Here is a 50,335-nt window from a genome sequence, read left to right on the forward strand (position 1 = left end):
CGCACGACGGCGCAGCTCAAGCGGGTACTGGGAAGGACGTGCCATGACTCGATCCTCTCAAACAATCGAGTCCCCACCGAACCCGGAACGGTTCAGATCGCGACGGATTCCCACCAGTGGCATTCGTGTTCACCAAGCAGGTCGGACCCAAGGCCCTTCAAGCACGCATACAAGAAGTCGCCCGCCTCTCGCGTGAGCACTGGCAGGGCAGGCGCTGTTACGGACCCCTCATCGAGAGCACCGGCAGGATTGACGATTACCGGGACTACGAAGGCGCGGTGCCCGTGCTGGCCACCACACTCGACCAGCTGCGACAGCACGGCCCCCGCGGGAAGATCTGGTGGCGCTTCGGCCACGGCTCAGCGCAAGTGCTCACTGACGCGTTGGACAACCCGGACGACCGCCGTGCCTACGACCGTCGAGTGGAACAACACCTCGCCGCCCAGCGGGCCGCTTGGGCGGATGAAGAGCGTAGGGAGGAGGACGAGCATCAGCGGTGGCGCGCCTCACTGCGGCCCTGCTCGACTTGCGGCAGCAAGTTCGACCCGGAGGATGGCCCGGACCCGGCCCGTGGCGACGAGTGCCCGCGCTGTCGCATGCAACGCGAGCGCGCCGCGGCCGAGCAAGCCGAAGCGGAGGCCGAACGGGAACGCGAGCGGCGCGAGCGGCGTTTGGACGGATGGTTCGGCTGGTTCCACGCTCTGCGTGACCGGGATGGCTAGGCTGCGTCAACGTGAGCGAGTACCAATATTACGAGTTCCTCGCCCTTGACCGACCGTTGGACTCCGACGAGATGAGCCAGGTGCGGACGTTGTCCACTCGCGCGGACATCACCTCCACCCGTTTCGTCAACGAGTACCAGTGGGGCGACTTCCGCGGTGACACGACGAAGCTGGTCGAGCAGTTCTACGACGCCCACCTGTACTACGCGAACTGGGGCAGCCGCCGCCTCGTCCTGCGCCTGCCCGCCGGATCGCTCACGGCAAAGACGGCCTCCATGTACGCCCTGGACGAGTCGCTGAGTACCTGGACTCGTTCCGAGCACACACTGCTCGACTTCTCGGTGTCCTCGGAAGACGGCACTGAATGGGAGTTCGATACGTCTTACGAGCTCTCGGCGTTCGTGGGGCTGCGCGCCGAACTTGCGGCAGGGGACATGCGGCCGCTGTACGTGGCATGGCTTGCCGGGCTCACCGTGTGGGAGCTTGCCGAGGACGACGAGGATGAGTACGCCCGCACCATTGAGCCGCCCGTCCCCGCGGGACTGGCCTCGCTCACCGGTTCGCAGCGGGCCTTGGCGGATTTCCTGGGTGTCGACGCCGACCTGCTGGCGGCCGCCGCCGAGAGGAGCGGGCCCGCCACCGCGAAGGCCGTGGACCGTTCGGTCCTGGCGGCCTTCGTCGCCAGCCTTCCCGCCGCCGACAAGGACGCGCTGCTGGTCGAAGCCGCGCTGGGCACCGCGCCTTCCCCCGGCCCCCGGCTCCTGGCCCGTTACCGTGCCACCGCAGTCCCTGCCCCTCGCGGCGGAACCGTCCGGCGCTCCGCTGCCGAGCTCCTCGACGCGGCGCGCCGCCGCCGTACCGAGCGCCGTCAGCACGAGCGCACTGCCCGCGTCGCGGCCGAGGACAGCCGGGCGCGGGCCGCTGCGAAGGCACGCGAGGCGCATCTTGAACGACTCGCTCAGAACATCGAACAGGCGTGGCGCGACGTCGACGGCCTGATCGCCCAGAAGAAGGCCGGCGCCTATGACACCGCCGTCGCCCTTCTGGCGGATCTGCGCGACCTCGAGGGCCGCACCGGCGGTACCGCGGACTTCGACCGGCGGGCTGGGGAACTGCGGGCCGCACATCGGGGCAAGCCGGCCCTCATGCAGCGCTTCGACGGCGTGGGCATCCCCCGTTCCTGACCGGCCCCCAACATCTGCGCACGGCCGATCGCCCTGTAGGACGCCCGCCGTCACTCCACGCCGGTGGGCGGGGAGTGACGGCGGGCGTCGGGGGTGCTACGACAGGCGGAGGTAGTCGATGTTGAAGCCGCCCGTCTCGCAGAAGAGCCTGACCACCTGGTCGCCCGCGGCCAGGGTGACCGGGACGTGGACGGACTGGTAGGTGGACCAGCCGCCCGTGTTCGGGACGGTGGCTGTGGCCAGGGACGTGCCGGCGGCGTCGCGGAAGGTCAGCGCGTCCGGGACGGTGGCGCCGCTGCCGGTGGCCACGCGCAGCTCCAGGTCGTACGTACCGGGCTGCGGGACGTCGACCGCGTAGTCCAGCCAGTTGCCCGGCGCTGTCCAGCCTACGTTCGCGCCGCCGCTCGCTGCCGGGTTGGCCTCGATGAAGTTGGCGCCGCACGCCGTCCAGCCGTGCTGGGCCCCGTACGACTCCGCCTCGACCCGTATCCAGACCGGCGCACTGTGCGGGCGCACCGTCACGTGCAGGGTGCGCGTGGGTCGTGCCGTCGGTGACGACCACCGTCAGTCCTGGTCCACGACGCCAACGACCACCGTCAGTCCTGGTCCACGACGCTAACGACTTCGACGCTCCTGGTGGCGTGGCCCGGAGGGGCCGGGCGAGCGGGACGAAGGCTAGAGCGGGGCCCGGGCCCCGCCGGGCCTCGCGTCCCCGGCGAATGCCGGGGACGACCGGCGCACGGGCTCGGCTCTGTCTTGAGAGGTCAGTGCCTCAGGAGCGGATACGGCTCACCGTGGGTCGGCCGTCCCCAACGCTTACGTCCCCATGAGGAGCGTCGGCCCGAGGCGTCGCGCCGCGCTGTGCGTGGCGGGAGCGCCTTGATCGAGTAGGCAGACTTCCAATGAAACAGGTCTCGCCTGCAGGAACGGGCTACGTCTGCTGCTCTTCGATCCCGCTGGGAGAGCGGACGTGCCAGAGCCCTCGCACTGGTGCTCGGCTCGTGCGAAGGCTCCGAGGGCAAAACAGTCCCCGGTAGATCTGCGCGTGTCCTGAAGCTTCAGTCGTCACTGTCGCCTCGGTATCGCGCCGGCTTGCCGGGGGCCTAAACCACATCCTGTCCAAGTCACTCCGCCGACTGGACGTCCTCATCGACTTTGCAACTCTTTCGGTGTTATGGCCTATAAACCACGATGCACCACTTATGTGGGGTGTCAATAGGTTTTCGGTAAATCCTGCGGGAAGCTCAACGCGATCACCTTCGACTGCGACACCCGGCTCGCCCTGCGGCGCCGCTGCAAGCTCCGGCCCTCACAGCGGGCCCTGGTCGTGCTGGTGTACCTGCGCAAGCACGAACCCTCGCGCAGATCGCTGCCGGCTTCCGGATCGGCGCCGGCACTGCCCACGCCTATGTCCGATCCGTCACCAGTCTCCTTGCCCGCCGTGCTCCCGGCCTGGCCCATGCCCTGCGCGCAGCCGATGCGGAGTATGTGCCGGTGGACGGCACCCTCGCCGAGTGCGACCGGGCCGGTGACGGCCGCGCTGACTACTTTGGCACGCACCTCCGCCACGCCGTGAATCTCCAGGTCATCACCGACCCGTAAGGGGAGATCGTGTGGATCTCTCGCGCTCTGCCCGGACGCACCCACGATCTGATCGCGGCCCGCACCCATCGCATCGTGGCCACCTGCGCCCGCCTCGGCATCCCCGCCTCGACAGATCTGGCCTACCTGGGCGCCGGCGATGCCTTCCCCCCTCCGGCCTCGCGATGTCTCTCAACAACCAGTCGGTCGACTTGGCCCCGCCGACGCGGCCTCGGGGGCAGGTTCGCCATGGACCTTGATCGGTCCAGACGCGGTGAATCGGGCACCCGCCGGTCACCCATCGTGGATGTCCGGCCGGACATCCACGATGATGTCCGCGTCCGCAAGATCTCCCTCCTCGTCGCGCCAGAGGAGGACGCGCACGTGCCTCGCCCTGGAAAGGCCGCGAACCTTCCACTCGGTCACTAGGTCGGCAACGACGAGGGCGATGGCGTATCGGGGGCCCTCGCTCGAATCGTCGGCGGTGATTGTGCCCCGCCACCGCTCGGAATCCCTGCCATAAGGGCGCCATCCCTCCGAGCCGTGCGGCTCGAAGACCCGGTACACCCAATCCGTATCGGTGCCCATAGCACCGATCCTGTCACTGCAAGGAGTCCCCCGCGCCGTATCGGATCGACGCCCGCCGAGCACGGGTCGACCGCATTCAACAACTGCCCCGACGTCCTGGAGCTGGTCGACGGCGAATGCCTCGTCATCGGGGAGCGGCTCGGCGCTGGACGTGACCCCCGGGCGACGGACAGTAGGACTCGCCCACCACGGGACCTCGCCACCTACTTCCCAGCCGCATTCCGGGCAGCGCACCCATGCGTACACGTCGTCTCACGCGTGGTCCAGCGCCCGCCAGTGCTCCTCCTTCGAACTGGGCGAACCGCAGCGAACACAGCCGACGGCCACCGTGGCGACCTCGGGGTACTTCGCCCCAGAGGCCCGGTGCTGTACGCCGCGGCGTCTCGGCTCCATCCCTCGGAGTGGGTGCTGTACGGCACGAGGGGCGCCAGGAGGTCGAACCGCGGGTCCTTATGGACGGCCGCTTCGATCCCGACCCCGGGGTCGTTGCCCCGAAGCCGCGGGCTTCGCGGCCTGCGCCGGTGTGCAGGGCATCCGGCGGACGTCAAGCCCACTCGACCACGATCAATAAACAAGGGCACGCATTCCATCACCCCAATGGGGGTATCGAATGGCGGGTCCCTTCCGGCTCGCCCAGTCTGGGCTCGTGCGTTCGATTCGTCCGAATGCGCGAGCCACTCAAGGGAGGTCGAACCATGACCCGCACCAAGCTCCTCGCCCTGGCCGCCGCCCCCGCGCTGGCTCTCAGCCTGGCGTCCCCTGCGCTGGCTGTGGAAGTGACCGCCTCGTCCCCCGACACCGTGAACAGTCCGGTGGGGTCGATCGAGGCCAGCCAAAGCAAGACCGTCACTGTCACCTGCCCTACGGGCACCAATGCCATCAGCGGTGGCTGGAAGGTGTCCTCCGCCAGCATCGACGTGACGGACAACCGTGCGATGAGCGCCACGCAGTGGCAGATCTCATTCCAGAACGAGGCGAAGACCTCAGGCACTGTGCAGGCGTTCGTCCGCTGCATGGCCTGATGGCGAGTACCAGCCAGGGCAGGTCGGCCCGTTCACCGCACCGCCGGACGCGGTGAACGGGAAGGCCGAGCAGCCCCCAGCGCCGTAACCGGCTGACCGCGAAGGACGACGAGGACGCTGCGGACGGGTACGGACGGCTGTACTGCTCTGGACGGCACAAGGCCCAGGTCGGGAATCCATCCCCGACCTGGGCCTTTCCTCGACTGCCAGATGTAGCCACGCTCCCACCGGCGCTGCGCGGTCCGGCGGTGGCCTGCCGTCACTTCCCGCCTGTTGCGGGGGATTTATGGCAGGCCGACGGGGGTGCTACGACAGGCGCAGGTAGTCGATGTTGAAGCCGCCGGTCTCGCAGAAGAGCCTGACCGTCTGGTCGCCCGCCGCGAGGCTGACCGGTACGTGCACGGACTGGTAGGTGGACCATCCGCCCGTGTTCGGGACGGAAGCTGTGGCCAGGGTCGTGCCGGCGGCGTCGTGGAAGGTCAGGGCGTCCGGGACGGGGGCGCCCGTGCCGGTGGCCACGCGCAGCTCCAGGTCGTACGTGCCGGCCTTCGGCACGTCGACCGCGTAGTCCAGCCAGTTGCCCGCCGCCGTCCAGCCCACGTTCGCGCCGCCGCTCGCCGCGGGGTTGGCCTCGATGAAGTTGGCGCCGCCCGCCGTCCAGCCGTGCTGGGCCGCGTACGACTCCGCCTCCACCCGCACCCCGACCGGTGCACTGTGCGGGCGTACGGTCACGTGCAGGGTGACCTTCGCGTGCGCCGTGCCGTCGGTGACGACCACGGTCACGTCGTGCTCCCCGGCCACGGTCGGGCTGACCGTCACCACTCCCGTCGCCGGGTCGACCGTGACGCCGTCCGGGAGGTCCGTCGCGTAGAACGCGAGCCGGTCGCCGTCGCGGTCGGTGGCCTTGAGGGGGACCTGCACCGTGCCGTACTGGTCCGCCACCACCTCCGGCACGGGGGCCACCACCGGCGCCCTGTTGTGCGTGGTGCGGGGGAGGTGCTGCTTCCACTGGTACGTGGCGTACGACTTCGCCGGGACCTTCACCGCGAACGACCTGCCCGCCAGCACCACCCGCACCGTGGCGTCCGTGCTGTTGGCGTTGCCCAGGACCGCCGTGAACCGGTCGGAGCCGTGCCGGTACACGACGTTGCTCACGCCGTCCGCCGTGGTGCTCGACTCCAGCCGGACGTCGCCGGGCGTCAGGTACTTGGCGAACTGCCCCATGGCGTACAGCTCGTCGCGGACGGTGAAGTCCCTGGTCGCCGTGTTCACCTTGACCAGGCGGTCGGGCCACTTGGTGGTCGCGCCGATCTCGTCCCAGTCGACGTTGTTGTCCCGCGCCGGCGTCCAGTGCAGCGTTCCGCCGTCCTGGTCGGTGGCCTGCGCCCACAGGACGTACGAGCTCGCGTCGAGGCGGAAGTAGTTCAGGATGGTCGCCGCGGACAGGTCGCTGGTCTCCGTCATGTGGACCGGCTTGCCCGTCTGCTCGAACGCGTCGCGCATCACCTTCGGGTCGCCCCAGTAGGGGTGGAAGGCCACGGCGTCCGTCGCGTTGAGGACCTGCTTGCCGGTCACGGAGCCGTCGGGGGCGTCATCGAAGATGCGGTGGTAGTTCTTCGTCGCCGTGCTGTTCGGATCGCGCCAGTCCCAGAAGTTGAAGTCGTGGACGTACAGCCCGGTGTTGAGGTCGGCCTTGTGCAGGGCCTTCTTGATCGCGAGGGCGAGCTTCTGCTGCTGGGCGACATCGATGTCCATCGCCGGGTAGACCACGTCCATGCCGGGCTCGTTCAGCAGGGTCAACGCGTCGACGCGGATGCCGTGCCGTGCGTACGCCTGGACGAACTTGACGTAGTAGCGGGCGAAGACGTCGATGCAGTCGTCCCGGAGCTTGCCGACCTGGTAGTAGTCCGTCGTGCTGCCCGGCTTGAGCGCGACCTCGCCCGTGAAGCGGTTGTTCGTCTTCATCCACGCTGGGGCGCTCCACGCGGACGCGAAGAACGTCGCCCTCGGGTTGTAGCGCTGGATCAGCTTGATCGTGTCGACGATGTGCAGGTCGATGTCCCGTTGGATCGAGAAGTGCTTCAGCCCGAAGTCCTCGGTGACGCCGGCGGGCAGGTCGTCCTCCGACCAGAACGGCAGGTGCTCGATGAGGTCGGGGCTGCCGATCGTGAGGCGGAAGCGGTTCAGGCCCGCCCCCGTCCTCGGGTCGACGAGCAGCCGGACGGCCTCCTCGCGCTTGGCGGGGGTGAGCTTCCACAGATTCGACACGCTCGTCTCGTCCAGGGAGAACCCGATGCCCGAGTACTTCTGACGCGGGCTGCTCGGGTCGACGACGACGGTCGCGTCGGCGGGGGCCTCCGGGCTCACGGCCGGCGCCGCCTGCCACGCGTGGTCGGCCCCCGTGGAGTAGGTGCCCGCCAGTGAGGAGCTGTGGTGGTGCGGTACGGCGGCCGGGGCCGCGGACTCCGTGCCGGCGAGAACGACCAAGGTGAGAGCTGCGGCTGCCCCGATGAGGGAACGTCTCACGATGTCCTTCCTTTCTGGTGGGATGCGCGGGTCGTACATGGTCCCCATCCCTCGGACGGATCCGCCCCCTCTCCCTCCTCGGGACGCGAGCAGATCGAAACAGCCTTGTCCGCGTTCTGTCAAGACATGAAAAAAGGCGTGAAGAAAGCCCCGCCGCGCCTCCTGGGCGGGATGTCGAGGTCCGCAGGCCGGCCCGGCCCGGCCGCGGCATGCGTCCTCCATACCTCCAACTCGCCCTGTGGCAAGCTCCGTTGCGGCCGTTAGGATCACCGCACTGCGACCCGAGAGCGAAGGAGGACCGCCATGACCGAACGTCCTGTGCGCATCGTGGAAGTGCCCTTGGGCGACGGCAGCGACGACGTGATCCGGGTCCAAGTGCGCGACCTGGACGACGGTCCTGTACGGGTCGGTCGCGGCGGCCGCGCCGTGGCGCGCGCCGAACGGTCCCTCGGGCAGATGCTGGACACCGTGCGGCCCGTGGCGGAGGGCTTCGTGAGCCGCGTCCGCGGGATGGCGCACGCCCCTGACGAGGTGACCCTCGAATTCGGCGTCTCCCTGTCCGCCGAGGCGGATGTCGTGATCGCCAGCACCGCCACGACGGCCAACTTCTCGGTCACGCTGACCTGGAACCGGGGTGACCGACCAGACGCCAACGGGCATACTCCGTAACGGAGTTGACCCAAAGGGGGTCGCGGGGGACCGGAGGTTGCGGTGACGGCCGAGGTGACGGCGACGGGCACCGCGTCCCGCAGCCCCGAGGAGGCACTCGCGGCCGCCGTGGTCCGCGTCAAACGCCCCGACGGGGAACCCGTGGGCGGCGGTTTCCTCGTCGCACCCGACCTCGTGCTGACCTGCGCGCACGTGGTCAGCGACGCTCTCGGCCGGCCCCGCGAGGACGACGTGACACCCGGCACCCAACTCCATGTCGACCTGCCCTTCGCATCGGGCGCCGGCACCGCCGAGCTCGAGCACTGGGTGCCCGTACGCCCCGACCAGACCGGCGACATCGCGGTCCTGCGGCTGCGCGCGCCGATACCCGGCGCCCACCCGGTGCACATGGCCGACACCGAGCGCGTCTGGGGGCACGACGTCCGCGTGCCCGGGTTCCCCTGGCGCTCCCCGGGCGGCGTCTGGCACTACGGGCGGCTGCGCGGCGCCACCGCCGAAGGCTGGCTCCAGCTCTCGCAGGCCGATCCGCACGGCGTGCCCGTCGAGGAGGGCTTCAGCGGCAGCCCTGTCTGGGACGAGCAACTGCGCGCCGTCGCGGGGATGGTCGTCGTGGTCCAGCCCGGAGGGGTGCGGCAGAGCTTCCTGATACCCACCCGCACCCTCGTCGGCGAACTGCCCGACCTGGCGCCCGTGGTGCGCCCCGCCACCCCCTACCGCGGCCTGTCGACCTTCCAGGAGGCCGACTCGGACGTCCACTTCGGCCGCCGGAGCGACATCGCCAAGGTCACCGCGCTCCTCACCGGGCCCGACCCGTGTGTCACCCTCGTCGGCCCCTCCGGCTGCGGCAAGTCCTCCCTGGCACGCGCGGGCGTGGTCCCGCGGATGCGGGAGCGGGGCCACGCCGTCGTCGTGGTCCGCGCCGGTGAGGACTCCTCCCTGCGAGCGGCGCTCGCCTCCGAACTCGTGACCGTCGTCCATCCCGCCCTGATCGGCGCCGCCAGAGCGCGGGAGGTCCGGGCGGTGGAGAACCTCCTCGCGGACCGCGGACTCATGGACGTCCTGCGCACCACCAGCGGGAACGCGGAGCAACGGCTGCTCGTCGTGCTCGACCAGGGCGAGGAACTCCTCGCGGAACCGGACGAAGCGGTCGGGGAGGCTGTGGGGCTGCTGTTCCCCGAGCGACGGTCCGACGGCCTGCGGGTGCTGATCACGCTCAGGTCCGACTTCATGGACGCAGCCCTCAGCCATCCCCGCCTCGGCCCGGCACTCGGCCGCGGCAGCGTGTATCCGCTCGCCCCCATGTCCCGCGACCAGCTGGCGCAGGTGATCCTCGGCCCCCTCGAGCTGACACCGTCCGTCACCTACGACGACGGGCTCGTGGAGCGGATGCTGGACGACGCGGGCGACGGCCCCGGCGCCCTGCCGCTGCTGGGCTTCGTCATGGCGCAGCTGTGGGACGGGCAGGCCGGCGGCCGGCTCAGATTCGACACCTACCGCGAAGTGGGAGGCGTACGGGGCGCGTTGGGCCAGTACGCCGAGACCGCCTGGCGCAGCTGCGTCCGCGAGGACGACGAGGCCGAGGCCACGCGGCTGCTCACCGACCTCGTCCGGTTCCTGCCCGGCGGCGACGCCCCGATACGCAACGCCCTGAGGCAGGAGGACGCGGGCGAGGAGCGCTGGCGGATCGCGACCGCGCTCGCCCAGCGGCGCCTCCTCGTCCTGCGCGGCGGAGGCGGTGAGGCGGTCACCGCCGAACTCGCCCACGAGGCGCTGATCGGCGCCTGGAAGAGGCTCGAGGAACGGGTGCGCGAAGAACGCAGGTTCCTGGCCTGGCGGGCGGAGCTGCGGCACGACGTGGAGCGCGGACAACTGCTGGAGGACGAGCCGCTGGCGGAGGCGGAGCAGTGGGTGGCGCAGCGCGGTCCCGCACTGACCGACGCGGAACGCCGGTTCATCGAGCGCTCCGTTGATCGACGTTCGGCACGGGAGCAACTCGCGCGGCGGCGACAACGACAGAAGCGCTGGTTCATCGGCGGGCTCGCTCTTCTGACGGTGCTCGCGCTGGTCGCCTCCGGGCTCTTCCTTCGGCGCAACGCACAGCTCGACGGACAGCTCCGGCGGTCGGCGTCCGAGCAACTGGCCGTGAAGGCCGAGCAGCTCGACGACGTGTCGGTGGCGACGTCTGCCCTGTTCTCGGCGGCGGCGTACCGGACGGCTCAGGATCCGGCGGCGCGCACCGCGCTGATCAGGCAGTATCTACGGCTCCGCCACGTGGAGCGCGTGGTGTGGGACGACCACGCCCCGGTCCGCGACGTCGCGATGAGCGAGGACGGCCGGCGGATCAACGTGGGCATGACCTCCGGTGACGCCGTCGGCCTGACGCTCGGCACGGACGAGGTACGCGATCGGGGCCTGCCGACGGGATCGAAGATCGTCGCGCTCTCGCCCGACGGGCGGATCTCCGCGCGGGCGTCCGTCAGCGGGAAGGTGTCCCTGGGAATCGGACCGGACGCAGGCGACGAGTGGCGCACGGTCGTCCTGCGGGACGGCGACGCCGTACGGGCCAACGCCCGCGCCGCCACCGATCTCCGCTTCGACGCCACAGGGGGCACGGTGCTCGCCGCCCAGCCCGGCGAAGGCGTCCTCGTCTGGGAGTCCGAGAGCGGCCGGCGTGTGGGCAAGACACTGCGCCCGCCGAAGGGCTGGCAGACCGACCAGGCGTGGTTCGGCCCGGAGGGGACCGTGATCGGCCGGATCACCCAGGAAGGCGCGGCCGAAGGAGCCCAGGGCCGCCTGGTCCGCTGGAACCTCGGCACCGGCCGCCTGGACGCGGAGACCTGGGGAACGGACCTGACCGGCACCGTCACGGTCAGCGGCGACGGCCGGACGCTCGTGCGGTGCACCCCCGACGGGATCCTGCAGTCCTGGGACCTCACCGGTACGCCGAAGGTCCGCCACCAGTACAGCACGCGACAACTGGGCCTCGTCTGCCCGCTGTACACGCCGCGCCTGGACCGGACCGGCCGCTTCCTCCTCAACCCGGTGCAGCGTTACAGCGCCACTCTCGGCAGGTTCCGCTTCCTCGTCCTCGACCTGGCGCAAGGGCGCCCCGCGACCCTCGACCTGCCCGCGCCCGCGCAAGAGGACGATTCCTTCACCGGCAGCTCCCAGCCGCTCGCCGTGGCGCTCACCGGACCGCCCGGCAAGCTCAGGGCCGCGGTCGGTATCGGGGCGACGGTGATGGTGGCGCGAGTTCCGGTGCCGTCCGCGTTCGACAGCGCGATGCTCACCGCCCGGATCAGGACCGTGGACGCCGACCACGACCGCGTCGTCAGCGTCGACGCCGACGGAAACGGGCTGCGCCTTTGGGACCTGCGGACGCACCGCGCGCTGGCGGCGGTGCGGCCGTCCCGTCCGCTGGCCGCCCTGTACGGCACGTTCAGCCCCGACGGCACACGGGTCCTCACGCCGGCGGCCGACGGCCGCACGGTCCTGGTCTGGGAGGTCCGCGTGAACACCCTGGAGGAACAGGACCCGATCGATCTGCCGCGACCGCCCGGCATCGACCCCACGAGCCCGGACCCGCGCTCCGGGCGCACACCGGCTTGGATCACCCTGACCTTCGACGACCCGGACCATGTGGTGATCTCGGCCCTTTCGTACGTCGTGCGCTGGGACCTGGCGCGCGGCCGGGCGGTGGGCACGCCCTACCGGCCCAGGGCCCAGGAGCCGGTCGAGGTGTCCATCGCGGCCGCCGGCACCTGGGCGGTGGCCCGCCCGGGACACGGGCAGGCGGCGGTGCGCACACCCTCCGGGGACATCGACATCGTGATCTGGGACTTCGAGGAGGGCCGCGAGATCGAGTCGATCGACATCGAGGAGGCGGCCGTCGTCAAGCAGGTGGCCTTCGACCCGACCGGACGGCTCCTGGCGGTGCTGACCTACGACGGCGCCGTACGGGTGTGGGACATGGACCGGAAAGGCAAGCAGAAGTGGCGCGAGCCGCTGACGTACCGGGGTGTCCAATGGCTCGGTGCCTTCTCCTCGGAGTCCACCCTGAGCACCCAGAGCACGCTGAACGAGTACACGACCTGGGACCTGGGCAGCGGCACCGAGCGCTACCACTTCACACCCGGGTACGGCGCGACCGCCGACCTCACCGAGGACGGCGCGTCCATGGGCCTGGTCGACGGCTCCGACGGCTTCGTCCTCGCACTCGATCCCGAGCGCTGGTTGGAGAAGCTGTGCGCGGTGGCGGGACGCGGCCTCACGGCGGGGGAGAAGGCCCTGACCCCGGCGGGCAGCCGGACGGACCCCGTCTGCGACTGAGCGGGTAGGCGCGAGGGTGCCGTCGGAGGACCGGCGACCTCCTTGTTACGCCACCCCCGTCCGCAGGTCGGCACGTCGACGGCCACCCGACGTTGCGCGACGGCGCCCCGCTCGCGGACCCGGGCAATGAGACCGCCGCCACCAGGACCGCGGCGGCCATAGGTGCGCGGGAACTCGCCCATGAGGCCCGAGCACCGCCCGGAAACAGTCGTTGACTCAATGGCCGTCGCGAATCGGCACCCCTGGCGCGAAGTGCGCGACAGCCTCCGTGAGGCGCCGCTTGTCGAGCCGCCAGCCGCTGACCGCACGCGAGGTCAGAAGCACCTCGACCGGTACGGGCACCAGCGCTCCGCCCAGAGCCCGGGCGGTGGAACCCTGATCGGGTCCGGGCAGCGACGGCGCGCCGTCACGGCGGCGGACGCCGACCCAGGGGATCGAGGCGTTCGGCACGCGCTGCCGCCACAGGACCACCTGCGTGATGTCCTCCCACGGGATGTGGACGGTGGTGGACCGGTAGCGGAGGGGGGATCCGCCGAGAAGTACGCCCGTTCCGTCGACGCGGAACGCCACTTTGCGCGTCAGAGCGCCCGCGGCCATTACGAGACCTCCTCCCGCGAACAGGACCGTGCCGGCGATGCGCAGGACCAGGGGAGTGCCGGTCCCGGGCATCAGCAGCACCGCGCTGAACAGCACCGCCACGGCCAGGACCCCCGAGGTTCGGCGGTCGAATCCGTGGCGTGCTTCGTAGACGGCGTCCTCACTGTCGCTCATGACCGGATCATGGCAAGCGATTGGTCCTTCGGCCAGGGTTCCGACCCCGTCCCGAGGACCGGACTGCCGCCGTCCTTCGAGCGGCAACGGCGGCAGGGCCCGCGCTTACCGACGCTCCGCAGGGGCGGGCTGGTCCCGAGCTGATCAATCCCGGTCAACGTGTGCACTCCCGAACGTCCGTCGGCCACAATGACCTGCGATGACCCATTCGCCGCCGCCCCAGCCACACCCAACCCCCGCCTACGGCCCTTTCGCGCACCTCAGCACCCCCACCGCAGCCCTCTACCGGGAGATCATGCGGGTGTTCCTGCAGGCCAAGGAGCGGTACGCGGTCCACCTCCGCCCCGAGGACGTGCACGCGGCGCTGCCCGTCGGCGTGCGGCCCGCCGAGGCGGACGCCGTGGCGAAGGCGCTGGACAGCCTGAGCCAGCAGGCGTGGGGCAATCTGCGCGCCGACCCGGACACCGCCCGCGTCACCGCAGTCGAGGACTTCTACCGCAAGCGCTACGTGTACCAGCTCACCCAGGCCGGCGAAGCCGCGGAGGAGGCCCTGGCCGCGTACGATGACGCGCTCGGGCGGCGCGGCTCACTGCAGGCCGTGGCCCTGCACGACATCGTCACCCAGCTGCGGGCCCTGCTCGTGCTCGCCGCCGAGGAGACCCCCGACCCCGCCAAGACCCACCTCGCACTCGACGGGCTCGCCAGCCGCTTCGCCGCCCTCGCCGACAACGCCCGCGCCTTCATGGGCTCCCTGCAGCGCACCATCGACCTCCACGACGTCTCCCAAGAGGCGTTCCTCGCCTACAAGGACCAGCTCATCCAGTACCTGGAGCGGTTCATCCAGGACCTGATCACGCTCGGCGGCCGCATCGCCCAGCTCATCCTCGAACTCGAGGACCGCATCGACGCCCTCCTGGTCACAGCCGCCGCCCGCGAGGCAGCCGACGCCTCCCCGGAGGCCGCCGAGAGCGCCCAGCACGAGGCGTACGAGCGCTGGCGGGCGCGGTGGAGCGGACTCGGCGCGTGGTTCATCAGCCGCGACGGACGCGACTCGCAGGCCCGGCTGCTGCGCGGGCGGGCACTCGGGGCGATTCCCCAACTGCTGGCCGTCGTCCGCGCACTGAACGAACGGCGCGCCGGACGCTCCGACCGCTCCGCGGACTTCCGCACCCTCGCCCGCTGGTTCGCGCAGGCCCCCGACGACGACGCCCGGCACCGGCTGTGGCGCTCCGCCTTCGGCCTCTATCCCGCCCGACATCTCACCGTCGACGCCGAAACCCTCGCCGCCCGCACCGCCCGCCCGCTGCCCGCCGCCACCCCCTGGGCCGAGGCCGAGCCCCTGCGGATCAGCCCCCAACTGCGCCGCACCGGCAGCTACGAGCGGCGCGGCAAACCCCGCAAGGTCGAGGACCGTTCCCAGGCCCGGCACCGCCTCGCGGAGATCGCCGCCAAGCAGACCGCCGAGACCGCCGCGGCCCGCGCCCGGCTCACCACCGACGGCACCACCCGGCTCTCCGCGCTCGGCGAACTCGACCCGCTCGCCTTCGGCCTCTTCCTCCAACTGCTCGGCGACGCCCTCGCCACCTGGCGGCCCGGCATGACCCGCACCACCGCGACCAGCAACGACGGTTCGATGGAGATCCGCCTCAGCGCCCTCGGCGACGGCACGACCGCCGAGATCCGCACCCCCGGCGGGGCCTTCCGCGGCCCCGACCACCTGATCCACATCGTCGACCTCACCCAGGAGGCGCCGTGAGCACCCCTCTCGCCGAGGTCCTGGACGGGCAGCGCGCCGCCGAACTCCGCAAGGCCGCCCGCGCCCTGCTCGCCCACCCGCTGCTCCTCGCCCACGGACCGCACGCCGACGCCTTCCGGCTGGTCCGGCAGCACGCGTCCGAACTGCGGGACTGGTTCGAGCGCAACACGGGCTGGGCCCTCGTCGTCGACGCGGAAGCCGCCCGGCTGCGCAAAGCCCCCGGTGCCCTCACCGACCCCACCCACCCCGCACGCGAGGCCAGCCGTGCCGGCGCCCCCTTCACCCGCCGCCGCTACGTCCTGCTGTGCCTGGCGCTCGCGGCACTGGAGCGCGGCGAGAAGCAGATCGCGCTCGGCCGCCTCGCCGAACAGGTCGTCCTGGACGCCGCCGACCCCCAGCTGATGGCCGCGGGGATCGAGTTCACGCTCGACCGGCGCGACGAACGCCTCGACCTCGCCGCCGTCGTCCGGCTGCTGCTCGCCCTCGGCGTGTTGCGCCGGGTCGCGGGCGACGAGGACGCGTACGTCAGCGGAGCGGGCGACGCGCTCTACGACGTCGAGCGGCGCGTGCTGGCCGGGCTGCTCGCCGCCCGGCACGGCCCGTCCCTGATCCAGGAGCACGGCTTCGAGCAGCGGCTCGCCGCGCTGACCGCCGAGACCGCGCTCGACAGCGACGAACTGCGCTTCCGCGCCCTGCGCCGCTCCCTCACCCGCCGCCTGCTGGACGACCCCGTCCTCTACTACGACACCCTCACCGACGCCGAACTCGCCTACCTCACCCGCCAGCGCGGCTTCCTCACCGCCCGGATCACCGAACTCACCGGTCTCGTCCCCGAAGTCCGGGCCGAAGGCATCGCCATGATCGACCCCGACGACGACCTCACCGACGTCCGCATGCCCGAGCAGGGCACACACGGCCACGTCACCCTCCTCCTCGCCGAACACCTCGCCGCCCGACAGGGGCCGGTCACCACCGAGGAGCTGAAGCGAAAGGTCCGCGAACTCGCCGACGAGCACGGCGGGTTCTGGGCCAGGACCGCCCGTGAGCCGGGCGCAGAAGGCGAACTCGTCGAGCAGGCCGTCACCAAACTCACCGCACTCTCCCTCGCCGTCCGCACCCCGGACGGGGTCGCGCCCCGCCCCGCCCTCGCGCGCTACGCCGTCGGCGAGACCGTCGTGCTCGAACCCGGAAAGACCGCCCGGCCAAGGACCGCCCAGCCCAGGACCACCCAGCCCAGGACCACCCAGCCAAGGACCACGCAGCGATGACCGCCGCTCTCCCCGCCCCCCGCCATCCGTCGCCGGCCGCCGTCGGCGCCGGGCCCGGTCTGCCCCGCCCCGGCCGGTCCCGCTGGCAGCCGCTGCGCACCGGACTGGTGGACCTCTTCCTCTACGACACCGAGGAGTTCCACTTCAAGGACGGCCGCCTGCTGCTGCGCGGCAACAACGGCACCGGCAAGTCCAAGGTCCTCGCCCTCACCCTGCCCTTCCTCCTCGACGGCGACCTGTCCGCGCGCCGCGTCGAACCCGACGCCGACCCCGGCAAGCGCATGGAGTGGAACCTGCTGCTCGGCGGCGAGCACCCGCACCCCGAGCGCCTGGGCTACACCTGGATCGAGTTCGGACGGCGCGACGAGACCACCGGCGAGGAGCACTTCCGCACCCTCGCCTGCGGCCTCAAGGCCGTCTCCGGACGCGGCATCGTCCGCCACTGGTTCGTCGTCACCGACCAGCGCGCCGGACAGGGGCTCGCCTTCCTCGACGCCACCGGAACCCCCCTGTCCCGCGACCGGATCGCAGAGGCCGTCACCGGCCACGGCATGGTCTACGACCAGGCGGGCGCCTACCGCAGGGCCGTGGACGAGGCCCTGTTCGGCCTCGGCGAACAACGCTACGCCGCCCTGGTCGACCTCCTCATCCAACTCCGCCAGCCCCAGCTGTCCAAGCGCCCCAACGAAGCCGCCCTGTCCAAGGCGCTGACCGAGGCCCTGCCGCCCATGGACCAGGCCGTCATCGCCGACGTCGCGGAGGCGTTCCGCTCCCTGGACGAGGAGAAAGAGGAGCTGCGCTCCGCCGCCGAGGCCGAGAAGGCCGCCTCCGCCTTCCTCGACCACTACCGCCGCTACGCCCGCATCGCCTCCCGCCGCCGGGCCCGCCTGCCGCGCACCGAGCACGCGCGGTACGAATCCCTGCAACGCGAACTGTCCGAAGCACGGACCGACAGGACCAGCGCGGACGAGGAGCGCGCCGAGGCCGAGGAGCGCCTTGCCGCACTGGAAGAAGCCGAGGCCCGGCTCAAGGCCCAGGACGCGGCCCTGCGCGAGGGCCCGGAGATGCGCAGCGCCCGCGAACTGGAACAGGCCGCCCGGCACGCGCGGAACACCGCCGACGCCCGCGACCGCGCCGAGGGCGACCGGCGGCAGGCCGAGCAGGTGCTCGCGCGGGCGCGGGCCCGCCTGACCGCCGCCGAGAACCGGCTCGACGCGGCCGGCAACCAGGCCGCGCACGCGCTCGCCGCAGTACGTGACGTTGCCGCGGACGCCCGGGTGGAACTGCCCGAGGACCGGGAACCGGACCGCGAAGCCGTCGCGGCGGCGGCGGACCGCAGGCGCCGGACCCTCGACCACGTGCAGGAACTCGCCGACGCGGCGGACCGCGCCGCGGCCGACCGCCTGGCCGCCTCCCGCCGTCTCGACGAGGCCGAGTCCGACCTCGCCCACACCGAGGAGGACCACGCCCTCGCTCACGGCGCCGTCCAAGCCGCGAGCCGGGACCTGCTCGGAGCCGTACGCGAGCGAGCCGCCGGATGGACGGAACTGGCGTACCCCGATCCCGTCGGCCTGCTGGACGAGCTCCAGGAATGGACGGAGCATCTGAACGGGCCGTACCCGGCCCGGGAAGCGGCGGTCCTGGCCCACCGCGGGCGCTCCGGAGAACTGGCCGCCCGGTCCGCCGAAGTGACGCAGCGGCAGAGCGAGTTGAGCGGCAGGCGCCGTACCGCCGAAGCGGAACTCGGCATCCTGGAGTCCGGCGGCCGCCGCGGCCCGCGGCCCCCGTACACCCGCTCCCCGGGTGTACGAGACGGGGCGCCCGGCGCACCCCTGTGGCGGCTGGTGGACTTCCGTGAAACGGTCCCCGAGCACGACCGCGCCGGCATCGAGGCGGCATTGGAAGCATCCGGGCTGCTGGACGCCTGGGTACGCCCGGACGGCACAGCCCTGGGCGCGGACGGTCACGACATCCTGCTCGACCCGCCGCGCGGCCCCGTCCCCACCGGCGCCCTTGCCGAGGTGCTCCGGCCGGCGGTCGACAGCGGCGACGCGGCAGCCGCGGCCGTGGGGGAGGAGACGGTGGCCCGGCTGCTCGCCGCCATCGGCTACGGGCCCCACGACACCGCCCCGCACACCGACACCTGGGTCCACGCCGACGGCCGGTTCCGGACCGGCGCCCTCACCGGCCGCTGGGCCAAGCCCGCCGCCGAATACATCGGCGAGGGAGCCCGCGAAGAGGCCCGGCGTGCCCGGATCGCCGTACTACGAGCGGAACTCGCCGGTCTCGCCACCGAGGAAGAGGCGGTCACCGCCGAGGCGCAGACCGTGGCGGCCCGCCGCGGCACGCTCGACTCCGAACTCTCCTCCGTACCTGACGACGCGCCGCTGCGGCAGGCCCACGCCCGGCTGGAATCCGCCGCCCAGCAGACCGGCAGGGCCACACGACGCAGGAACGAGCGGGCCGCCGACCTCACCGAGGCGACGGAGCGGGCCGACCAGGCCGAAGCCGAACTCGCCCGGACCACGGCCGATCTCGGCCTGCCCACCGACCGCCCCGGACTCGCCGCCGTACGCCAGGCCCTGTCCGCACTCGACGTCGCCCTGGCAGCCCTCTGGCCCGCACTGCGCGAACGCACCGAGGCCGCCCGCACCGTCGAACAGGAACACGGCGACGCCGCCCAGGCGGCCGAGCGCGCCGCAGAACTCGCCCTGCGCGCCGAGGAGGCCGGACACGACGCCGCAGCGGCCGACGAACGCCACGCCACCCTGCGCTCCACCGTCGGGGCGGCCGTCGCCGAGCTGGAACGCCGCCTCGCCGAGACAGCCGCCGCCCTCGCCGCGAACGCCGCGGGCCGCAAGAGCACCCAGCAGGCCCACACCGAGGCGGTAGAACGCGGGGGCAAGGCGGGAGGACGCATCGAGCAACTGGACCGGGACATCGCCGAGTCCGTCGCCGCCCGCGCCACCGCGATCGCGGCCCTCCAGCGGTTCGCGGGCACCGGACTGCTCACCGTCGCGCTGCCCGGCACCGACGCGCCCCCGAACGATGCCGGGCCCTGGAGCGCCACCGCCGCCATCGCACTCGCCCGCGCCGTCGAGGCGGAACTCGCCGCCACCGACGACTCCGAGGCCGCCTGGGAGCGCGTGCAGAAGCGACTCGGAGAAGAGCTGAAGACCCTCCAGGACGCCCTGTCCCGGCACGGACACTCCGCCGCCGCCCGCATGGTCGAGGACGGCATGGTCGTGGACATCGTCTACCAGGGCCGTGCCCGCGCCGTCCCGGAACTTGCCGACGCCCTCACCGTCGAGGTCGGCGAACTGACCCGCATACTGTCCTCCCACGAACGCGAGATCCTGGAGACTCACCTCATCACCGAGGTCGCCGGCACCCTCCAGGAACTGATCGGCGCGGCAGAGCGCCAGGTCGCCGCCATGAACGACGAACTGGAGCAGCGGCCCACCTCCACCGGCATGAAACTGCGCCTGGTCTGGCGGCCCTCCCGCAAAGCCCCCGCCGGACTCGCGCAGGCCCGCGCCCGGCTGCGCCAGTCGGCCGACGCCTGGACACCCGAGGACCGGGCCGCCGTCGGCGAGTTCCTCGAAGCGCAGATCACCGCACGGCAGAGCGAGGACGCCTCCGGCAGTTGGCTGGAACACCTGACCGCCGCCCTGGACTACCGCACCTGGCACGAGTTCGGCATCGAACGCCACCAGCAGGGCCGATGGGTCCCCGCCACCGGCCCCGCCTCCGGCGGCGAGCGCGTCCTCGCCGTCTGCGTCCCCCTGTTCGCCGCGGCCTCCTCCCACTACGCCACCGCCGGCAACCCGTACGCCCCGCGCCTGGTCACCCTCGACGAGGCGTTCGCCGGCGTCGACGACGACTCCCGCGCCAAGTGCCTGGGCCTGCTCCACGCCTTCGACCTGGACGTCGTGATGACCAGCGAACGCGAATGGGCCTGCTACCCGCAGGTGCCCGGCATCGCCATCGCCCAGCTCTCGCGCATCGACGAGGTCGCCGCGGTGCTCGTCACCCGCTGGGAGTGGGACGGCATGACGAGGGCGCGGACGGTGGACCCGGCGCGGCCGGACATGGAACATGCCTCTGGAGAGCAGGAGTTCGAAGGGCAGAAGGGCCTGTGAACGTGCAGCCGGAAGCATGCCGCACGACACCGCCTCCCCAGCGGCGCCCCAGCGACGCTCTGCAGGCGGAACCGGCGCGCGTGGACACCGTCCGCCTCAAGCGCCTGCTCGGCGGCCCCGACCTCACCTGGCTCGTCGAACGGGCCCGCCGCCGGATGGAACGCGAGGAACCGCTCACCGGCAGCGTGTCCCTCAGCGCACCCACCGAGAGCCAGCGCCGGGCGGCCGAGAGCCTGCTGGGCCGCGCGCCCGGCGGCGGCCGCTCACTGACGATCCGGCTGGACTCCGTTGACGCCGTGCTGCGCCGCTCCGGCATCAGCCCGGACGGCCTCGCCGCCGCGGTCACGGCCCTCACCGGACCTGTGGTCCCCCTGCGCGATACGCGCGCCGACGAGGACCGCGCGTGGCAGGCGGCGTACGCGCGGCTGGACCAGCTGCCCGGGCTCGCCGCCTGGGCTGCGCGGCTGCGCGCGGACGGTCTCGTACGGCGCCTCGCCCGCACACCCGAGACGGCCGGCGACCTGCTGGCGGCCACCGTCAGGGTCCTGAGCGAACTCCCCGCGGACCCCGCGGTCTCGCGGCCCGCCTTCGCCGCCCGGGTCCTCGGCTCCGCGCACGCCCTTGACGACGGAACACCGCTGGCCACCCTCACCCTGTCCGGAATCCGCGCGCTGACCGGATTCCCCGACGGCTCCGGGACCGAGTGGCGACGCGAGGCATGGGCCTCGGCGGGACTGCTGCGCGACGAGTTGTCCTCCACGGTCCTCACTCTCGGCCTGCGCGGCACCCCCGCTCTGGACTGGCTCACCGCGAACGGCGAACCGGCCGTACTCACCCTCCGCCAACTCGCCGCGGGTGCCCCGCTGCTGACACCGGGGGAGGCGGTGCATGTCTGCGAGAACCCCGCGGTCGTGGCGGCCGCCGCCGACGCGTACGGTGCGCACTGCCCACCCCTGGTGTGCCTCCAGGGCCAGCCGTCCGCCGCCGCCCTCACGCTTCTGCGGCGGATGGCGGACCAAGGCGCGAGCCTGCGCTACCACGGTGACTTCGACTGGGGCGGACTGCGCATCGCCGCCGCCATGCTCGCCCGTGTCCCCTGGACTCCCTGGCGCTACACGGCCGCCGACTACCGTGCCGCGGCCCGCGACAGCGCGGTCCCCCTGGCCGGCGTTCCCGCGGCCTCCCCGTGGGATCCGTCACTCGCCGAAGCCCTGGCCGAGCACGGCGTCCGCGTGGAGGAGGAGGCGGTGCTGGACACCCTGCTCGCCGACCTGGCGCCTGAGCCGTCCTGACGGCCCGCGCGCTGATCCCGGTGGAGGGCCTCGGCGACCGCCGGGACCGGCTGCGCGCGCCGACGGCCCCGGCAGGACGAAGCCCGCGAGGGCGGAGGGCCGGGGCCCTCGGATCGGCTCGTGAGACTCCGTCGATGCGAGGTGGCACGCCGACGAACAGGTCTTCATGGACCGCGACCTCTCGCAGACGGACTCGCCGGCACCCTGCACGCGGAGTGACCAAAGACACCCAGCGGGCCCCCGGCCGGGCCGAGCGTGGAGAATGGCCGGGCCGCTCCGGCCCGTAGTCCCGAGGCCGAAGCGGGGACAGCGTTCGCGGTTGACGAGAGGCCCGGCGACATGGGTGCACCACCACTGCTCGAACTCAAAGGCGTCAGCCGGGTCTACGGCAAGCGCACCGCGCTGGCCACGATGAACCTGCGACTGCGGTCCGGGAAGTGCGTGGCGCTCCTCGGCCACAACGGCTCGGGCAAGTCGACCCTGCTGCGCATAGCGGCCGGCCGGGACCGGCCGAGCACCGGCACGGTGACGTTCGACGGCAAGCCGATGAACGAGAACGACCCCGCGGTCCGGGCCCGGGTGGCCGTGGTCGGCGACACCGCGGCCTGTTACCCCGACCTCACCGTGCGCGAGCACCTGCAGCTGGTGGCGGTGGCCCACGGGGTGGAGGACGCCGGCGACTGGATCAGCCACGTACTGGCCGAGCGGATGCTGACCGACCACGCCGACGCGCTGCCCGGGGCACTGTCCTCCGGGCAGCTCCAGTCCCTCCTGCTGGCCTCCGCGATGGTCCGGCCGCGCGACCTGCTGCTGCTCGACGAGCCGGAACAGCGACTCGACCCGGGCGCGCGGCGGCGGCTGGCGGACCTGATCAAGAAGGAGACCGCGGACGGCGTCGGTGTGCTGCTGGTCACGCACCACGGGGAACTGGCCCGGGAGGTCGCCGACCGGGTGCTGGTCCTCAGCGACGGCAAGGTGGTGGCCGACGGCCGCCCGGACGAGGTGCTCGCCACCGGGACCGACGGACTGACCTGGCTGGCCGAGAGCCCGGGCGGCGCCCGGTGACCACCCTCGCGGACGAGACGGAGGAGACCGAGGGGTCCGGCGAGCACGCCGCGGCCTGGTCCCACGAGGACGACGACTGGACGCGCGAGACACTGCGGCTGGTCCGTGACCTGCGCACCCCGCACCGCCGCAAGAGGGCCGGACAGATCGGCTACGTCGTGTACTGCGTCGCGCTGCTCCTCGCGGTGTGGGGAGGGCTGCCGAGCCTGGGCCTGTTCCTCGAGAAGTCGATGGGCGCCGACTACTCCGGCCACGGACCGGCGATCCTGGCCGCGCTGCCGGCCGGGTCCTGCGCGCTGGGGCTCGGATGGCTGCTGATCGCCGCATGGGACGCCCAGTGGCGCGGCCCGGTCGTGCCGCCGCGCGAGACCGTGGACTGGCTGCTCGCCCAGCCGGTGGACGCCGCCCGCGTGCTACGGCCGTGGTTCTGGGGGGCGGCCGCGATCGCCGGTGGGGCCGGGCTGCTGGTCTCGGTGATCGGCATGGTCGCGCTGGGCCTGACGGTCGGTGTGGGGCTGCCCGCCGCGTTCGGCTGGTGCCTGCTGGGCGCCGTCGGCCTGCCGCTGCTCGCGACCGCGCTGGCCACCGCCGTGGAGGGCAGCGAGCGGGTGGCCCGCTGGGCCCGGCTGGCCACTCCGTACGTCGGCATGGCCGTGCTCGCGCTGACGGCGCAGACCGTGCTGGCGGTCAACGGCCACCGGCTGCCCGGTCTGGAACGCGTGGAGCTGTGGTCCGGGCCCTGGGGCTGGGCCGGGCTGGCCGCGCTGGCCCCCACGCCGGCCGCGCTGCCGGGCGGCGGGGCCGCGGGCGCCCTGCTGGCGGTGGTGGTGGCCGGCGCGCTGGTCGCGGCACACCGCTCCGCCGGATCGCTGGCGCTGTCCGCGGTACGACGCCGTTCACGCACCGCGACCGGGGTGATGGCCGCGCTGCGCACGGTGGAGTTCCGTACCGCGCGGCAGGCGGTCGCCGGCGTCACCGGCGGGAGCGGGTCGGCACGCTGGCGGCTGCCGGCGCCCCGCCGGGCGCAGCTGGCGGTGCCGTGGCGCGACACGCTCGCGCTGCTGCGGACTCCGGGCCGGCTGGGCCGGGCCGTGGTGCTTGCGGTCCTGGCGGTGCTGGGCGCGGTGCTTGCCGCCTCGGCGCACGGCGGGACGGGCGTGGCGGCGGCACTGGCCTCACTGGTCTTCGGCTACTGGTCGCTGACCCAGCTGATGGAGTCGGCCCGGGTGGAGACCGACGACACCAGGCGCGCTTCGTGGGCGCCGTACCCGTACCGGGACCTGATGCTGCGGCACACGGCGGTGCCCGTCGTGCTGGGACTGGTGGGCGCGCTGGTCGCGGCGGGGGTGCTGGCCGGGGAGGGCGCGGGGGCCCGCGCGTTGCTGGCACCGGCCCTGGTGCCGCCGCTGGTGGGCGCCTCGCTGGTCAACGCCTGCCGGGGTGCGACCAAGCACCATCTGCTGATGTCGTCGGCCCAGTCGCCCACGGGCAGCATGGGCCCGGTGCTGTTCCTGGGCTGGTACGGCGCCGGGACGCTGGCTGCGGTGGTCACGCTGGTCGTCCCGTTCCTGACCGCGCTGCACTCCGGCTCGGCCGCCTCGATCGTCACCGCTGCCGTGGCGAGCGCCATGGTGACGGGGATCATGGTGCGCTGGGCGGTCACACGGATCGGGAACCTGACGGCTCCCCTGGCGGACTGACGGGGGTGCCGGTGGCCCGCGCCGCCGGCATCTCTCACGCTGGTCGGCCGTTGACGACCTGCTGCCGCTCCAGCGGGATGCCGGGGCAGCCTCAGCGCGCGCGGAGCAGGGTGCGTCGCAGGCTGGACCAGATCCCTTCCACGGGGTTGAGGTCGGATGCGTAGGGCCCGCGCCGAGACCCTGTCCACCTCGAGAACGGTCAAGCGCCGGGCGGCATAGCGGCATAACGGAAGCGAGCTGGTGCCGGCCAAGCGCCCACGACAGTCGGTGTCCGTCGCGCAGATCACCGTACGCGATGACCCTGCAGCCCGCGCCATCCGCCAAGCAGACGACGGTCGCAATGGATGATGTTGTTGCGGCTGAGGTCTGCCATGCTGGGTCGGTGACTGAGGGGGAGCTCGGGGAGAGCCGCGACGCGCAAGGCCGAGACGGCATATCGCGGCAAAAGCGTCAACGCGGGATTGCTGTTTCCGTGTCTGGCGTGGCGGCCGGGTTTGCCGTGGCGCACGTCGTCTGGCCAGACATCAAGATTGATACGATCACTGTATTGCTGCTCGTGGTAGCAGCCGCTCCCTGGCTGGGCGACTTGTTCGACAGCATCGAACTCCCGGGTGGCGCCCGGTTCGAGTACAGGCGGCTGGAAAATCGCATCGAGGCTGCCGAAGAACGGACAACGCGCCTCGATCAGGAGGTCGACGGAGCCGCCGCAACTGCTCGCGTGGCGCTCGCCGCGGCGGGGAGCGCCGACTGGGTGGATAACACGGGGAACGTCCCTGCAGCCCAAGCCGCGATGGAGCGTCTCGCTTCCGAGTTCACGACACTGCGCCAAACCGAGGTCAGTAGCCGCGCACGCACCGCCCAACAGGAGCGGATTTTCGCTGAGCTAGTCAAGGTGACGCCGCACATCCCCTCCTTGGATCTCCAGATCATGCTGGCGTCGGAGGACCCAGGAATGCGCCTGATTGCGTATGCCCGCCTGTACGCCGTTCCAGACGCGACGAAGTTCGACCTGCTCGTCGATGCCGTTCTCCGTGAGCAACTGCCCTTCCTCAGATACTGGGGATTCAACGCCCTCGGACGTGTGGTCGACGAGTTGGGCGCCGATCAGGTTCCAGTGGGCGCCGTACGGAGATTGCACGCCTGTCTCACCGAGTTGCCCTCGGGCAGCGACCGGGCCCGGGCTCTCCAGCGAGTCCTGGCCAAACTCAGCACCCATTGAGGTGCCCTCTCCACCAGCACGGCACCCGGCCCCTCCCCTGCACGCGCCAATCAGACATGCACAGCCAAGCCTGGGCAAGCGGTGTTAGGCATCACATGAAGCCACAGATCGTGAGCCGCTGGTCGCGGCGGCCGCTTCGCTGGGACGGGTGGGTTCCCGGGCCGGGGCGGCTGACACTTGCTAACTGGGACGAGATCACCCTGGGCTTGCGTGTCGGTGAGTCGTTCACCCTGATCGCGACCCGGCTGGGTGGGGCGACGTGCACGGTGTCGCGGGAGGTCACCGCGAACGGGGGGCCGCGTCGAGTACCGGGCGTGGCAGGCGCATCGGCGCGCTCGCGAGCAGGCCCGGCGGCCCGAGACCGGCAGGCCGGCCTGTCCCCGGCTGGCGGCCCAGGTCACTGCCTGGCTGGCCGACCGGTGGTCGCCGGACAGTGGGACACCGCCTGCCAAGCACTGTCCCACCCGTTCTCGCAGGTCAACCAGTTAACCCACCTACTATGTGCCTATGTCGCCGGGGTTTGTGGCAAGGCCGGTGCCGATGAGGCAGCCGGTGATGATGGTGGGTCGGTACTGGATCTGGCGTAGGCCTCGGCGGACTGCGATGACCAGTTGCGTGTAGTCGGCAAGGGCGATGTTGGCCAGGCTGGTGCGTCGCAGGCTGGACCAGATCCTTTCCAGGGGTTGAGGTCGGATGCGTAGGCCAGCAACTGGAACACGCCACCGTACGCCGGGCAGCCGGACGCCTGCCGCTCACTTCCGGTGCGGAAGGCTCCAGTGGTACGGCGCGATCAGCCGGCGGACGCTGTCCGGGCCCCAGGATCCCGGCGCATACGGCTCGACCGGCGGCGGGTTCTCCAGCAGGGGCGTCGACGCCTCCCACAGGCGCTCGATGCCGTCCGAGCGCGTGAACAGCGACTGGTCGCCCAGCATCGCGTCCAGCAGCAGGCGCTCGTAGCCCTCCAGCGCGTGCAGGGAGTTGAAGGACTCCGCGTAGCTGAAGACCATCTCCGCCCGGCTCAGGCGCATGGCCGGGCCCGGGTCCTTCACCAGGAACGAGGCCGTGATCCGGCCCGGGTCGTCGAAGTCGATCACCAGCGCGTTGCTGCGGGCCCCGGCGTGGCCGCGCGCTGCCAGCGGGAACATGCGCAGGGCCGGCTCCCGGAAGCCGAGCGTCACGACGTGCCGCGCCTCGGCCAGCGACTTGCCCGAGCGCAGGTAGAACGGCACCCCCGCCCAGCGCCAGTTGTCGATGCCCACGCGCAGGGCGACGAACGTCTCGGTGTCCGACCTCGGGTCCACGCCCGGTTCGGACCGGTACCCCTCGTACTGCCCGCGGACGACATGGGCCGGGTCCACGGGCTGCAGGGACTCGAAGACCTTCTCCTTCTCGTCCCGCAGGGACTGCGCCTGCAGCGCCGTGGGCGGCTCCATGGCGATGAATCCCAGCAGCTGGAAGAGATGCGTGACGATCATGTCCCGGAACGTGCCGGTGCCCTCGAAGAACTGGGCGCGGCCCTCGATGCTGATGCTCTCCGGCACGTCGATCTGCACGTGGCTGATGTGGTCGCGGTTCCAGACCGGCTCGAAGAGGCCGTTGGCGAAGCGGAGGGCGAGGATGTTGTCGACCGACTCCTTGCCGAGGAAGTGGTCGATGCGGAAGACCCGGGACTCGTCGAAGACGGCGTGGATCGACGCGTTGAGCGCGCGGGCGGAGGCGAGGTCGGTGCCGAAGGGTTTCTCCACGATCACCCGGGCGTTCCCGGCCAGGCCGCTCGCCCCGAGCGTCTCCACCACGGAGGTGAAGGCGCTCGGCGGCACCGCCAGGTGGAACAGGCGCCGCGGGCTGCCCCCGATGGCCTGCTCGGCCTCCTGCACGGCCGCGATCAGCGGCCCGGCGGCGCCGGGGTCGCACGCGCCGAACGACAGCGCGGCCTCGAACTCCTCCCACGCCCGGCCCTGGGGCTTCGACCGGCCGAACTCGGCGACCGCGTCCCGCGCGTGCTTGCGGAACTCCTCGTCGCTCAGCGTGCTCTGGGCCGGTGCCGAGCCGACGATCCGGTAGCGGGCCGGCAGCAGTCCCGCCTTGGCGAGGTGGAACAGCCCGGGCAGCAGTTTGCGGCGGGCGAGGTCGCCGGTCGCGCCGAACAGCACCACGACGTGGTCCTCGGGGACCGGGCCGTGACTGGGGGAGGGGGAAGCGTGGGACATGGCGGCCTCACCCGGTCTTCTCGGCGTGGCCGCCGAACTCGCCACGCATCGCGGACAGCACCTTGTCGCCGAACTCGCCGAGTCCGCGCGAGGCGTACCGCTCGGCGAGCGAGGCGCTGATGACGGGCGCGGGCACGCTCTCGTCGATCGCCGCCTGGACGGTCCAGCGGCCCTCCCCTGAGTCCGAGACCCGGCCGGTGAACTGGTCCAACTGCGGTGAGCGGGCGAGCGCGTCGGCGACGAGGTCGACCAGCCAGGAGCCGATCACGGAGCCGCGCCGCCACACCTCGGCGACCTCGGCCACGTCGATCTCGTACTGGTACGCCTCGGGTTCGCGCAGCGGCGCGGTCTCGGCGTCGACCGTCCTGCGGCCGAGCCCCGCGTCCGCGTGCCGGATGATGCTGAGGCCCTCGGCGATGGCGGCCATCATCCCGTACTCCACCCCGTTGTGGACCATCTTCACGAAGTGGCCGGCGCCGCTGGGACCGCAGTGCAGGTAGCCCTCCGGCGCCGTGCCGTCGGTCCGGGTCCTGCCGGGCGTGGGCTCGGCGTTCCCGCGGCCGGGGGCGATGGTGCGGAAGATGGGGTCCAGCCGCGCCACCGGCTCGTCCTCGCCGCCGATCATCAGGCAGTAGCCGCGGTCGAGCCCCCAGACGCCGCCGGACGTCCCGCAGTCGACGTAGTGGATCCCCCGGCCGGCGAGCTGCCGGGCGCGGGCCATGTCGTCGCGGTAGTAGGAGTTGCCGCCGTCGATGACGGTGTCGTCGGCCGCCAGCAGGGCGGTCAGTTCGTCGAGCGTCGACTGCACGACCCCCGCGGGGACCATCAGCCACACGTTCCGCGGGGGTGCCAGCTTCGCCACGAAGTCCTCGAGGGAGGCTGCGGCCGTGGCCCCCTCCTTCTCCAGTTCCAGCATGGCGTCGCGGTTGAGGTCGTGGACGACGCAGGGATGGCCGTCGCGCATCAGCCGGCGCACGAGGTTGGCGCCCATGCGGCCGAGGCCGATCATGCCGAGCTGCACGGGTGAGTCGGTGGCCATCGTCGGTTCCCCGTTCCTCGGCGGCCTCCAGCGGGCCGAAGTCCTGTCCGCCCACGCCTCAGGGCGGTCCTTGGAAATCTACCCATTCGTGGCATTCGGGGCGATGGCGGGACGACGTGCCGCCGGCCGGAGTGCGACGGGCGAAGCCGGTCGTGACCTGCGGTGTCCTCGCCTGCCGGAGGCTCCGGCGGGTTGCGCCGTACCGGTGACGTTCCTGTCGTGCCGCCCGGGGGCGGGCAGGGCGGTGTCCTCGCCGCCGCCCCGCCCGGCGGGCGCGCGTCAGTGCGCGACGGAGCAGTTCCGCCAGGCCGTGGCCAGGGCGCGGGGGATCTGCGGGATGGCGCGGCAACCGCCCTCGCTCGGGGGGAAGCCGTCGGTGGCGACGTAACTCCAGTCGCCCCCGGAGGCGGCGCGGAAGTACTTCATCGCGCTCCCCTCGTCCTGCAGGCCCACCAGCTCGCCCTCGGTCGCGCCCCGGGTGGGCTGGAACTGCGTGGCCGCGTAGCGGACGGTGCCGCACTGGCCGTAGAAGAACCGCTGCGGCTCCGGCTCGATGTGCGCGAAGCGCGGGAAGCCGCGCTGGTACGCCCGCGTCACCGCGGCCTTGACCTCCCCGCCGGCGGCCAGGTTGCGGCAGCCGGGGACGGAGGCGGGTGCCTTCCGCGTGCCGGCGGTGGAAGGGGACGAGGACGTCGGGGTGGCCGGCGGGACGGAACGGGAGGGCGACGCCGAGGGAGTGCCGCTCACCGAGGCGCTTGCGGATGCGCTCGCCGACGCCTCCGCCGGGGCCGACGCGCTCCGCGCGGGCGAAGCGGCCGTACGGGCAGCGGGGTCGGAGCCGGAGGAACCGGTGCACCCCGTCAGCAACAGGACCCCGCCCAGCAGTGCAGCAGCCATGGGGACACCTCTGAATCCGGACAACGTGACGCTCCTCGCTGGTTGACGAACCTCGTGCGTACGGCCTCGGCCGACGGAGGCGCTGATCGCTCGCCTCTCACTACTACGCCGCGGCACCGCCGGGTTGCACAGGAGGCCGGATCGACGGTTGCGATTTCGCATACGCCCACACGGTGCGGTGATGTGCCGGGACCGGCGGACGGGCTCCGGGCAGCGTGGCCCCGGGGTCACCATCGGCAGCGCGATCGGGGCCCGCTGCCGAGCCGGTGGTCGTCGTACCACCCGCCTTCCGGACGGTGGTACGACGACCACCGTCCGGAAGGCGGCCAGGGTCACGCGTCCAGGCGGACCGGCATCAGGAGTGAGAACGTGCCGTCGGCGTCCGGGTGGCGGATCGCCAGGGGGGCCGTAGGGGCGCCGAACTCAAGGACCAGCCGGTCCGGGGCTCCGGCGGCGAGGGCCTGGAGCAGGTACTCGCGGTTGACGGCGACGTCGTCCGGGCCCTCGTCGCCGTCCCCGCACACCCCCACCGAGCCGTCGGCCGCCACCGTGAGCACGCTGATCTCCGGGGACTTCCCGTCCTGCTCCCGCACTTCGCCGGCGCGGACCGGACCGGTCTCCAGCACGGTACGCAGCGCCGGGACCTCGACGGGGACACGGCGTCCCTCCGGCAGGCGCACGATGCGGCGGTAGTCGGGGAAGTCGTGGTCGAGGCAGCGACCGGCCGCCTGACGGTCCCCGGCCGCCAGGGTCACACGGTCGCCCTCGACCGTGAACTCCACCGGCGCGTCACCGCCGGCCAGCAGTGCCCGCATGGCGTCGGCGAGCGGCGACGGCACGAGGACCTGCCTGCGGGGACCGCCGTGACCGGTGACGGCGGTCCGCGCGACCGCCATCCGGTACCGGTCGGTGGCGACGACCTGGAGCGTCCCGTCCTCGACGTCGAACAGGACACCTCCCAGCACGGGCAGTTCGGGATCGGTGCCGGCGGCGAAGCGGACCGCGTCCAGCGCGGCGGCCAGGGCGGACGCGGGGACGGTCAGGCGGACGGCGCCGTCAGCGACGGGAGTGGACATGGGGTTCTCCTTGCGGTCGAGTAGGGCCCGGATCGCGGAGAACTCGGCGCGGGCGTCGGACAGCCCCCGTTCCAGACGGCGCAGTTGCGCCTCGAGCAGCTTCCGGACGAGTCCGGTGTCCTCGCCGGACCAGCCGGCCAGCACCAGGCGGACGTCCGCGAGCGGCATGCCGGTCCTGCGCAGCCGGGCCAGCAGCCTGGCCTCCTCGAGCTGTTCGGGGCCGTACCAGCGGTAGCCGCTCGACGGGTCCACCCGGGTCGGGACCAGCACCCCTGCGGTGTCGTAGAACCGCAGTGCGCTCACTCCCAGTCCACTGTCCCGGGCCAGCTCACCGATGCTGCGCATGTCGTTCTCCACACCCGGGACTCTGCCCCCTCCACCAGGTCGAGGGTCAACCTGCCTTCCCGGCCGGGCTCCAACCAGACGCGCAGGTCGGAGGGTTGAACGGGGCGTGACGTCCGGCACCGGGGAGGGGAGGCGTTCTTCATCTGCCCGTCACGCGTCCGCCAGGAGCCCCGACCACGATCGTGATCGTTCCTGTCACCGTCCCTGGAGGACCTTCGTCATGCTGCGCCGGACCGTGTCCGCACTCGCCGTCGTCTTCGCGCTCGCCGCCACCACCACCGGCACCGCCGCCGCCACCACGGGCAAGGCCCCGGCCGCCGAGGGCCGCGGCGCCCGCGTGCTGGACGTGATGACGTTCAACATCCACCACGCCCAGGGCACCGACGACGTGCTCGACGTCCGGCGGATCGCGGACGTCGTCCGCCGCAGCGGCGCCGACGTGGTCGGCCTGCAGGAGGTCGACAACCACTACTCCGCGCGCAGCGACTGGGCCGACCAGGCCGCCGACCTCGCGAAGCTGCTCGGCTACCACGTCGTCTTCGGCGCCAACATCGACAACGCGCCCCCGGCCGGCAGCGACCACCGGATCCAGTACGGCACCGCGATCCTCTCCCGCTACCCGATCACCGCGTCGGAGAACACCTGGCTCTACAAGTCGCCCGGCCAGGAGCAGCGCGGGCTGCTGCACGCCACCTTGAACGTGCGCGGCAAGTCCGTCCAGTTCTACTGCACGCACCTGGCGGCCAGCTCGCAGACGGACCGCCTCCAGCAGACCCCGCAGATCGTCGACCTGATCGGCGACAAGGAGCCGGCCGTCCTCGTCGGCGACTTCAACGCCCTGCCGGCCGCCCCCGAGTCGCAGCCGCTGCAGTCCCGCTACACCGACGCGTGGGCCCGTTCCGCACACGGCCGGGGCGACGGCGCGACGTACCCCGCCGAGGCCCCGACCGAGCGCATCGACGCCATCTACACCACCCGCGACGTCAAGCCGCTGGTGACCCGCGTGGTGCAGGCCGACCCCACGGCCTCCGACCACCTGCCGCTGGTCAGCAAGGTCCTGGTCACCCCCTGATCAGGAGCCGGGGCCCAGCCGCTGCACCACCGAGCGGAGCTGGTCGGGGTCGAGCTCGTACACCGTCTCGCCCGCCCGCGGGTCGCGCGCGTGCAGCACGTGGAAGAGCGGGGCGTACGGGCCGCCGAGGTCGACGAGGGTCGCCGAGGCGCCGCGTACCGCCCGCTCGGTGCCCTGCGGGCCGGTGAGGTCGATGCGGCTGAGGACCCCCGGCGTCACCCACACCGGGACCGGGCCGAGGTGGCCGAAGAGCTGCAGGTGGAAGTGGCCGCACAGGACGAGCCGTACGTCCGTGCCGCGCAGCGCGTCCGCCAGCGCGGCCCCGTCCTGCAGCCCGAGGGCCTTCTGGGTCGCCACGTCGAGGGTGACGGGCGGGTGGTGGAGGACCACCACCGTTCCGTGCGGGGCGGGTTCGGCCAGCACCTCGCGGAGCCAGCCGAGCTGACGCGGGCCGACCCGGCCGTACACCTTGCCGGGGACGAGCGAGTCGAGGGTGACGAAGCGGTGCCCGCCGATCACGCTGACGGCCGCCCGCTCGCCCTCCGGGGAGTCGACGACGGCGGTCGCGAGGTCGCCGCCGTCGGCTCCCAGATGGCCGCTGCCCAGCACCTTGGCGAACGCGCCGCGCTCGTCGTGGTTGCCGGTGCAGAACACCACGGGCGCCGGCCGGGCCGCGGCGAACTCCCGCACCATGCCGCGGGCGGCGGTGTACGCCTCAGCGGAGCCGTCGTCGGCGACGTCACCGCTGACGACGACGGCGCCGACGTCCGGGACGGAGTCGAGGGCGGCGAGCATCCGGCGCAGGGACTCCCGCGCGTCGATCCCGCGCGAGTTGGGCCCCTCGACGGGGCCGATGTGGATGTCGGACAGGTGGAGGATCCGCATCCCGACCACGGTACGCATCGCCTGACGCGACGTCACCGGGGCCGGGAGGCGGCTCAGCGGTGGCCGGGCGTGTCTACTTCAGCCGTTCGAGGCAGAGCGTGAAGTCCCGGCCGGAACCGCCCTGGGTGTAGCGGCTGTACTGCTCCTCGCAGGTCCCGTCCGTCCCGGACTGCCGGTCGGCCACCTTGAACTGGGCTTTAGAGTCGCCGCAGTCCACGATCTCGAACTCCGGGTCCCCGACGGAGATCACGCCCGTGGCCGCCGCGTTCCCAGCGTGCAGGCAGTCGCCGGCGTCGGCGGTCGCGGCGCCCCCGAACCAGGTGGTGTAGCCGCCGTAGGCCACGACCCCGATCACCACCACGCTGAGGATTCCCTTGAGTACGCCCTTGACGCTCCGGGGGCGCCGGGGCGCGGGCGCCGGCGGGCCGGGCACGCTGTACGGGTTGCCGCCCTGGGTTCCGTACGGGGTGGGCGGCTGCTGCTGCGAGTACGGGTTGCTGCCGGGCGGCGGCGGAGTGGTCATCTCGGTTCCCCCTGGGGTGCGTAAAGGCAAGGTCAAGTGGCCGGTGGAAGCTATCACCGGGAACGGGTCATGTGGCCAGGAGAGGGAAATCTGTGGCCTTGGCGTGACAGTCGGCAGCGCCGGCAGTCGCCAGGAGTGCCGCCGGCTCGCGATCCTCACGGCCTCCGCCGTCCTGGCGACAGGGGGCGCACTGATCCCCACCACGGCGTTCGCCGCCCCCGCATCCGCACAGACGAGCGCCGTGTCCACCCTGGCGCCCCACCAGAGACCAGGACCGCCGGTTACGGCGGCGACAGTGACTGCCGGGCGTACGACTACGAGTACTGGGAGTGCACGGACTACCACTCCACGGATTCCTACGGCTACAAGGGTCCTGGGTGTACGACTGAGCCGACGACGCCCGGAGACACACGGGTTCCGGCCCGGCGGTGGGAACCGCCGGGCCGGAACCCGTTCTCGGTGCAGGGCGTTCGACGGCCTTGGTGTCCCTTGCGGGATCGACGCGGGCCGGTGACGGAAGCCGTGCGACCGTCAGGCGGCTCGGGTGCGCAGCCGGCGGCTCTTCCAGCCCAGCAGCAGGGCCTGGAGGATGAACCACACCCCGCCGCCCGTGGCGTACGTCGACAGCACGTCGAGCGAGGGGTCGTCGCCCACGGCCTGGACGTTGTAGAACACACCGACCAGGAAGGACAGTCCGCCCGAGATCAGGGTCGGCCACTGGTTGCCCAGCTCGGAGCCGCGCCGCCGCAGGCCGACGACCACTTGGGCCGCTCCGGAGACGACCGCCCAGGCGCCGAACACGTGGAGCACGGGTTCCACGCCGCCCGCTCCGGCGATGCCGACGGCGAGGGCGGCGCAGGCGCTCAACACGCCGTTGAACGCTGTGACCCGGCGCTCGGAGCCGTCGGGGGTGGCGCGGTGGTCGATCAGCGAGGACACGGCGTCGATCAGCGGGTAGACGACCAGCAGCGTGATCGCCGGGGCATCGACGGAGTCATGGGCACCGGCGAACACCAGGGCCCACACCACGGCCAGGACGCCGCGGCCCAGGTACAGCCTCAGCAGGGAGGAACGTTCCCCCGTCGTTCTCCGGGTCGGGGGAGTCGCCGTCTGCGTACTCATGGTGTTCGGCCTTTCTCGGTCGGGTCGGACGGGTGGTGGCGGTGTCAGTGCCGGCGCGGGAGGACGCACCGGAAGCTGGAGGCGATGTCCGGGTCTCCATGACCCTTGTAACGGGACACCTCGGGGTAGCCGCACAGGTCACGGGTGACGCTCTTGCCGGAGGCGCCGACCAGGGTGGCGGGCAGCGTCTTGGGGGCCTTGCCGTGCTCGACCCAGGCGGTCAGCGCGGCAAGGCCGTCGGCCGAGCCGTCGCTGCCGTTCAGACCGCAGTGGTCGGTGCCCGGGGCGAGGAAGAGGCGGTAGAAGTCGTCGACCCGCTTGGCGCCGCCCATCTTCCGCTCGACCCGCTCCCGGTACGCGACGGTGCCCTGGGCGGGGATGAACTGGTCCGCCAGGCCGTGCCAGGTCAGCAGTTTGCCGCCGGAGGCGCGGAAGCCGGACAGGTCGGGGTCGTCCGTGCCGATCACCTTGTCGTACTCGGCCCGGGACTGCTCGAACAGCTGGGTGAACTGACGGTAGGTGATCTTCGAGAGGTCGAAGGAGGGGTCCTTCTCCAGCCAGAGCCGGACCCACGCGGCGGGTACCGGGAAGGGGTTGCCCTTGACGGTGCCGTCGGGCTCGGTCGTGGTGGCCGCGAGGCCCTTGAGGTCGGCCCCGACCGGGACGCCGGACCACAGCTTCCTGCCCGAGGCGGTGTGCGGGCCGTCCCAGATCTTGCGCACCACCGCCGCGTCGGCCGCCGTGATGGTCAGCTCCTCGCCGTGGCACACGACCTTGGTGCCGATCAGCTTGCGAGGGTCGACGTCGCAGCGCTCCGGGTCGTTGACCAGGCCGTCCCTGACACCGTCGAGCGAGTCGCAGGCCTTGACGGCGGCGTTGGTGAACGCGTCCAGTTCACAGTCGGCCGGGTAGGTCTTCTCGTTGTTCATGACGACCTGCGGCCACAGGGTGGCGACCTCGAACTCGTCCCAGTTGACGGCGGGCGCGTCGGCGAGGATGCCGTCGTAGTCGTCGGGGTAGCGCTGGGCCTCCATGTAGCCCTGGCGTCCGCCGGTGGAGCAGCCGGTGAAGTAGGCGTAGGCGGCGCGCTTGCCGTAGACCGCGCCGACGACCTCCTTGCCGACTACCGCCGCCTCGTGCTGTGAACGGGAGGCGAAGTTCTTCAGCGGAGCGGTGTTTATCCCGCCCTCGCTGTTCAGCGCCCAGCCGACGTCGAGGGCGTCACCGACGCCGGCGTCCGTGGTGGTCGCCGCGTAGCCGGTCTTGACGGCGGTGCCCATCCCGACACCGTTGTCCCCGGCGAGGTAGGCGCTGCCGCCGAGCGCCTGGAAGCGGCCGTTCCAGCCCTTCTCGGGCAACCAGGTGGTCACCGTGGCGCGGTCGTCCTCGCCCGGGTGAGTGAGGGTGACGGTCACCTTGCAGAAGGCCGGGACGCCGGTGACCTCGCCCTGCAGGATGCCGGTCCCCTTGATGGTGCCGCCCGGGTCGCGGACCGCCGTCACGGCCTCCACCTCGGTACCGGCCGGGGCCGGCACCGGCATGGAGGCGCAGGTGGACGGTGCGGCCGAGGCGGGAGTGCGGCTCTCCGCCGAAGCGGTCGGCAGGTACACCGCCGCGACCAGCGGAACTCCAGCCGCGATCACCGCCAGAAGTTTCTTCTTCATCGTTTTCACATCCGCTGAATAGGTGCGCGCCCGACTGCGGCGACACATGTGCGCAACCACACGTCGAGAAGGGTGAGGGTGGGCCTCCGGGCCGGCTGCCCCGTGACCTCGGTTGATGCCCCGGGACGTCCTCGGGGCACCAGGGCCGACAAGAACGTATCACCGGTTAAGGGGGTGACGAAAGTGCGGCGATGCGGTGCGTCGATCCGCTGCGAGCAACTCGCCGACGTCGCGGACCGATATGTCGACTTCGCGCACAAGAGGACCGGCGCCGACGGCGGCGCGACGCCGGATGTGCGACCCACGCGGTGGGCGCGCTGCGCGGCAGCAAGGGCATGACCGTGCCGCCCGACGCCATGCCGACCGGCCGGGCCGACGCGATCGAGTGGTTGCGGCGCACCGGCGACGCCGGGACGTGGCCCGGCGGGCTCCGCGACGGCCGCGTCACCAAGTGCCCGGGCGGCCGGCCGTGTGCGTGGCTGGACCCGAATCCGGATTCGGGCCTGCGGGGCCTCGCAGCGGGGCCTCAAACCAGGCCGCTGATGCCGTCCCCCAGGAGCTTGAGGCCGAGGACGAGGAACAGGACGGCCATGACGGCCGCGTTGTGCCGGGCGGCCTGGTCCCGCCAGCCCGCGAGGATGCCCTTGGCCCGTTCGCCCATGCACAGGTACACGGCGAGCGGGGCGAGGACCCCGAGCGACGCGATGACCACGAAGACGGCCAGCGCCCCGATCTGCTGCGGCACGGGGATCCCCGACGAACTGATGGAGGCGCCGGCGGCGATGGTCAGCGGGGCGTTCTTGGCGTTCGCGGCCGAGAGCAGCAGCCCGAGGCCCAGCACCTTCGGCGGGGTGAAGCGGTCGATCGCCGCCATCCACGCGGGCAGCCGCGCCTGTGCGGGGTCGCGTGGACGTCCCCGCCACTGCCGTGCGGCGAACAGGAGGAGCAGGACACCCAGCGCCAGCTTGAGCGCCCCGACCCACGTGGCCGGCCGGTGGGACGTGGACGCCCCGCCCGGACCGCCCACCGCCAGCATGATCGCACCGAGGACGGCCAGGCCCAGGAGCCAGCCGACGGCGAACAGCGTGCCGTTCAGCCGTCCCTGCGGGGTGGCCAGGATCAGGATGATCGCCACGATGGGGAGCGGGCTGACCGCGACACCGGCGGCCAGGCCGAGCACGTCGCCGACGGCGTGCCCCAAGGCGGCCTCCTCGAAGGCGCAGAGTTCACCTGCCCGTGCCCCTGCGCGCCGCGACGACAGCGTGGTTGTGCGCGCCGGCCGGGCTCACGAGTCGATCCTGGGGCGGCCGCGACGCGGCGGCTCGGTGATCGTGCCGTACGGGTGACCGGCGGACCCGATGTCGGCTCACGGTGGGGAGGGCCCGGCGCCCCGGGCGATGCGCCGGACCCTCCGCGGTCTACCACCAGATGACGACGTATCCGGGGCCGCCGGGCAGGCCTTCTCGCTCGTTGGGGGGAGCGTGAGGGGCGCCGTTGCCGCCGATGCCCGCGCCCGGTGGCGCCGGGATGATGCCGTCCACGGCCGGACGACCACCCAGGCCCGGAATGCTGCCCCCGCCGGCCCCGCCGACTGCACCTTGCCGGACCGTGCCCTGGCCGGGGCAGGAGCCGGTGCCGCCCGTGCCGCCGGCATTGCTCGTGGAAGCCAGGCCGCCCTGTGCCGTCACGACGCCGCCGAGACCGTTGTCCACCGTGCTGGGCGCGCCTGGCTGGCCGTTCGCGTTCTCGGGTCCGCCTGCTCCTCCTGTGCCGATGTCCACCGTGACCGGTGTGCCCACCTGGACGGGGAGGACGCACCAGACGAAGCCCCCGCCGCCGCCGCCCGGTCCGGCGTTGACGTCACTTCCCGCACCTCCTCCGCCGGCACCCCATGCCTGGACGAAGACCGAGGTGACCCCGGCGGGCGGCACGAATTGACCGTCGTTGGGGAAGTCCACCAGGCCGTGGGCCGCGGCGGTTCCGGGCGGCCCCTGCGGTCCGACGGGTCCCTGAGGGCCGTCGGGACCGACGGGTCCCTGCTGTCCGGTCTCGCCCTGGGGACCCGCCGGGCCGGCGGGACCGACGGGGCCCTGCGCTCCCGGGGCTCCGGGTGGCCCAGGAGGCCCGGGCAGGCCGGGTGGGTCGGGTGGCCCGGGAATCCCGGGGCGCCCCGGGTGCCCGTGGTACCCCGGGCGGCTGGGGCAGTACCCGGGAAGGTAGGGGAGCAGCAGGCACGGGTCGGCGAGGGCGGTTCCAGCGCCGGGCTTCACGAGTGGGGCGGCGCCTGCGTCGGCGCTCCCCGCATGCGCGGCACCTGCCAGAGCACCGAACGCCAGGGCCACGCCCGCTGCCATCGCCCACACCGTCCGAGATGTGGCCATTCCGGACAACACGTCACCTCCAGGAAAGGGTCCGCTACGGGCGGCAGCTGCCGGCGTCGGCAGAGAGAAGCCGTGGTGGACAGCGGCGAGCCCTCAGCAAGAATCACCCTGTGTGACGCGACGTACACATCAGCAGGCCGACCGGGTGACCCGGCGTGTGGAGCCGGTCGGGAGCCGGAGCGTCAGGAGACGGCCCGTCACGGAGCCGGAACGGTACGGCGCGTGACCCAGAAGCGACGGAGGGCCCAGGCGGCGCCGAGTACGGCGCCCGCCCAGACGATGATCTCGGCGGCGAGGATCCCCGGCGTCACGGTGAGGTGCGGCCGGGGTGGCAGGACGACCATTTGCGTCGCGGCGCCCACGGGAACCACCAGGGCAGCGAGCAGGCCGACCAGTCCGGGCCTCCTGATGGCCGCCCCGATCACTCCCAGGGCGGGCCCGAGGAAGACGCAGACCGCCAGCCAGACGACGATCGCCGACATCGCATCGGTGCCGGCGGCCGACTCCGTCACGAAGTAGCCCACCGTGGCCGAGAACAGAGCCGACATCGCGGCCGCCACGCCGCGGCCCCATGACGCACCGAGCCAGCCCGCCGCCACCCCGAGCGCCGCCCAGCACCAGCCCGCGTCCATCAGAAGACCGAGCACCTTGGCGGCTTTGGCCAGGCCGGTGCCGTGCAGCGGCATCCCCCACCGCGTGTAGGGCGACGAGATGACGTTCGCGAGCGCGGTCGCCGCCCCGAACAGCAGGCCCAGCAGCAGGCTCCCCGCTGTGATCCTCGTTCGGCGAGGCTAGCGGGCGTCCTGCCCCGTTCGCTCTCAATGCCGCCGATTCATGGGCCTGTTGAGAGGGGCGAGCGTGCCGCCGGCGGCCGGCCGGAGTGTCCCGTGGAGCGCAAAGCGCCCGCCTCCACCGCTGGGACGGGCGCTTCGGGTGGGCCGGGCCCGTGCCGATCGAGCCGACGGCCACCGCGCAGCACGGCCGATCACCGTGCTGACGCAGACTGCCCTGTCATGCAGCCTGCACCCACGGAGACCGGACAGCCCGCAAGAATGTGGCAACGAAGCACGCAGCCGGGCGTTCTGACGGCTTTGTCGTCATCGGCGCCTCCGTCGAAACCGCCGTCGGCGCCCTGTTGAGCCGGCGGATCACCATGTGCACCGCGTCCGCGATCGGCAGCGGCTTCTGCGCATCCCGAGCGGTCAGTCCGCGCAGTCGCACGCTTTCGGTGCCAGGTCCTGTGAACCTTTCTCCGCCGGATGCCGACTGTCTTGGTGACGGGGACGCAGGACAGGGAGGTGCGGTGAGCGGGGACGGGCGACGCGACGGTCTGCTGGTGGTGCGGTGCCAGCTCGGGGAGCGGGAGGCGTTCCTCGAGCTGGTGCGCCTGTGGCACGACCCGTTGTGGCGCTACGTCCGGGGCATGGTCGGCTCGGCGCACCTGGCGGACGACCTGGTCCAGGAGGCGTGGGTCGCCGTGGTGCGCGGGCTGCCGCGGTTGCGGGAGCCGGAGAGGTTCGCTCCCTGGCTCTTCACCATCGCCCGGCGCGCGGTCGCCGATCACCTTCGCCAGGTGTACCGGGCGTCAGAGGTGCCCATGGAGGAGCCGGGCACCGGCGTCGATGACGACGAGCGTCTCGGGGACGTGCTGACCAGGATGCAGGTGGAGGCCGGCCTCAGCGGGCTGCCGCCCTTGGAGCGTGAGGTGTTGATCCTGTTCCATCTTCAGGATCTTCCTCTGGCCGCTTGCGCGGAGGTGCTCGGCGTACCGCCCGGCACGGTCAAGAGCAGGCTGCACCGCGCCCGCCGCATGTTGCGGAGCGTGCTTGCCGAGAGGGGAGACGAGGCATGAGTGAGCAGGACCCCGCAGCCCGGCGGGATGTGCCGAGGGAACTCGAGCGCGCGCTCGCCGCGGAGGCCTCGCTGGGCTCCCGGATGCGCCACGTGGCGGTGGGACTGGCGGGAGCGTCCGCGGCGGCACTGGTCGCGTTGCTGTGGGCCACCGAGCCGGATCCCCTTCCCGCGCGCACCCGGGCCGCCTTTGCCGCGCTGATCGCCGTCGGGCTGGCCTGGGCCGCCTTCGCGGGCTGGGTGCTGAGCAGGCGCCGGCCCCTGTTCGCCCGGGACCGGGTGCTGGGGGCGTGGCTCGCCCTCCTGGTCACCGTGGTGACCGGCGTGGCGGGGACGGCACTGGCCGCGGCACGCGTCACCGCGGCCGGAACACTGGCCACTGCCTCGACGGGTGCCGTCCTCGTCGCCGCGGCGGCACTTGTCCTCGTCCGGGCGCAGCGCCGCCGTCGCGAACTCCTGCGGCTACGGGACGCGCTACGACGGGAAGCTCCCTGAGACCCCTGAAGTGCGTCCGCCCCTACTCGTCGACACGCCAAGGAGGCTGTCGTGCAGCGCAAACTCCCTCCAGTCGGTCCACTGGCTCTCGTTCTCAGGCGCGGCGGCGCGGGAAGGGGCACCGTCCTGGTGATGGCGGCGCTGGTGTGCACCGCCCTGCTGACCGGGATCGGCCTGCTGCTGACCGGCTGAGCCCGGCACTCGCCGCTGGTGGCCGTCCGCACTCTGCGCTACCGGCACGCAGGCGCGCGCTGCGCCGGGACCGGATAGGAGTCGGCGCCTTCCCGCCCCATGCGGCAGGCCGGGTGACCCTTCAGGGGCGTTCCTGGCCTGACCGACATGAGACGTCCGAGGCCGTCCACCGGACGCATTCCGGTCGGCGAATCCATCCGGCGAAGTGGAGCCGCCGGCAGGGGGCGGCCTAGCGGGTGCCCTCGACGACGACGTCGTGGTCGGCGCTGAAGATGACGACCTTCTCGATCCGGTCGCCGTCGAGGTGAAGGGTTTCGGATCCCCGTGCCGACTTGCCGCCGGGGAACCCGAAGTCCCAGACCCAGTGGATGAATTCCCGGTTCTGGAAATGGCTCACGAGCCGGCCGTACAGGGGCGGGGCCTTGCGTTGCACCACGCTGATGTAGTCGTTGACGGCCTCTCGCCCGACGAACAGGTCGTCGGGTTCCATGAGCGCGATGCTCTCCGTGTAGATGTCCTCCATCGCTGCGGCGCGCTCGGCCTGGTCCGGGATCATCCAGACCTCGAGGTGCTTGGCGATGAGGACGCGGGCGTGGTCCGAGCCACCGGTCAGGGTCAGATGGAGCCGGGAGATCCGTCCGTCCGGGTCCAGGGTCGCGGCGACGCGGCCGCTCCCGGTGCATCCGTCGCCCCGCGGGTCCAGGCCGGCCTGGCTCCACGTGCCCGCGAGGGATCCGTCCGTCTGCTCCGTGGCCGTCCAATGGATCCGGAACCCGGCCCACTCGGCCGCCTGCTCCCGGTGGAATTCGAGGGCCGGCTCCAGGCCCTGGACCATCTCCCCGCTGTGCATCACCAGGACGTCCTCGGCGAAAACCTCACGGAGGCCGTCGAGACCGGCCTGGCCACCGGATGCCGAGTTCACCATGTCGAAGTATCGGTCAAGCGCTGTCGTCACGCGTGCTACCCACTCTGTTGCTTCTCGATCTGCGCGATTACCCATCGAGCACGGCGGCCCCGCAGGATTTCCCGCTGTTCCGCCGCAGGCCCACCAGTGAGACGAGCCGGCTCGGAGGGATGTGACGACAGCGGAGGGCCCGCATGGGCGCCTACCGGCGGTTCCTCGCCGCAGCGGTGGCGCGGTAGGGGGCGAGGAAGTCCGTGAGCGCGGCGAGCAGTTCCTGTGGGGCCTCCTCGGCGACCCAGTGGCCGCTGCCCGGGATGACTAGGGACTGCACGTCGTCGCCTGAGAGCCTCATGGTGGTCGCCACTCCCTCACCGACGCTCTGCGCTCCGCCGATCGCGAGGACGGGGACGGGGACGGCGGCCTGGGCCGTACCAGACGTCCGTTGGCCTGGCGTCGCCCGCGGGGGACCGCCGGTTCACCGCACGCGGATGCCGGCGCGGAACACCGCCCGTACGTCGACGACGGCCTCCGGGTCGTCCACCGGGTTGCCCCCGACGACCAGTACGTCGGCGTCGGCGCCCGCGGCGATCCGGCCCTTGCGGCCCTCCAGGCGGCACAGGCGGGCCGCCGAGCTGGTGACGGACCTGAGCGCGTCCAGCGGGGACACGCCCAGCCGGGCGAGGTCGGACACAGCGTGGGGGAGCACGTCGTGGGGCTTCATGGGCCCGATGCCGGCGTCCGAGCCGATGACGACGTTGGCGCCGTGCTTGTGCAGATCGCGGTACGTGTTCAGGAGGGCTTCGGCGAACGCGGCCACGGACGGGGGCATGCGCAGGGCTTCGGCGGGCTCCATGCCCAGCGTCAGGCTGACGAAGGTCCCCTTCCTGACGATCGCGTCGATGAGACCGGGGTCGTGGTCGATCCCGTCGGCGGTGAGGAAGGAGACGTGCTCGACGCTGTCGACGCCGGCTTCCACCGCGTCGCCGATGGCCTGGACGCCGTGGGCGTGGGCGGCCACCGGCAGGCCGAGGCGGTGCGCTCGTCCACGACGGCACGCAGGTCGTCCAGGCTGTACTGGGACGCGTGCGGCGGTACCGACCCGGGTGTCATGTGGCCGCCGCTGGCCATGATTTTGATGACGCCGCAGCCGCGGGCGTGCCGCCGGCGGACGGCGGCGCGGAGCGCCTCGGTGCCCTCGACCTCACCGCCGAAGAAGTGGCAGTGCCCGCCAGGCGTGGTCAGCGGAGGGCCCGCCGTCAGGATCTCCGGTCCCAGCTCCGGGCGGGCGGCCAGTTCCTCCACGAGGTCCAGCAGCAGGTAGTCGCGGTCGCCGAGGTCCCGCACGGTGGTGATACCGGCCATCAGCGCGGAGTGCGCCGCGCCACGCATGTGCGTCAGCAGGTCGCTGTCGGAGTTGGAGATCAGGGACGTCACAGCGTCCGGGCCGGCGTCGAAGGCGAGGTGCACATGAGTGTCGATCAGGCCGGGCAGCAGGCAGGCCGAGACACCGAAGTCGATGACCTCGCTGCCGTCGGCGGGCAGCCGGGCCGAGCACGGCGCGGGCCTGCGCCTCGGCTTCCGACTGAACGCCGAGCGGGATGTGACCAGCCGGTTTGCCGGGCCACAGAAATGGGAGCACATACTCTTTGTTGGCGGGCCACGGGCGAGGCCGCCACTCGTGGGGCAGGTAAAAGGACGTCCGCGTGGCCGCGGCCGCGCGGCACAGCTCGTCCAACGGGGTCGGCAGACGCCGCCGGAACTCTCCCGCCACAGCGCCAGGTCCTCGGCGTACACGCCGGACTGGTCCACGGTCCCCGGCACCGGAGGCTGCGAGCTGGCTGCCACACCTCCATCATGACCGCGGGACACACATGGGCACGGAGGATGAGGCGTGCGGCGAGGAGATTGCCTCGACCAGCGGCAACCCGGGCGGCGTCGTCCAGGATGACGCGCACGATCTGGCTCACCTCGCGGTGGCGGCCGGCGCGCGGCTCTCAGCCCACCTTGGACTCCACGAAAGCCGCGAGCTGTCCGAGGGTGTCGAAGGTCTGACAGATGATCTCGTCGATCTCGATCTCGATCCCGAACCGTTTCCGCAATGCGACGATGAGCTTGACGACGCTGAGCGAGTCGAGTTCGGGAAGGTGGCCGTACAGTCCCGTCTCCGGCTCGAGCTCGTCGGCCAGGTCCTCGATGTCCAGCGTCACCACCACGACGGCCTTGACGTCCTCGAAAATCGCCTGCGAGATCTCTGGCGAGCGAGTCATGCTGGCTTCTCCTCATCGGTCGTGCAGACCCGGCGGCCTGCGATGAAGACCGGAGTGGCACCGGCGCGCCCAGCGGGCCACCCCGACCGGGAGGCTGCCGATGCGGAGCCTGCCGCCGGTGATCGCGAACCGGCTGATCGTGGGGTGCGCGTAGGCACCTGCGGTCACGCGGGCTCCTGGGGGCGGGAGGCGGTGAGCTCGTGGCGAAGAAGCGCCCGATCGAACTTGCCGTTCGGAGATCGGGGCAGGACACCACGGACCACCACATCGGCGGGCACCATGTAGCCGGGTAGTTCATGCCGCAGGCGTGCGGTCAGCGCGGCCGGGTCGAAGCCGGCGGGATCGCAGGGTGTCACGACCAGGACGACCCGGTGGCCAAGTGCCTTGTCCTCGAGGCCGAGTGCGACGGCATCGTGGACCAGGCCGGTCTCGTACACCACTTCCTCGATCTCCTGCGGGCTGACCCGGTACCCCGACGTCTTGATCATGTCGTCGCGTCGTCCGACGAAGTACAGGAAGCCCTCCTCGTCGCGGACGACGACATCGCCGGACCAGACCGCCAGCTCGGGCGTACACAGCTCGGCCGGGCGGTTCGGCGGCGGCCGGAACCTCTCGGCCGTGCGTTCCGCGTCATTCCAATAACCCGACGCGACGAGCGGGCCTCGGTGCACCAGTTCACCCGGCTCTCCCGGACCGCACAGGCCGCCGTCCTCCCGGACCACGAGGATCTCGGCGTTCGGGATGGCCTTGCCGATCGAATCCGGCCGCCGGTCGACCTCCCGGGGATCGAGGTAGGTGGAGCGGAACGCCTCTGTGAGGCCGTACATCAGGTACGGCGTGGCGTTCGGGAACATCGTTCGCAGTCGTTGCAGGGTGACGCGCGGGAGCCGCCCCCCGGTGTTCGCGAAGTAGCGCACCCCGGTCACGGCCTCCGACGGCCACGTCTGCGCTGCCAGTTGGATCCACAGCGGCGGTACGCCCACCAGCCCGGTGATGCGGTGTTCCGCACACGGCCGGACGACATCACCCGGCAGAAGGTAGTTGGCGAGCACCACATGGGCACCGACGCAGAAGCCGGTCGTCAGTTGACTCAGTCCGGCGTCGAAGCTCAGCGGGAGGACGGCCAGGATTCGGTCCTCCGCCGTGTTGTCCAGGTAAGCGCTGACGCTCTCCGCGCCGACCACGAGATTGCGGTGCGACAGCACGACGCCCTTCGGGGCCCCGGTGCTCCCCGACGTGTAGAGGATCGCGGCCACATCCGTGTCGACGCCGCCCGCCGGAGGACACGCGGACTGGCTCGCGGGCTCGGCGACCTTCGACCAGGGGAGCACGCGGTAAGGGGTTTCCGTGTCATCGGCGAGCGAGTCGCCCAGCACGAGGACGTGGGAGAGCGACTCGCAGGCGGCGAGCTGGGCGCGAAGGGTGTGCAGCCGGTCCGTGGAGGTCACCAGTACGCGCACGGTGCAGTCGTCGAGGATGTGCCTCACTTGCCCGGCCCGCAGTACGGGATTCACCGGGACGAACACACCACCGGCCCGCGAGCAGGCGAGCAGCGCCACGACGGTCTCGATCCTCTTGTCGAGGAAGACCGCGACGCGGTCGCCACTACTGAGGCCGAGGTCGCGCAGTCCGGCGGCCGCGAGCTCCGTCCGCTCGTGCAGATCGGTGTAGGAGATCGTGGTCGTCCGTGCGGTCAGGGCGGGCCCGCCGGAGTTGCGTTGGGCGGACCTCGCAACGAGGTCCGGCAATCGGGTGATCATTGCGGCGGACTACTTTCTCTCGACTCTTTCCTGGCGGCCCGGGGAATCCCACTCCTGTGCCCTGCGCCGGCTGGTCCCCGAGGGCGAGCGTTCGTACGGGGGGACGTGGTCATCCGGCGTTCACCTTGACGGTCGGCGAGCAGTCGGCCAGGCGTACCGGGTCGACCATCCCGACCAGGACTTCACGCGGCCCGGTGAAGGGCTCCCTGCTGTGCGCGCTGCGGACGTTGTCGACGAGCATCAGATCGCCCGCCTGCCAGAGCTCCCGCATGGTGTTGGCCTTGTACGTCTCGTTGAGCAACTGCACGACGTCCTCGCCTATCGGGTCGCCGCCCCCGAACCGGGTGGTGAACGGCAGCCCCTCCGCGCCGTAGGTGTCGACGAGGAACTCGTGCACTTCGGGGTCGAGCGTCCACTCGTTGAGGAAGGCGATCTGGTTGAACCAGCAGCGCTGACCGGTGACCGGGTGCCGTACCACCGCGCTCCGGCGCTGCCAGGTGCGCAATCCTCCATCGGATCGCCACTCGGACTCGATGGCATTGGCGTGGCAGTAGCCCTCGATCACGTCACGGTCCTCGGTGCCGAATGCCTCTGCGATCGACGTCCCGATCTCCTCGTTGTAGTTGCGGACGAGCATCCAGCCCTCCCGCTCGAGCCGTTCGACGAGGTCACCGGGCAGCGCGTCGAGCACGGCTGTCGAGTCCGCCACACCGGTCGCCCCGCCCTCGACGGGTGCGGACAGGCACGCGAAGAGCATCAGGCCGGGGAACTCGAGCCGGTAGCTCAGTTCGTGGTGCATGCACATCGGCTGGCTCGGCGGCCACTTCGAGGAGGAGTACACGCCCTCGGCGTAGGTCTGCCGGGAGGCGAAGGCCTCTCTCTCGGTCATCGGACCTGTGCCGGCCAGCTGGTGGAAGACGGCGACGGTCTCGGCCGCGTCGCGCAGCCCGGGGCCGCGGATCAGGACCGATCCGTGCTCGGCCACCACCGCGCGCAGCGCCGCGCGGTTCTCGGCTGCCCAGCGCACCGCGTCGTCGGCAGGAGCGGTGTGGAGGACCGGCGGTTTGCCGGGTTGCAGGTCCACCTCGGGCAGCGCCGTCCGGGAAGAGATCGACATCTCATTTCTCCTTTTCGCCGGGTGTCAGTCGCCGTGGACGGGCACGGCGGCGCCGTCGCGGCGGCTGATCGTGCCCACCTGAAGGTCGGCCGACCGCCCGCGCATCTCCTTGGCCGGGTTCCCACCCCACAGCGCGTGCGGTGGCATTTCCTCGCCCTTCATGAGGAAGGAACTGGTGGCAAGCACCGCGCCGTCGCCCATCGTCACGCCGTAGTGGACGAATGCGCCGACACCGAGCGTGCAGCCGGCACCGATCACGATGCCGTCCGACTTGAATCCTCCGTCCTCCTGCGAGTGACACTGCATGATGGTGTCCGCATTGAAGGTGCAGTCGTCCCCGATCGTGGTGAACGACCGCTCGGGCACGCTGAGGCCGTCGTCGAAGACCCGGCGGCCGATCCGCATACCCAGCAGCCGCCAGATCACGTTCTTGAGCGGGGTGCCGTTGAAGACGAGGACATAGGCTAGGGAGCTCACTTTCCAGAAGCGTTCGTGCCGCCAGAAGGCTTGGTCGTAGATCGAGCAGCCCTGCGGCCGCAAGGCCTGCAGCGGCCGGACCAGCCGGTCGACCAGGACGTTGTAGGCGACGGTGAGGACGAAGGCCCCGGCGGTGGCCAGCGCGAACGCGAGCGCGCCCAGGGAGGCCCAGAGGTCGATGGCGGCCAGGTAGAGCACTGTGACGACGAAGGCGAGGATCCAGCGCACCAGCAGGAACAGCGCCATGCTGATGGTGTTGTAGATGTTCTTGGCCCCGAGGCGGCGGCGCACCTCGTCCTTGCTCTCCACCTTGAGCCGCTCGTCACGCTTGACCGACCGGGGGATCTCGAAGCTCGGCGCGCCCAGTAGGCCCACGCCTTGCCGTGTGTGCCCGTCGACAGGAACCATGACCTTCGTCGCGAGCAGGCAGTTGTCGCCCGTCTTGCCCTGTGCGGAATAGGCGATCACGTTTCCGAGGAAGTTCTCCGCCCCGATCGACACACGGGACAGCCGGAACGACGTGTTCGAGAAGTCGGCGTTGATGACGGACAGTCCGTCCGCGGCCATCGTTCCGCTGCCGACCGCGCTGAGGAACGGGGTGTCGTGCTTGACCATTTCGCCGAAGTTCGAGCCGGTCTGCCGCACGTCGTGAAGCTCGTAGCCCAGCCAACGCAGGTAGTGGACGATGTACGAGGTGCCACCGAAGAGCGTCATGTGGAACCTGCTGTTGCTCGTGCGGGCGATCGCGCGGTGGATCCAGTAGTGGAACCCGTACAGCGGGTAGACCTCGTCCGGCTTGATGAAGAGGTTCAGCACGCGCGGAACGGCTCCCACGAAGACGAGGCTGACGAGCAGGGCGCCGAAGAAGAACACGGCGGATACGACCAGCGCGTTGTCGCGGTAGAACGCGCCGCTCGTGAAGGAGAGCGGTCCCGCGTCCAACAGCGTGACGAGCTGCGGGACCTTCGTGAGCGCGAGGACCACGATGACGAACGCCAGCGGCGTACCCACCAGAAGCAGGTTCACCAGCTGCACGGTCGCGAAGACGCACCGTCGCCGACCGCTGACGTCCATCGTGGGGACCCGCTGACAGTCGACGTCGGCCGGCTCCGCGGGGGAGCCGTGCCAGCGCTCCCCGTCGGGCACGGTCTGTCCGGCGTGCAGCGCTGAGGAGTGCCCCAGCTGGGACCCGTCACCCAGCGAGGTCCAGATGTCGAGCACCGTCATCTCCCCGACGAGCGCGTCCTTGCCGATGCTTACCGCGCCCGTCTGGATGATGCCGTTGTGGGCCCGGTAGCCGCTGAACGACGCATCCTTGCGGATCACCGTGCCGTTGCCGATGCTGAGCAGGTCGGTGCACACGGGCAAGGACCTGGAGAAGACGACGGCGCCACGACCGACCTTCGCGCCCAGCGCCCTCAGGTAGAGCACGTAGAGCGGTGAACCGGCGAACAGCGCCATCGGGTTCCGCTGGACCAGGGTCTTGACGAGCCAGAAGCGGAAGTACGCCATGCTCCAGACGCGGATCTGCTGCGGCTTCCACCGGCCGATGAGCACCCACTTGACCAGGATCGGGAGGGCGCAGAGGCCGACGAACATCGCGCCGCCGTACGCGACCGCCCGCAGGTAGATGTCGACCGGGTCCGGGCCGGCCGAGACCCATTCGTAGCCCTTCACCGCGACGATTGCGGTAAGGGCGGGGTAGCCGAGGAGGAACAGGAGCTGCAACGCCCCGCAGAGGACGAACTCGGCGTTGCGCGCCCGCCTCGGCGGCTCTGTGGGAGCCGCCGGAGTCGCCGGCTGCGAGGCGGGCCTGGCCTTGGCGTCGGGTTCGGTGTGGGTGAGGGCGGCTGCGAGCGTTCGGACGGTGGGGTGCTTGTAGACGTCCGGCATGGATACCGTTGGTAGGTCGGCTTGTTTGCGTGCTCGGGCGCAGAAGCGGGCCATCAGCATGGAGTCGGCGCCGAGGTCGTTGAAGAAGTGGCTGTCGACTGATACGTGTTCGGTGTGCACGATGTCGGCCAGGACTTCGGCGAAGCGTCGTTCGCATAGGGCGAGAGTGGCTGGGTTGCCGGCCGGTGCGGCGGTCAAGGCGTCGTTGGTGAGGGCGGCTGCGAGCGTTCGGATGGTGGGGTGCTTGTAGACGTCCGGCATGGATACCGTTGGTAGGTCGGCTTGTTTGCGTGCTCGGGCGCAGAAGCGGGCCATCAGCATGGAGTCGGCG

38 protein-coding genes and 2 pseudogenes are annotated in these 50,335 nt (G+C 71.8%); 17 read left to right on the forward strand and 23 right to left on the reverse strand.

Annotated elements, in window-relative coordinates:
- The first annotated feature begins 125 nt into the window (after window positions 1–125).
- Complete coding sequence (locus ACFZAU_RS37200) at window positions 126–722, forward strand: hypothetical protein (protein WP_500555869.1); 597 nt, start codon at window positions 126–128, stop codon at window positions 720–722.
- A gap of 11 nt (window positions 723–733) precedes the next feature.
- Window positions 734–1,906 (forward strand): hypothetical protein, encoded by a 1,173-nt coding sequence (locus ACFZAU_RS37205; RefSeq protein WP_500555870.1) that lies wholly within the window; start codon window positions 734–736, stop codon window positions 1,904–1,906.
- Between the two features lie 96 nt (window positions 1,907–2,002).
- Here the strand turns inward: ACFZAU_RS37205 and ACFZAU_RS37210 are convergent, their stop codons facing one another.
- Window positions 2,003–2,422, reverse strand: a complete 420-nt coding sequence (locus ACFZAU_RS37210; RefSeq protein WP_500555871.1) for a carbohydrate-binding protein — start codon at window positions 2,420–2,422, stop codon at window positions 2,003–2,005.
- A gap of 772 nt (window positions 2,423–3,194) precedes the next feature.
- On the opposite strand from ACFZAU_RS37210, the pseudogene ACFZAU_RS37215 reads away from it, so the two are divergent.
- Window positions 3,195–3,646: pseudogene (locus ACFZAU_RS37215) on the forward strand (transposase); the annotation flags it as partial.
- A gap of 135 nt (window positions 3,647–3,781) precedes the next feature.
- Here ACFZAU_RS37215 and ACFZAU_RS37220 read toward each other — a convergent pair.
- Window positions 3,782–4,075, reverse strand: a complete 294-nt coding sequence (locus ACFZAU_RS37220) for a hypothetical protein (protein WP_500555872.1) — start codon at window positions 4,073–4,075, stop codon at window positions 3,782–3,784.
- Between the two features lie 695 nt (window positions 4,076–4,770).
- On the opposite strand from ACFZAU_RS37220, the gene ACFZAU_RS37225 reads away from it, so the two are divergent.
- On the forward strand, window positions 4,771–5,097 hold the full coding sequence (locus ACFZAU_RS37225; protein ID WP_500555873.1) for a hypothetical protein: 327 nt from the start codon (window positions 4,771–4,773) through the stop codon (window positions 5,095–5,097).
- Between the two features lie 306 nt (window positions 5,098–5,403).
- Here the strand turns inward: ACFZAU_RS37225 and ACFZAU_RS37230 are convergent, their stop codons facing one another.
- Entirely contained in the window at window positions 5,404–7,623 is a 2,220-nt protein-coding gene (locus tag ACFZAU_RS37230) for a carbohydrate-binding protein (protein ID WP_500555874.1), read from the reverse strand.
- 303 nt (window positions 7,624–7,926) lie between these two features.
- Here ACFZAU_RS37230 and ACFZAU_RS37235 point away from each other — a divergent pair, with 303 nt between their 5' ends.
- Together ACFZAU_RS37235 and ACFZAU_RS37240 are read left to right on the forward strand one after the other, a co-directional pair.
- Window positions 7,927–8,292 carry a CU044_2847 family protein gene (locus ACFZAU_RS37235; protein ID WP_500555875.1) on the forward strand — a complete coding sequence of 122 codons (366 nt, stop codon included), beginning with the start codon at window positions 7,927–7,929 and terminating at the stop codon, window positions 8,290–8,292.
- A 42-nt stretch (window positions 8,293–8,334) separates the two neighbouring features.
- On the forward strand, window positions 8,335–12,621 hold the full coding sequence (locus ACFZAU_RS37240; protein ID WP_500555876.1) for an nSTAND1 domain-containing NTPase: 4,287 nt from the start codon (window positions 8,335–8,337) through the stop codon (window positions 12,619–12,621).
- A 216-nt stretch (window positions 12,622–12,837) separates the two neighbouring features.
- Here the strand turns inward: ACFZAU_RS37240 and ACFZAU_RS37245 are convergent, their stop codons facing one another.
- Complete coding sequence (locus ACFZAU_RS37245; RefSeq protein WP_500555877.1) at window positions 12,838–13,392, reverse strand: hypothetical protein; 555 nt, start codon at window positions 13,390–13,392, stop codon at window positions 12,838–12,840.
- Window positions 13,393–13,591: 199 nt separating this feature from the next.
- On the opposite strand from ACFZAU_RS37245, the gene ACFZAU_RS37250 reads away from it, so the two are divergent.
- The 7 genes from ACFZAU_RS37250 (at window position 13,592) to ACFZAU_RS37280 (ending at window position 25,834) form a co-directional block, all read left to right on the forward strand.
- Window positions 13,592–15,148, forward strand: a complete 1,557-nt coding sequence (locus ACFZAU_RS37250; RefSeq protein ID WP_500555878.1) for a TIGR02677 family protein — start codon at window positions 13,592–13,594, stop codon at window positions 15,146–15,148.
- Window positions 15,145–16,416 (forward strand): TIGR02678 family protein, encoded by a 1,272-nt coding sequence (locus tag ACFZAU_RS37255; protein ID WP_500555879.1) that lies wholly within the window; start codon window positions 15,145–15,147, stop codon window positions 16,414–16,416. The genes ACFZAU_RS37250 and ACFZAU_RS37255 overlap by 4 nt, the downstream gene beginning before the upstream one ends.
- On the forward strand, window positions 16,413–20,558 hold the full coding sequence (locus ACFZAU_RS37260; protein ID WP_500555880.1) for a TIGR02680 family protein: 4,146 nt from the start codon (window positions 16,413–16,415) through the stop codon (window positions 20,556–20,558). Before ACFZAU_RS37255 ends, ACFZAU_RS37260 begins: the two co-directional genes overlap by 4 nt.
- 80 nt (window positions 20,559–20,638) lie before the next feature.
- On the forward strand, window positions 20,639–21,850 hold the full coding sequence (locus tag ACFZAU_RS37265; protein ID WP_500555881.1) for a TIGR02679 family protein: 1,212 nt from the start codon (window positions 20,639–20,641) through the stop codon (window positions 21,848–21,850).
- Window positions 21,851–22,189: 339 nt separating this feature from the next.
- Window positions 22,190–22,915 carry an ABC transporter ATP-binding protein gene (locus ACFZAU_RS37270; RefSeq protein WP_500555882.1) on the forward strand — a complete coding sequence of 242 codons (726 nt, stop codon included), beginning with the start codon at window positions 22,190–22,192 and terminating at the stop codon, window positions 22,913–22,915.
- Window positions 22,912–24,615, forward strand: a complete 1,704-nt coding sequence (locus ACFZAU_RS37275; protein ID WP_500555883.1) for a hypothetical protein — start codon at window positions 22,912–22,914, stop codon at window positions 24,613–24,615. Before ACFZAU_RS37270 ends, ACFZAU_RS37275 begins: the two co-directional genes overlap by 4 nt.
- A 295-nt stretch (window positions 24,616–24,910) precedes the next feature.
- The gene (locus ACFZAU_RS37280; protein WP_500555884.1) at window positions 24,911–25,834 is read left to right on the forward strand and encodes a hypothetical protein; all 924 of its coding nucleotides are present in this window, start codon (window positions 24,911–24,913) and stop codon (window positions 25,832–25,834) included.
- Between the two features lie 752 nt (window positions 25,835–26,586).
- On the opposite strand, the gene zwf is transcribed toward ACFZAU_RS37280, so the two are convergent.
- From zwf to ACFZAU_RS37300, 4 genes are all read right to left on the reverse strand, one after another.
- On the reverse strand, window positions 26,587–28,044 hold the full coding sequence (gene zwf, locus ACFZAU_RS37285) for a glucose-6-phosphate dehydrogenase (RefSeq protein WP_500555885.1): 1,458 nt from the start codon (window positions 28,042–28,044) through the stop codon (window positions 26,587–26,589).
- 7 nt (window positions 28,045–28,051) lie between these two features.
- On the reverse strand, window positions 28,052–29,083 hold the full coding sequence (gnd, locus tag ACFZAU_RS37290) for a phosphogluconate dehydrogenase (NAD(+)-dependent, decarboxylating) (protein ID WP_499604041.1): 1,032 nt from the start codon (window positions 29,081–29,083) through the stop codon (window positions 28,052–28,054).
- A 279-nt stretch (window positions 29,084–29,362) separates the two neighbouring features.
- Window positions 29,363–29,980 carry a hypothetical protein gene (locus ACFZAU_RS37295; RefSeq protein ID WP_500555886.1) on the reverse strand — a complete coding sequence of 206 codons (618 nt, stop codon included), beginning with the start codon at window positions 29,978–29,980 and terminating at the stop codon, window positions 29,363–29,365.
- Window positions 29,981–30,312: 332 nt separating this feature from the next.
- A complete protein-coding gene (locus tag ACFZAU_RS37300) occupies window positions 30,313–31,401 on the reverse strand; it encodes a DNA polymerase III subunit beta family protein (RefSeq protein ID WP_500555887.1) in 1,089 nt (362 codons plus the stop codon).
- A gap of 220 nt (window positions 31,402–31,621) precedes the next feature.
- Here ACFZAU_RS37300 and ACFZAU_RS37305 point away from each other — a divergent pair, with 220 nt between their 5' ends.
- The gene (locus tag ACFZAU_RS37305) at window positions 31,622–32,473 is read left to right on the forward strand and encodes an endonuclease/exonuclease/phosphatase family protein (protein WP_500555888.1); all 852 of its coding nucleotides are present in this window, start codon (window positions 31,622–31,624) and stop codon (window positions 32,471–32,473) included.
- Here ACFZAU_RS37305 and ACFZAU_RS37310 read toward each other — a convergent pair whose 3' ends face one another.
- The 7 genes from ACFZAU_RS37310 to ACFZAU_RS37340 all read right to left on the reverse strand — a co-directional run bounded on the left by ACFZAU_RS37310 (window position 32,474) and on the right by ACFZAU_RS37340 (window position 39,734).
- Complete coding sequence (locus ACFZAU_RS37310) at window positions 32,474–33,358, reverse strand: metallophosphoesterase family protein (protein ID WP_500555889.1); 885 nt, start codon at window positions 33,356–33,358, stop codon at window positions 32,474–32,476.
- Window positions 33,359–33,431: 73 nt separating this feature from the next.
- Complete coding sequence (locus tag ACFZAU_RS37315; protein ID WP_500555890.1) at window positions 33,432–33,881, reverse strand: LppU/SCO3897 family protein; 450 nt, start codon at window positions 33,879–33,881, stop codon at window positions 33,432–33,434.
- A 531-nt stretch (window positions 33,882–34,412) separates the two neighbouring features.
- A complete protein-coding gene (locus tag ACFZAU_RS37320) occupies window positions 34,413–35,003 on the reverse strand; it encodes a DUF308 domain-containing protein (RefSeq protein WP_500555891.1) in 591 nt (196 codons plus the stop codon).
- Between the two features lie 44 nt (window positions 35,004–35,047).
- Window positions 35,048–36,667, reverse strand: coding sequence for a DUF6351 family protein (locus ACFZAU_RS37325; protein WP_500555892.1), 1,620 nt, complete (start codon window positions 36,665–36,667; stop codon window positions 35,048–35,050).
- A 526-nt stretch (window positions 36,668–37,193) separates the two neighbouring features.
- A complete protein-coding gene (locus ACFZAU_RS37330) occupies window positions 37,194–37,868 on the reverse strand; it encodes a GAP family protein (protein ID WP_500555893.1) in 675 nt (224 codons plus the stop codon).
- Between the two features lie 217 nt (window positions 37,869–38,085).
- Entirely contained in the window at window positions 38,086–39,048 is a 963-nt protein-coding gene (locus tag ACFZAU_RS37335) for a glycine-rich domain-containing protein (RefSeq protein ID WP_500555894.1), read from the reverse strand.
- Window positions 39,049–39,245: 197 nt separating this feature from the next.
- Window positions 39,246–39,734: a hypothetical protein gene (locus ACFZAU_RS37340; protein ID WP_500555895.1), complete on the reverse strand. Its 489-nt coding sequence runs from the start codon at window positions 39,732–39,734 to the stop codon at window positions 39,246–39,248.
- A 617-nt stretch (window positions 39,735–40,351) separates the two neighbouring features.
- Between ACFZAU_RS37340 and ACFZAU_RS37345 the strand changes: the two genes are divergently transcribed.
- From ACFZAU_RS37345 to ACFZAU_RS37355, 3 genes are read left to right on the forward strand one after another with little or no spacing between them, the layout of a single operon-like run.
- A complete protein-coding gene (locus ACFZAU_RS37345; RefSeq protein ID WP_500555896.1) occupies window positions 40,352–40,900 on the forward strand; it encodes an RNA polymerase sigma factor in 549 nt (182 codons plus the stop codon).
- Entirely contained in the window at window positions 40,897–41,394 is a 498-nt protein-coding gene (locus tag ACFZAU_RS37350) for a transmembrane transport protein (protein ID WP_500555897.1), read from the forward strand. Before ACFZAU_RS37345 ends, ACFZAU_RS37350 begins: the two co-directional genes overlap by 4 nt.
- Before the next feature lie 51 nt (window positions 41,395–41,445).
- Entirely contained in the window at window positions 41,446–41,586 is a 141-nt protein-coding gene (locus ACFZAU_RS37355) for a hypothetical protein (RefSeq protein ID WP_500555898.1), read from the forward strand.
- A gap of 229 nt (window positions 41,587–41,815) precedes the next feature.
- On the opposite strand, the gene ACFZAU_RS37360 is transcribed toward ACFZAU_RS37355, so the two are convergent.
- From ACFZAU_RS37360 to ACFZAU_RS37395, 8 genes and pseudogenes are all read right to left on the reverse strand, one after another.
- Window positions 41,816–42,541, reverse strand: coding sequence for a hypothetical protein (locus tag ACFZAU_RS37360; RefSeq protein ID WP_500555899.1), 726 nt, complete (start codon window positions 42,539–42,541; stop codon window positions 41,816–41,818).
- Between the two features lie 151 nt (window positions 42,542–42,692).
- Complete coding sequence (locus ACFZAU_RS37365) at window positions 42,693–42,842, reverse strand: alpha/beta fold hydrolase (RefSeq protein WP_500555900.1); 150 nt, start codon at window positions 42,840–42,842, stop codon at window positions 42,693–42,695.
- A gap of 123 nt (window positions 42,843–42,965) precedes the next feature.
- Window positions 42,966–44,131, reverse strand: a pseudogene (locus ACFZAU_RS37370) (metal-dependent hydrolase family protein).
- Window positions 44,132–44,484: 353 nt separating this feature from the next.
- Window positions 44,485–44,757, reverse strand: a complete 273-nt coding sequence (locus ACFZAU_RS37375) for an acyl carrier protein (RefSeq protein ID WP_500555901.1) — start codon at window positions 44,755–44,757, stop codon at window positions 44,485–44,487.
- A 12-nt stretch (window positions 44,758–44,769) separates the two neighbouring features.
- Window positions 44,770–44,925 carry a hypothetical protein gene (locus tag ACFZAU_RS37380; RefSeq protein WP_500555902.1) on the reverse strand — a complete coding sequence of 52 codons (156 nt, stop codon included), beginning with the start codon at window positions 44,923–44,925 and terminating at the stop codon, window positions 44,770–44,772.
- On the reverse strand, window positions 44,922–46,517 hold the full coding sequence (locus ACFZAU_RS37385; protein ID WP_500555903.1) for an acyl-CoA ligase (AMP-forming), exosortase A system-associated: 1,596 nt from the start codon (window positions 46,515–46,517) through the stop codon (window positions 44,922–44,924). The genes ACFZAU_RS37380 and ACFZAU_RS37385 overlap by 4 nt, the downstream gene beginning before the upstream one ends.
- A 109-nt stretch (window positions 46,518–46,626) precedes the next feature.
- Window positions 46,627–47,634: a TauD/TfdA family dioxygenase gene (locus ACFZAU_RS37390; protein WP_500555904.1), complete on the reverse strand. Its 1,008-nt coding sequence runs from the start codon at window positions 47,632–47,634 to the stop codon at window positions 46,627–46,629.
- 24 nt (window positions 47,635–47,658) lie between these two features.
- Window positions 47,659–50,335 (reverse strand): Pls/PosA family non-ribosomal peptide synthetase (locus tag ACFZAU_RS37395; RefSeq protein ID WP_500555905.1); only part of this gene is annotated, 2,677 nt, incomplete at its 5' end.

This window comes from Streptomyces sp. NPDC008238 (genome assembly GCF_042956445.1).
In the GTDB taxonomy this organism is placed as follows: domain Bacteria; phylum Actinomycetota; class Actinomycetes; order Streptomycetales; family Streptomycetaceae; genus Actinacidiphila.

Excerpts from the sequence above, each read along its gene's own strand:
- ACFZAU_RS37235 (WP_500555875.1), top strand. The coding sequence starts at position 7,927 with ATGACCGAACGTCCTGTGCGCATCGTGGAAGTGCCCTTGGGCGACGGC.
- ACFZAU_RS37335 (WP_500555894.1), bottom strand. The coding sequence starts at position 39,048 with ATGGCCACATCTCGGACGGTGTGGGCGATGGCAGCGGGCGTGGCCCTG.
- ACFZAU_RS37365 (WP_500555900.1), bottom strand. The coding sequence starts at position 42,842 with ATGAGGCTCTCAGGCGACGACGTGCAGTCCCTAGTCATCCCGGGCAGC.
- ACFZAU_RS37300 (WP_500555887.1), bottom strand. The coding sequence starts at position 31,401 with ATGCGCAGCATCGGTGAGCTGGCCCGGGACAGTGGACTGGGAGTGAGC.
- ACFZAU_RS37350 (WP_500555897.1), top strand. The coding sequence starts at position 40,897 with ATGAGTGAGCAGGACCCCGCAGCCCGGCGGGATGTGCCGAGGGAACTC.
- ACFZAU_RS37325 (WP_500555892.1), bottom strand. The coding sequence starts at position 36,667 with ATGAAGAAGAAACTTCTGGCGGTGATCGCGGCTGGAGTTCCGCTGGTC.
- ACFZAU_RS37250 (WP_500555878.1), top strand. The coding sequence starts at position 13,592 with ATGACCCATTCGCCGCCGCCCCAGCCACACCCAACCCCCGCCTACGGC.
- ACFZAU_RS37320 (WP_500555891.1), bottom strand. The coding sequence starts at position 35,003 with ATGAGTACGCAGACGGCGACTCCCCCGACCCGGAGAACGACGGGGGAA.
- zwf (WP_500555885.1), bottom strand. The coding sequence starts at position 28,044 with ATGTCCCACGCTTCCCCCTCCCCCAGTCACGGCCCGGTCCCCGAGGAC.
- ACFZAU_RS37315 (WP_500555890.1), bottom strand. The coding sequence starts at position 33,881 with ATGACCACTCCGCCGCCGCCCGGCAGCAACCCGTACTCGCAGCAGCAG.
- gnd (WP_499604041.1), bottom strand. The coding sequence starts at position 29,083 with ATGGCCACCGACTCACCCGTGCAGCTCGGCATGATCGGCCTCGGCCGC.
- ACFZAU_RS37260 (WP_500555880.1), top strand. The coding sequence starts at position 16,413 with ATGACCGCCGCTCTCCCCGCCCCCCGCCATCCGTCGCCGGCCGCCGTC.
- ACFZAU_RS37245 (WP_500555877.1), bottom strand. The coding sequence starts at position 13,392 with ATGAGCGACAGTGAGGACGCCGTCTACGAAGCACGCCACGGATTCGAC.
- ACFZAU_RS37280 (WP_500555884.1), top strand. The coding sequence starts at position 24,911 with ATGACCCTGCAGCCCGCGCCATCCGCCAAGCAGACGACGGTCGCAATG.
- ACFZAU_RS37310 (WP_500555889.1), bottom strand. The coding sequence starts at position 33,358 with ATGCGGATCCTCCACCTGTCCGACATCCACATCGGCCCCGTCGAGGGG.
- ACFZAU_RS37340 (WP_500555895.1), bottom strand. The coding sequence starts at position 39,734 with ATGCCGCTGCACGGCACCGGCCTGGCCAAAGCCGCCAAGGTGCTCGGT.
- ACFZAU_RS37220 (WP_500555872.1), bottom strand. The coding sequence starts at position 4,075 with ATGGGCACCGATACGGATTGGGTGTACCGGGTCTTCGAGCCGCACGGC.
- ACFZAU_RS37390 (WP_500555904.1), bottom strand. The coding sequence starts at position 47,634 with ATGTCGATCTCTTCCCGGACGGCGCTGCCCGAGGTGGACCTGCAACCC.
- ACFZAU_RS37270 (WP_500555882.1), top strand. The coding sequence starts at position 22,190 with ATGGGTGCACCACCACTGCTCGAACTCAAAGGCGTCAGCCGGGTCTAC.
- ACFZAU_RS37305 (WP_500555888.1), top strand. The coding sequence starts at position 31,622 with ATGCTGCGCCGGACCGTGTCCGCACTCGCCGTCGTCTTCGCGCTCGCC.
- ACFZAU_RS37225 (WP_500555873.1), top strand. The coding sequence starts at position 4,771 with ATGACCCGCACCAAGCTCCTCGCCCTGGCCGCCGCCCCCGCGCTGGCT.
- ACFZAU_RS37295 (WP_500555886.1), bottom strand. The coding sequence starts at position 29,980 with ATGGCTGCTGCACTGCTGGGCGGGGTCCTGTTGCTGACGGGGTGCACC.
- ACFZAU_RS37385 (WP_500555903.1), bottom strand. The coding sequence starts at position 46,517 with ATGATCACCCGATTGCCGGACCTCGTTGCGAGGTCCGCCCAACGCAAC.
- ACFZAU_RS37375 (WP_500555901.1), bottom strand. The coding sequence starts at position 44,757 with ATGACTCGCTCGCCAGAGATCTCGCAGGCGATTTTCGAGGACGTCAAG.